Source organism: Aeromonas sp. 2HA2 (genome assembly GCF_029237345.1).
In the GTDB taxonomy this organism is placed as follows: domain Bacteria; phylum Pseudomonadota; class Gammaproteobacteria; order Enterobacterales; family Aeromonadaceae; genus Aeromonas; species Aeromonas salmonicida.
Genome location: NZ_JAACGB010000011.1, coordinates 113,911 through 165,062 on the forward strand (window position 1 = coordinate 113,911; position 51,152 = coordinate 165,062).

Sequence of the window (51,152 nt, forward strand, 5' to 3'; positions counted from 1 at the left end):
AGTTCGCTTTGTACCGACTTGGGGACGGTCGCCAGGGCGCCGACCTTGTTCTGCTCGGTCATGGCGTGTTTCAGTGCGTCCTTGGCCTGCACGGGTTCGGGGTGCCGGTAGCTGGTACAGCCTGCAGCCAGAACGGCTACGGAGATCAGGCAGAGATGATTTTTTTTCATGTAATGAGTGCACCCTGACTTGCAATTAAACTCGACAAACCTTGCCCCGCCCATCCCGGGCAGGGCCCGTTCAGATACGGACCTTGCTGGCAAACAGGGTCAGCGACTGACGCTTGCCCCCCTTCTCCAGCACAACGGCATCTGCACTGATGGCCACCAGTCGATATCCCTCGACCTGCTGGCCTACCCGGTAACTTTTTCCGTTGAGCACCGCCAGCGCCGGGCCGTTGCCCAGCACCACGCTCTGCAACTTGGGCAGACCGGCGCTCGGGCTCTCTACCGCCCCCGCCTGGCTGTTGATTCCCTCGAGCGGTTCGGTGGGATCCTGCAGCACCTCGGCCTTGGCCACTGAGCCCAGCAGGCAACACAATAGCGTCAGCCATCTAACCACGAATAAACTCCTTGCTGGTGCTCAGGGTGTAGATTTCCATCTCCACCACCGCCTTGGGGTGCGCTTCCACCCGATAGTCAAACTGCTTCCAGTAGAAGTGACGAGGCAGCGCCTCCAGCGCTTTCAGGTACTGATACACATCGAAATAACCGCCTTCCAGTTTGAGGCGAATACCGTGCTTGAACAGGTTGATGCCCTGATCCCCCGCCATCAGCGGCTCAGGGGCGAGGGAGGTCAGCGCCAGCATGTGCAGATTGGTGGAGCGTGACAGCAAGGCCTCCAGTACCTCCGGCATCTCGTGGGCCGGGATCAGATCCACCGTCTGGGCCTTGAGTTCGGCATCCAGCTTGCCAAGCTCACCCTCAACCCGCGCCAGCTGCTCCCGTACATTCTGATCGGGATCCCGCGCCAGACGTGCCTGCTTGCCCAGATTCTCGAGATCCATGATCTCCAGATCCCGCTGGGCCGAGGTCAAGGCCACACGCTCCTGCTCAAGGCGCAGGGTGGCATCATCCAGCCAGCCATAAATGCCACCGGCACAGACCAGCACCAGCCCGGTCAACAGTATCAATATCCGCTCGCGCTGGCTGAGGGCGGCAATCTTGTCTGCCCACGCCAGCCATTGTGCTTTCAGGCTCATCAGGGCTTCTCCCGCTCGATACCGCTGAGCTGGAAGGCCAGGCGGCCCTCCTTGTCACGGCTCAGGGTCAATTCACCAAACTGCTTGCCCGCCAGCGACGGTGTCTGCTTGAAACGGTTTACCCAGGCGGGCACATCCTGGCTGCGACCGGCGAAGCCGGAGATATTGATACGCCCCTCGGCGATCTCGATCCGCTGCAAGGAGAGCTGTTTGTCCCGAATGCGGGAGAGATCGGCCATCAGGCCGGCGTAGCCCTGGGATTTTTGCAACGCCAGGCTGCCCAGCTGACGCATCAGCCCCTGCTTGGCAGTCAACTCTTCCTGCTTGTTGGCCAGCTGCTGTTGCAACTGTGTGTTGGCCTGATGGCGAGTCAACGCGGCATCCAGCCGCTGGGCCTCCCCACGTTTGACCTCCAGCGCCGCGCGCACCTGTGCCAGTTCACGGCTGACCCCTTGCTGCTGCCAGCCGTAAAAAGCGGCCATGCAGAGCAACAGGATCACGCAGCCCCCCCACACCAGCGCCATCTGATTGAGGCTGGCCCACTGGCGTTTGGGGCGAAACTCTGCGCCATAGAGGTTTATCTGACGTTTCATCAGGCAGGCTCCCCGATGGCTGCGGCATAGGCCGACAGGTACTCAACACCGGCCAGCACAGCCTTGTTGGCCATGGCGGAGACGGCAAAACCAAAGGTCTGCTCCATGTGGCGCACCAAGGTGCCGATGAAGGAGGAGGCGATGGCGAGCTGCATCTGGCCAAGCTCCGGCAGCTTGAGCTGGCCGGCCAGATAATCGAGGGAGCGCTGGATCTCCAGCGCCAGCGAATCGAGCAGCATGCTGTCCGGCTCATGCTCGCCTGTGAGGGCGGTGAAACCGCGCAGCTGGCGGGAGAAACAGAGCCCGCCCTGATGGAATACCAGCAGTTGCAGATCCTGCCCCCTGGGTTGCCACAGCAACATGCGTACTGTGTTGTCGGCCTCATAAAGCGCCGTCATGGCCAGCTCGTCGCTGACGATGGCATCCAGACTCGCTATGCTGTTGACCGCATCCGCCAGTTGCTGCACCCGCGCCTTGGGCACGCAGATCACGTTGATCCGCGGCCTGCCAGCCGGCGGAGTGGGCAAGTCCACGTAATCCATGGCGAGCTGCAACACGGGCTCGTTGACATAATCCTTGATGGCCCAGGGCAGAGCGCCCGCCATTTCTGCCTCGGGCACGGCGGGCTTGTCGATCTGGACTTGCTGATAAAGAGTGGCGGCGAGTGCGACCCGCACTTTAGACTTGGCGAGGCCATGGCGGCTGAACAGCTCGCTCATGGCAAGCGGCCACTCTTGCGGGCCGTTGATGGCGCGGGTGGCGAAGACAGGGGGGTTGCCCAGCGAGGCCAGCATGATCCGGTCGCTGGCAAGCAGGAGCCCCACCTGACGGCTTGGGGTTGAACGTCTGAAAAGTTGTTTCATTGAAACCCGCACCTGGCTGCATAAAACGCATTAAACCTTAGCATAAACAGGGCATTAGCCTCCAGATAAATGACGGATTACTCATTGTTACCCAGTTCGACCCGCCCGCAGGCGTTTACCCTGCAACCAGCCCGGCTGCCCTCGCCACTGGAAGCCATCTCCCACCCTCTGCTGCGGCAATACGACGTCCAGCTCTGGTGCAAACGAGATGACCTGATCCACCCGACCATCTCGGGCAACAAGTGGCGCAAACTCAAGTACCAGCTGCAACATGCCCGGGAACAGGGCATGCAGCACCTGCTCTCGTTTGGCGGTGCCTATTCCAACCACATTCATGCGCTGGCGGCAGCTGGGAGTCAATCTGGCCTGAGAACTACCGGCATCATACGTGGTGAAGCAGAGGCCGTCAGCAACTCCACCCTGAGCGCAGCAAAAGGCTGGGGCATGGATCTCATTTTTGTCGACCGCCAGAGTTACCGGCGGCGTCAGAACCCCGACTGGCTGGCCCAGTTTGCGGCGGCCGATACCCTGATAGTGCCGGAAGGGGGTAGCAGCCCGCTCGCCATTCCCGGGGTGGCCGAGCTGGTCGACGAGGTGCCCTTCTCGCCGGATCTCTGGGTACTGCCCTGCGCCAGCGGCGGCACCCTGGCTGGCCTGATCGCCGGCAAACGGGATCGGGAGCAGATCCTCGCCATCGCGGTACTGAAAGGAGCAAACTTCATCGCCGACGAGGTACGCCGCCTCCATCCCGCCGCTGCCAGCACGCCCGGCTGGCAGATAGCGCTGGATCACCATGATGGTGGCTATGCCAAATTCAGCCCGGCCCTGTGGCAGTGGGTGCAGGATTTCAGCGCCGAGACAGGCCTGCCGCTGGAACCCATCTACAGCGGCAAGGCGATGTGGGGCCTGTTTCGCGAGCTGGCCGCCGGGCGCATCCCCCGTGGCAGCAAGATAGTCTTTATCCACACAGGTGGCATGCAGGGACTGGCGGGTTTGAAGGAGCAGGGCCGGATCTGAGGGCAGCCCTGCGGCCACACCATCAGGCGCCGGCCGGTTCCATCACCAGCCGCTCCGGCTCGGCGAACCAGGGGCCCTGACCGGCATGAACGCCGAGGTGGCGCAACATCTTCCACTCGTCGCCACTCTCCACCCCGACGGCAATCACCCGGGTACGGGTGTTGGCGCAGCCTCCCACCAGGCTGCGCACCGCCATCTGGTTGACCTGACGGGTGTGGATTTCCCGCACCAGACTGGGGTGAAGCTTGAGGAAGTTGATCTCGAACTCCTTGATGTATTGGGTACTCACCACATCCTGACCGGCGTGGTCGATGGCCAGCTGGCAGCCCAGCATGCGCAGCGCCCGCAGCGGCCGCTTGAGTGCCTCGTAGTGGCGAGTCACCTGGGCTTCGGACAATTGCAGAATCAGCCGCTCGTTGATGCTGCGCGGCAGCTGGAACAGGTCGAAGAAGAGCCAGCGCTGGAACTCCCGGTGCAGCAAACTCTGGGCACAGAGGGTCAGACTGATGGGGCAGCTCTGCTCTGAGCGCTGACGCAGCAGCCGCAGGGTCTGTTCCGCCACCAGCCGATCCAGTGGCAACAGCAGCCCCGCCTTTTCTGCCATGGGCATGAAGACGCCAGCCTGCAACGCCCGCCCCTGCTCGTCGTGAATGCGGATCAGCAAATCCTGCTGAAGCACCACCTGATCCCGCTCCTGCTGCACCGGTTGAACGTAAAAATCGATGCCATGCTCCTCGATGCGGCGGCCTATCAGGGTGCGCCAGCGTACCGTGCCCTTGCTGCTCTGCTCCTCATCCAGCTGCTTCTCGTAGAGGAACCAGCCGGTATGACCCTGCAGTCGCGCGCTCTTGAGCGCCAGTTCGGCCTCTTCCTGCACCTTGAGCAGGGAATCCTGCGCCTGATAGCAGACGGCGCCCAGGTAGACGGCGGTCTCGACGTTGACCGCCGCGGGCCAGTGCAGTCGCTGCAGGCTCTTGTGCAGCTGGCCCGCGCCATCCACCATCTCGCTCTCGGACATGTTGGGCAGCAGCACGGCAAACACCTGACCGGCATAGCGGGCCTGCAGGGCGCCGTTGTGCTTGCGCACGAAGGCAGCGATGGAGGCACTCGCCTCCATCAGCAGATCCTGGCTCTGGCGCCCGCTCAGCTCGGGATCCAGATCCTCCAGACCGGCGAGGTCGATCAGCAGCACGCCGCCGCTCATCACGCTCGCCTCCATGATGGCGCTCTCCAGCCGGTTGTCGAAGAACAGGCGGTTGCCTATGCCTGTCATCTTGTCGACGAAGGCATTGCTGCGGATGAAGTTGTCGAAGCGGCTGCGCTCCTTGCGGGCATCCGCCAGCTCGGCCAGCAGATGATCCAGGGCCTGACTGGCGGAGACGGGCCACTCCTCCGCCGGATCGTGGGCCAGCTTGGTGAGCTTGTTGTCGAGAATAAGCTGGGCCCTTTCGGCCAGCAGCTCGGCACCTCGCAGTTGCAGCCGCAGCCAGCGAATGGAGTACCAGAGCCCGAAGATGACGATGAAGATACCGAGGGAGATGCCGGACATGGCCTTCATGGAGTATTCGAACTCCTTGAACGGTCGCTCCAGCTTGAAGTCGGCTTGCATGCCTGCCTGATGAGAGATGGGCTGGCTGTAGTGGATCAACAGACTCTCGTCGGTCTGCTGTTGCACGTCGCGAAACCAGTAAATCCGCTGCTTGCCCTGACGGATCTCCAGCTCCACCACATGGGCCGAACGCAGCAGGGTCGGCAACCAGCGGGTGAGCTCCTGATGGTCATCGGCCACCTCCAGCTGCTTGTCGATCACCTCGACCAGAGAGTTGACCTTCTTTTGCTGCAGCTCCATCCCCAGCTCACGAAAGCTGAACACACCGCCGAGCAGCACCATGGCCATGGAGGCGATCACGCACAGGGTAATAAACGAGACAAGCTGAGTAGTCAGTTTCATATGCCTTCCGTATGCCCGACAACATCCATGTGGCTTCATCGTATCAGCCAACGCCGAAGCGCGCCTATGGACGAAGATCCCGCTTCTGGAATTAAGCGGGCGAGCATAACCAAATGGGCACAGGAACACCAAGCCTGACACAAAGCCATCCATGAAAATGGCTACCGGGGCAGAAAAATGGGAGTGGAGTGGCGGGATCAGGGATTTTCAGGCAGAAAAATGGTCCCACTAAGGGGACCGAAAGAAACACTCATATCAAAACTAACACTCTGTGCTACTGACAAAAAAACAGATACAGGAGTATTGAACACACGGTGAGTCAAACCGCTCGGCTACTCTAGCCATTTCAGATAAGCTGGACAATTGTCACTTATGACAGGTAAGCGATTGAATCTTCATCAGAGTAATTTATAAAAACCATATTTATCATTGAGTTATAATTTGTCATTGCCACGGCGCTCCCTGCGGATCAAATTGATACAGCTAATGCACCAGAACAACGCCTCCCATTTGCATCCCATCCGTGTATCAAACCCTTCCTCCTTGCGACAAATCCCGCCCTCAGGCTTATGCCGCCGCGGCCTTGACCGCCCACCGGGTCGATAAAGAAACCACAACTACCGAATAGGGAAGCCTGGCGCGACGGCAGCCCATACTGCCGATGACTAGCGCCGGTATTGCAGTATCTGGCCACGAAAAGGCTGGCTCAGATAGCTCACATCCAGTGGCTTGTGCTGATTGTGCTGATAGCCCAGGGTCACCATCCGCTTGCTGAAGCGGGCATGCAGGCCACGACCCGGGTCCACCAGGATCACCTCGCAATGGGGCTTGGCGTGTTGTTCGATAAAGGCGGCCAGGGTCTCGACCTGACCACGCTCATAGAGCAGATCGCTGCCGATGATGAGATCGAAGCGACCCAGCGCCGTGGTGGTATCTGCCCAACCAGTGCGAATAAAGGGGATGAGGCTGCCTTTGTTGAGCAGCACATTTTCCGCCAGAAAGGCGCCCGCCTCCGGGTGATAATCAGTGGCCGTGATGTCGGCCAGCCTGTGGTTGAGCACCAGACTCGCCAAGGCGATGCCGCAGCCCACCTCCAGGATCCGCAAGCCAACTATCTCGTACTCCACCATCAGATGGGCCAGCACATTGCCGGAATCCCAGACGATACCGAATAGCGGCCAGAAGGCTGAAGAGATGCCGAGCGCCTCTGCCTCCCCCTCGTCATCGGAGAATTGCTGGTTGTCGCGCAGGGTGCGCAGGTGGATGTCGAGTTCGCCAAACTCTATGGTGTGATAGCGCAGACGCACAACAGACATGGGAGTCCTTGGTCGGAATGCCGCCAGATCCACAAGAGCATGAATGCGATCGGCATAGCCCATGCTACGCAGCATACGGTCAGATTAGCTATCTATATCCCGACCATCGGCTGACCACGGGGTATCACTACTTGGTTTGTAACAAAATGATTTTTCCCGATCCGGGCAACAGCCTTTATCATTGTCTGGGTCGTCACCTCCCGTGACCTTGCATCATTGCCTCCATACCCCGTCGGCTCATGCCGCCCCGAGATGAGAACCATTGCCTATGAAGTCATTTATCCGGCAAGAGATTGCCCTGCCCGTTGGCCTGCTGACCCTGCTGTTCTTCAAGACTATAGGGAGCGAGCTGCTGACAGAGGCGACTCCGCTCGGGATTTATCTGCCTGTCTCGGCGGCGCTGCTTGCCATCGTCACATGGGCCATTTTCTCTGTGGTGCGCCACTCGGATGCCCTCGCCATCAAGCTGGGTGAACCCTTCGGTACCCTTATCCTGACGCTCTCCGTCATCTCGCTGGAAGTGGTGATGATCTCCTCCGTCATGCTCACAGGCGACCCCAATCCCGTGATGGCCCGCGATACCATGTTTGCAGTGGTGATGCTGGTCACCAATGGCCTGGTGGGCTTCACCCTGCTGTTTGGCGGCTGGCGCTACCACACCCAGAGCTTCAATCTGGATGGGGTCAAATCCTATCTGGTCGCCATCATACCGCTGGCCCTGCTCTGCCTGGTGCTGCCCAACTTCACCCGGGGCGGCACCATTGGCAGCATGTCGAGCCCCATGTCCTGGATGCTGATCATCATCTCCATCCTGCTCTACGGTATCTTCCTGCTGATCCAGACCCGCAGCCACAGCCACTTCTTCGTCGACAGCGACCACGAGGATTACGAGGAGCACCACGGCCCGCTGCGCAGCAACGTCTATCACACCATACTGCTGCTCGCCTATCTGATGGTGGTGATCCTGCTGGCCAAGACCCTGGCCGTGCCCATCAACTTCGGCGTGAAGATCATGGCGGCGCCTCCGGCGCTGGGTGGCTTTATCGTGGCCTGTATCGTACTGGCCCCCGAGGCAGTCGGTGCCATCAAGGCAGCCTTCAACAACCAGTTGCAACGGGCCATGAACCTCTATTTCGGCTCTGTGCTGGCCACCATAGCCCTGACAGTACCGGCCGTGCTGTTCATCGGCGCCATGCTGGGCCAGGAGGTGCGCCTCGGCCTCTCCGCCGCCGACATGGTGCTGCTCGTCACCACACTTATGGTATGCAAGGTCACCTTCAGCAGCGGCCGCACCAATGTGCTGCACGGCGCTACCCACCTGGTGCTGTTCGTGGTTTATCTGTTCCTGATATTTGAACACGAATAACCCGCGCCAGCCAACGCCAGCAACGAAAAGACCGCCCGATGGGCGGTCTTTTGCTATGAGCCGAATGGGGGCTTAGAGGCTGGGCAGCACACCGACCGGGATCAGGTCGTTGTAACTCGCCCTGGCCAGCAGCGCAGCAGCCGCCTCTATGTCTGGCGAGAAGTACCTGTCCTTGTCGTAGAAGCTCACCTCTGCCCGCAGCCGACCCTTGGCCTGCTCCAGCAGCGCTGTGGTGCGCAGCGGAGCACGGAAATCCAGCCCCTGGGCAGCTGCCAGCAGCTCGACGGCCAGTATGCCACGGGTGTTCTCCGCCATGTCCGCCAGTCGGCGAGCGGCAAAGGTGGCCATGGAGACGTGATCTTCCTGGTTGGCGGAGGTGGGCAGGCTGTCCACCGAGGCCGGGTGAGCCAGGCTCTTGTTCTCGGAGGCGAGCGCCGCCGAGGTGACCTGGGCGATCATGAAGCCCGAGTTGACGCCGCCGTTGTTGACCAGGAAGGCGGGCAGGCCCGACATGCGGGAATCGATCAGCAGAGCCATGCGGCGCTCTGACAACGACCCGATTTCGGCGATGGCCAGGGCCAGGTTGTCGGCGGCGAAGGCCACGGGTTCTGCATGGAAGTTGCCACCGGAGAGGATCTCCTCATCCTCGGCGAACACCAGCGGGTTGTCGGAGACAGCGTTGGCCTCGCATACCAGCACCTCGGCGGCGTGGCGGATCTGGGCCAGACAGGCCCCCATCACCTGGGGCTGGCAGCGCAATGAGTAAGGATCCTGCACCTTCTCGCAGTTGTGATGGGACATGCCGATCTCGCTGCCATCCACCAGCAGGTGACGATAGCAAGCCGCGGCATCGATCTGGCCACGCTGACCGCGCACCTCATGGATGCGGGCATCGAATGGACGACGACTGCCCAGCGCCGCCTCCACACTCATGGCGCCTATGGTGATGGCGCCGGCGAACAGATCTTCGGCGTGGAACAGGCCTTCCAGCGCAAACGCCGTGCTGGCCTGGGTACCGTTGAGCAGCGCCAGTCCCTCCTTCGGCGCCAATGAAATAGGCTCGAGACCCGCGATCTTCAGCGCCGTGGCGGCGTCCATCAGCTCGCCTTTGTGGCGGGCCTTGCCCTCCCCGATCAGCAGGCAGCTCATGTGGGCCAGCGGCGCCAGATCGCCGGAGGCGCCGACGGATCCCTTCTTCGGCACCACCGGATAGACTTCGGCGTTGATGAGGGTCATCAGCGCCTCAAGCACAGTCAAGCGGATGCCGGAGAAGCCCCGCGCCAGGGAGTTGACCTTGAGCACCATCATCAGCCGCACTGTGGCGTCATCCATGTAGGTACCGATGCCGGCGGCGTGGGAGAGCACTATGGAGCGCTGCAATTCGTCCAGCTGCTCCACCGGGATGCGGGTGTTGGCCAGCAAGCCAAAGCCGGTGTTGATGCCGTACACCACGCGATTCTGCTCGATCACCTTGGTGACCACGGCAGCGGAGGCGTGGATCCCCGGCAGCGCGGCCGGATCCAGACTGATATGAACCGGCTCGCGGCTGACGCGGCGCAGGGTATTGAGGCAGAGTTTGCCCGGTAACAGATTGAGTTCAAACATCTTATTTAACCCCTTTGCCCGTTGCGGTCAGCATCGGCAGATCCAGTTTCGCCTCATGGGCGCAGTTGATGGCAATCTCGTAGCCTGCGTCGGCGTGACGCATCACACCGGTGGCCGGGTCGTTGCGCAGCACGCGACCGACGCGTCTGGCGGCGTCATCGGAGCCGTCACAGACAATCACCACACCCGAGTGCTGGGAGAAGCCCATGCCCACGCCGCCACCATGGTGCAGCGACACCCAGGTCGCGCCACCGGCCGTGTTGAGCAGGGCGTTGAGCAGCGGCCAGTCGGAGACGGCATCGGAGCCATCCATCATGGATTCGGTCTCCCGGTTCGGGCTCGCCACCGAGCCGGAATCCAGGTGGTCGCGGCCAATCACGATCGGCGCCTTCAGCTCGCCATTTTTCACCATCTCGTTGAAAGCCAGACCGAGGCGTACCCGATCCTTGACCCCGACCCAGCAGATCCGTGCAGGCAGGCCCTGGAAGGCGATGCGCTCGCGGGCCATGTCGAGCCAGTTGTGCAGGTGGGGATCGTCCGGGATCAACTCTTTGACCTTCTGATCCGTCTTATAGATATCTTCCGGATCGCCGGACAGCGCCACCCAGCGGAAGGGACCAATCCCCTCGCAGAACAGCGGGCGAATGTAAGCAGGCACGAAGCCGGGGAAATCGAAGGCGTTTTTCACCCCTTCTTCCAGTGCCATCTGGCGGATGTTGTTGCCGTAGTCGAGGGTCGCCGCGCCACGGGATTGCAGGGTCAGCATGGCTTCCACCTGACGGGCCATGGAGTGACGAGCCGCCTGGTTCACTTCCTGGGGCGCAGATTTTTGCAGCTCGCGCCACTGGGCAACGCTCCAGCCCTGGGGCAGGTAGCCGTGGATGGGGTCGTGGGCCGAGGTCTGGTCGGTCACCACGTCCGGGGTGATACCGCGGGCCACCAGCTCGGCAAAAACATCGGCGGCGTTGCCGAGCAGGCCGATGGAAACGGCGGTGCCGCTCTGTTTGGCTTCCTCGACCATGGCCAGCGCCTCATCCAGGCTGTGGGCCTTCTTGTCGACGTAGCGGGTCTTGAGGCGAAAATCGATGCGGGTCTCGTCGCACTCGACAGCAATCATGGAGAAGCCGGCCATGGTGGCAGCCAGCGGCTGTGCGCCACCCATGCCACCCAGACCGCCGGTCAGGATCCAGCGCCCTTTGGGCTCGCCGTTGAAGTGCTGATTGGCCACCGCGAAAAAGGTTTCGTAGGTACCCTGCACGATTCCCTGAGTGCCTATGTAGATCCAGGATCCGGCCGTCATCTGGCCGTACATCATGAGACCTTTCTTATCCAGCTCGTTGAAGTGTTCCCAGTTGGCCCAGTGCGGCACCAGGTTGGAGTTGGCGATCAGCACCCGAGGCGCATCCTTGTGGGTCTGGAACACGCCGACCGGCTTGCCGGATTGCACCAGCAGGGTCTCGTCTTCCTCGAGCCGTGTCAGCACCTCGACAATCTTGTCGTAGCAGGCCCAGTTGCGGGCGGCGCGGCCGATACCGCCATAGACCACCAGGGATTGGGGATGCTCGGCCACTTCCGGATCCAGGTTGTTCATCAGCATCCGCAGCGGCGCCTCGGTGAGCCAGCTCTTGGCGGTCAGCGTGGTACCACGGGAGGCACGGATGACACGGCTCGGATCCTGACGGGGATCCAGGTGTTGCTCAGACATACACACTCCTTGTTTTATCAATGCAGCAGCATGGCGACCTGCCCTCGGCAGAGCGCTACTTGGTTAACTGATGGACCAGCCGGGCGGCCACGCGGGCGCTACGGTTATCCTGATCCAGGTTCGGGTTGTATTCGGCCAGGTCGGCGAGCCGCAGCTTGCCGCTGGCCCGGATATGGGCGATCAGGAGTTCGATGACGGCCAGCTCGACGCCGCGGGCGGCGGGGGCACTCACCCCCGGCATGACGGCGCCGGGCAAGACGTCGAGATCGATAGTCAGATAGAGGTGGTCACACTGGGCGATAAAGCTATCCAGCCCGCTTAGCAAGGCGGGCAGGCTACGCTCGCTCATGGCCTCATCTTTCACATACCAGACCCCCAAGGCGTCGGCCCTTGCAAAGAGCGCCTGCGTATTGGCGGTCTCGGCCACCCCGAGGCAGGCGTAAGTAAAGGGCGTCCCCTGGGCGGCGCACTGCTCGGCTATCTGGAAGAAGGGGGTGCCCGAGCTTGCCTGCTCCTGCTTCATGCGCAGGTCGAAGTGGGCATCGAAATTGATGATGCCGACCCGGCCCTGACCGGCCAGATGACGGTTGAGGCCGCTCCAGCTGCCGAACGCCACCTCGTGACCGCCTCCCAGCACCAGCGGGAAGTGTCCTTCATCCAGCAGGCTCGCCACCCGCTCGGCCAAGCGGGCATGAGCGGCATCGAGATCGCCGTCGTCACAGGTCAAATCCCCGCTGTCATAGACGGGACGGGTCAGATGCCAGGCACTGTTGGCCAGCAGCTTGCGGATCGCCAGCGGTGCGCCAGCGGCCCCCACACGCCCCTTGTTGCGGCGCACCCCCTCGTCGCAGGCAAAGCCCACCAGAGCGACGCCAGGTTCGGCAGTACCGCTCAGCGGCCAGGCCTGCACCTTGTCGTGCCAGCGCTGGGCGAGCTCACCATCTTCCGGATCCTGGCGCCCCTGCCAGACCAACATATGGGACAGGCTGAACTTATCCATGCAGCGTCTCCTCCCCGTTGACGACCCGGCTCACCAGCTGATCGACCCCGATGAGGTAGCTCAGCTCGGCCGGGTGCGCGCAGTTCCAGACCAGGAAGTCCGCCAGCATGCCCACTCTCAACTGCCCCAAACGCTCCTGCTCGCCAAGTGCGCGGGCGGCGTTGCGGGTCACCCCGACCATGGCCTCGACCGGGGTCAGACCGAACAGGGTACAAGCCATGTTCATGGCCATGCGCAGCGACACAATCGGGGCCGTGCCAGGGTTGATGTCGGAGGAAACGGCCATGGGCACATGGGCCTTGCGCAGGGCGGCGATGGGGGGCAGCTTGGTCTCTTTCAGGAAATAGAACGCGGTGGGTAGCAGGGTGGCGACCACGCCACGGTGGGCCAGTGCCTGGATCCCTGCCTGATCCAGATGCTCCAGATGATCCACCGAGAGGGCACCAAAGTTGGCGGCCAGCGCACTGCCTCCCAGGTTGGAGAGCTGCTCCATGTGGCCCTTCACCGGCAGACCGTATTGGTCCGCGGCCAGATAGACCTGCTCGGTCTGGGCCAGCGAGAAGCCGATGTGCTCGCAGAAGACATCCACCGCATCGGCCAGACCGGCCTCGGCAGCCGCCGGAATGATCTCCTGGCAGATGGTCTCGACCCAGGAGTCAGGATCGTCGCGATATTCGGGCGGCACCGCATGGGCCGCCAGCAGGGTGGTCTTGACCCGGATCGGCAGCGCCTCCCCCAGCCGGCGGGCAACCCGCAACATCTTGAGCTCATCCGCCAGCGTGAGGCCGTAGCCGGATTTGATCTCCACCGTGGTGACCCCTTCCCGGATCAGCGACTTGATCCGCAGCAGTGCCAACTCAAATAGCTGCTCCTCGCTGGCGGCACGGGTGGCCCGTACCGTGCTGAGAATGCCACCGCCCTTGCGGGCGATCTCGGCATAGGGCACCCCTTTCTGGCGCAGTTCAAACTCTTCGGCCCGGCTGCCGGCGAAGATGAGATGGGTGTGGCAATCGATGAGACCCGGGGTTGCCAGCTTGCCCTTCATGTCCTGCCAGTGGGCAGGATAAGGGCCCTTGAGATCCTGCATGGGCACCAGGGCGTGGATCCTGCCTTCATGAACGCCAAGGGCGTGGGGTTCCAGCAGACCGTAGTCAGCCAGATCGGGGCGCAGGGTGGCGGGTGTCACGTTGAGCCAGACCCGCTCGCAGTTCAACAGTTCCTTGTTCATACCGACCTCTAAATGTATATACATTATCTTATATCCGATCTCTGTCAGGAAAGAAAGGATCAAGTTCACATCTTGATAACAGCGCTTTCATTAGAGTTTAAGCACAAAAAAGCCCACCATGAGGTGGGCTCTGTTAAAACAACATGTATATACAATTAACTGAGACTGGTCTTGGAACTCAGCTTGTAGCGGGAACCCGGCGAGAGCAGACGGGCATAGGAGACCAGATACCCTTCCGACCAGGTACGGCGGTGCAGCAACAGGCAGGGGGTATCGACCCGCACCTGCAGCAGACCGGCTTCACCGGCACTCGGCAACACGGCCTCTACCACATGCTCCATCTCGGAGAGAGGACAGACGTCCATCAGGTAGCGATTCGGAGTCTGTTGAGTGAAATCCTGCTCGCCATAACCGGGCAGACGCTCGGCATCGACGAAGCGTTCCTCCAGTTGCAGCGGCTCCCCATCGGCCTGATGGACGATGAGGCTGTGGAAGATGGCAGCACCAACTCTCAGCCCGAGCTGGACCGCCACCTTCTCGTCGGCGGCCTGGCGTTGCAACCGGATCACCCGGGCGCTGTACTGGCTGCCCCGCTCGGCGATCTCGTCAGCTATGTTACGAATGGCCAGCAGGGGCGACTCGGTACGCCTGTCCGCCACGAAGCTGCCGGAACCGGCGGTGCGCACCAGCCAGCCCTCGGCCACCAATTCGCGCAGTGCCTTGTTGACCGTCATGCGGCTCACGGCAAACTGCTCGCACAGGGCGGCTTCGGTCGGGATCCTGTCTCCCGCCTGATAGTGGCGTTCACGGATCCCGTCCAGGATGTGCTGCTTGATCTGAAGATAGAGGGCTGGCGCCAACGGCAGGCTCCTCAGCGACGGCGGTGGGGCGGACGCATGTCCGGCCAGGCGCGGTAAACATCGGGGATCTGATCCGGCCCGCTGATGCAGAGATCCAGATCGTGCAGCAAACCGTCCTTGATGCCATAGATCCAGCCATGCACCGCCAGCTCCTGTCCCTTGCGCCAGGCATTCTGGATGATGGTGGTATGGCAGACGTTGGCTACCTGCTCGGCCACGTTCAGCTCGCACAGGTAATCGAAACGCTCGTGCTCATCTTCGATGGCATCCAGCTGTTCTCGATACTTGAAGTAGACATCCTTGATGTTGCGCAGCCAGTTGTCGATGAGCCCCAGCTCCTGGTTCTGCATCGCCGCCTTGACGCCACCGCAGCCATAGTGGCCGCAGATGATGATGTGCTTCACCTTGAGCACCTCAACCGCGTATTGCAGCACGGAGAGGCAGTTGAAATCGGTGTGCACCACCAGATTGGCGACATTGCGGTGGACGAACACATCCCCCGGCAGCAAGCCCATCAGCTGGTTGGCGGGAACCCGGCTGTCGGAGCAACCGATCCAGAGATATTCAGGGGCCTGCTGGGCGGAGAGGGTAGCGAAGAAATTCGGATCCTCGGCCTTGATCCGTTCCGCCCACTCGCGGTTGTTGGTAAACAGGTCGTTCAACAGTTTCACTATCTGCTCTCCCTACTGTGGCAGTGGCGGCAACATAACATAGACAAGGGTAACCAAGGCAAGGCCGACCAGATACTCGCGAAACAAAAACAGGGCCATCAGGCCCTGTTTTTGTGTGGGAGGCATCAGGCCTCCATGGCGTCTTTCAGCTTTTTGAGTGCGTTTTTCTCAAGCTGACGCACCCGCTCGGCGGAGACACCATAGGTGTCGGCCAGCTCCTGCAGCGTGGTCTTGCTGTCATCATCAAGCCAGCGGGCACGGATGATGTGCTGACTGCGCTCATCCAGAGTGGCAAGGGCCGAGCTCAGACGACGTGTCGCGTGATCATCCCAGTTGTCGTTCTCGATGGTGGCCGCCAGATCGGAGGATTTGTCTTCCAGATAATGGACAGGGGCAAAGCCACCTTCGTCTTCATCATCACCGACCAGATCGAACGCCTGATCGTAGTTGCTCATGCGCGCTTCCATCTCGGTCACGTCGGTCGGGGAGACCCCCAACTCGGCGGCGACGGCCTGCACTTCGTCATGGCTGAACCAGCCCAGACGCTTCTTGGATTTGCGCAGGTTGAAGAAGAGCTTGCGCTGGGCCTTGGTGGTGGCCACTTTTACCATGCGCCAGTTGCGCAGGACATACTCGTGGATCTCGGCCTTGATCCAGTGCACGGCGAAGGAGACCAGTCGCACTCCGACGGTCGGGTCAAAGCGCTTGACCGCCTTCATCAGGCCGATGTTGCCTTCCTGAACCAGGTCAGCCTGGGGCAGACCGTATCCGGCATAACTCTTGGCGACGTGAACGACAAAACGCAGGTGCGACATGACCAGCTGACGGGCAGCCTCGAGATCGCCACCCTGCTGCAAACGCTCAGCCAGCTCACGCTCTTCCTCTGCGGTCAGCACAGGAATCGAATTTACTGCCTGGATATAGCCTTCCAGACTACCTTGCGGAATCAGAGCCATAGTGCGTTGCAATGAAGTTCCCATTTTTTACCTCTTTCTTTTCAATCGAACCAGTCTAACACCCTGAGAGGGTCTGTCTACTGACCGGATATCATTCTGCGGCCCACATCAAACACTGTGCCCAGTTTGAACTCGGGCTATCTTAGGCCGGCAGGATGAATCATGAATGAACAGTCAAAAAAAGGGGGTCACAATCAAGGACCCCCGAAAAGTAGCATGCTAAGTCCATTGTTGCGGAGCTCGCAACCTTCACATGCTTGCCAAGTCAGACGAGCAAGGCAGAGGGGCCACACCCGTATAAGTTCTTCAGCACTTGTAGACTGCTTATAAATCAGAAGGTTCACCGGATCCAGATCAGATCCTGAAGATAGCTGTTAATCAGATTACTCCGAGAACAGTGGCCGAGCCAGAAACGGCCACTCTTTTACTTGATCCAGCTCTCAAAATCCAGCGCTTTGAAACGCTGACAAATTAATCAGGATGGTTCTATGTCACGAATGTGGCGATGTACCGAGAACCAGGAAGCGATCAGCCCCAGCAAGGCCCCCAGCAAGACCAGATTGATCCCGTCTATCGCCCCCATGCCCACCAGCCGGAAGTTGCTGTTGTAGAGACCGGCCAGCTCCTTCACCACACCTTCGCTCCAGATCACCATGACTTCGGTCAACCACCAGGCCAGCATGCCGCCGATGACCCCGAACCAGATGCCGGTATAAAGGAAGGGACGGTGGATGAAGGCGTCAGTCGCACCCACCAGCTTGAGCACTTCGATCTCGGAGCGCTGGTTGAGGATGTTCAGGCGCAAGGTATTGCCGACGATCAGCAGCACAGCCGAGAGCAACAGCACGGCTATGCCTGTGATGGTATGGCGCAGCAGGTTCATGATCCCCTGCAACCGGGTCAGCCACTGCAGATCCAGCTTGCCCTGCTCAACCCCGTCTTCATTGTTAAGCTTGCCGAGCAGCTCGGCGGCCCCTTCCGGATTCTGCCAGCGAGGATCCGGAATGACGCTCAGCACGGGCGGCAAGGGGTTGCTGTCCAGATAGTCGAGAGCATCGCCGAAGCCGGAGATCTCGCGAAACTCTTTCAGCGCCTCTTCCCGGCTCATGTAGGTGACGGATTCCACCTCGGGATAGAGCAGGATCCGCTGCTTCATGTCGAGAATGCTCTGCTCTGGCAGATCCTTGCGCAGATAAAGAGAAATCTGGGAGCTGGTCTGCCAGCTGCCTTCCACCACTTCGGCGTTTTTCAGCAAGACGTGGAAGCAGGAGGGCAGCGCCAGGCTGACGCCGAGCACCGCCAGGGTCATCAGGGAGGCGAGCGGATTGCGCCACAACTCTCCCAGGCTGGCAAACGCCTGACGGACGTGATCTACCCCATACATCATCAGACGGCGCAGCGGCGGTTGTTTATGACGAACGATAGCCATCAGAGCTCCTCCCCTGCCGAATACATACGCCCCGCCTTGAGGGTCAGGGTGCGATAGCGCATGCGGGCGATCAGTCCCAGATCGTGGGTGGCAATCAGCACGGAAACACCGAAGCGGTTGAACTCCTCGAACAGCCGCATGATGTCCATGGAGAGCTGGGGATCCAGGTTGCCGGTCGGCTCATCCGCCAGCAGCAACGGCGGCTTGTTGACGATGGCACGGGCGATGCCAACCCGCTGCTGCTCACCACCGGAGAGCATGCGCGGCTGGTAGCGCTCCTTGCCGAGCAAGCCCACCTTGTCCAGCGCCGCCGCAACCCGCTTGTTGATGTCTGCATGGCTGTAACCATCGATCACCAGCGGCAGGGCTACGTTGTCAAACACGGTTCTGTCCATCAGCAGCCGGTGATCCTGGAAGATCATGCCGATCTGGCGACGCACATAGGGGATATCCCCTCGCTTGATATGGCTGACATCGTCACCGTGAAAGAAGACACGGCCATCGGTCGGTCGCTCCATCACGCCAATAAGCTTCAAAAGGGTACTCTTGCCCGCCCCCGAGTGCCCGGTCAGGAAGGCCATCTCCCCCTTGTGCAGGTGAAAGCTGACCTTCTGCAACGCCTGATGGCCGCCGCTGTATACCTTGCTGACCTTATCAAAACGAATCATAACGGATCCCTGACATTGGCATGCCCCGACCTGAGCCGGGGCATGTGGCGCTTACTCCTCGCGACTGAAGAGTGCCTCGATAAAGTCGTTGGCGACGAAGGGCCGCAGATCGTCGATCCCCTCGCCCACCCCGATATAACGGATCGGGATCTGGAACTTGTCGGCCACCGCGAAGATGACGCCGCCCTTGGCGGTGCCATCGAGCTTGGTGAGGACGATACCGTCCAGACCCACGGCTTCGCTGAACAGCTTGGCCTGGCTCAGGGCGTTCTGACCGGTGCCTGCATCCAGCGTCAGCATGATCTCGTGAGGTGCTTCTTCATCAAGCTTCTTCATCACCCGCACCACTTTCTTGAGCTCTTCCATCAGATTGCTCTTGTTCTGCAGGCGACCGGCAGTATCGGCGATCAGCACGTCGGCACCGCGGGAACGGGCAGCCTCAATGGCGTCATAGATGACGGAGGCAGAATCGGCACCGGTATGCTGGGCGATCACGGGTATGTTGTTGCGCTGACCCCATACCTGCAGCTGCTCGACGGCAGCGGCACGGAAGGTATCGCCGGCGGCCAGCATGACGCTCTTGCCTTCGGCCTGGAACTGCTTGGCCAGCTTGCCGATGGTGGTGGTCTTGCCGACACCGTTCACCCCGACCATCAGGATCACATAGGGCTTCTTGCTGGTGTCGATCACCAGCGGCTGCTCGACCTGGGCCAGCATGGCGCCCATGTCCTGCTTGAGCAGGCCGTAGAGTGCCTCGGCATCCTTGAGTTGCTTGCGATCCGCATGCTGCACCAGGCCATCTATGATGCGACGGGTGGTATCGACCCCCAGATCGGCGGTCAGCAGCTGGGTTTCCAGCTCCTCAAACAGATCGTCATCGATCTTCTTGCCACTGAACAGACCGAAGAAACCGGAACCGATATTCTCTTTGGTACGCACCAGACTGCGCTTGAGACGGGCAAAGAAACCCTCCCGCTGCGGCTTGTCCTGAGTGTCATCATCCACCTTGGCAGCCAGCGGCAAGGCAGCCAGTGCGGCGGCTTCAGCCTCCATCTCGGCAACCAGGCGAAGATCTTCCGCTCTCTGGGCATCTTTGGCGATACGAGCCTCTTCGGCGGCCTGGGCTTCGGCGGCAATACGAGCCGCTTCTGCGGCCTGCGCTTCGGCAGCAACACGAGCAGCTTCTGCGGCCTGCGCTTCGGCAGCAACACGGGCCGCTTCTGCGGCCTGCGCTTCGGCGGCAACACGGGCCACTTCTGCAACCTGCGCTTCGGCGGCAATACGAGCCGCTTCAGCGACTTGCGCCTCGGCGGCAATACGAGCCGCTTCAGCGACTTGCGCTTCGGCAGCAACACGGGCGGCTTCTACAGCCTGCACTTCGGCGGCAACACGAGCGGCTTCTGCGGCTTGCGCTTCGGCAGCAACACGGGCGGCTTCTACAGCCTGCACTTCGGCGGCAACACGAGCGGCTTCTGCGGCTTGCGCTTCGGCAGCAACACGGGCGGCTTCTGCAGCCTGTGCCTCGGCGGCAACACGGGCGGTCTCGACAGCCTGTGCTTCAACGCGCGCTTGCTCGATCAGCAATTCGTTGACGATGACGGGTTCCAGTTCGGAGGCACACTCCTCCACGACCAGCGGAGCCACGTCCAGCTCAGTGGGAGGGCAATCGTCATCATGAAGTGGAGCGCCAGCATGCAGGGCATCATTTTGTGCACTGGCCGGCAATTCATGCACCACGACCGGCGTAGTATCAGAAACGGGAGCGGGGGAAGCAGTGACCTCAGGCTCAGCGGTAACAGGGGTGGCTTGGGGTGTCTGTGGTTGGACAGCCTCAGCCTCTTCTTTCTTGCGGCCGAAACCCAGCCAGGAAAACAAACCTTTTGCCATCTAAAAAATACTCACTTCGTTGGCTGACTGCTAAGATAGCCGTCCCTCGGCGGGTCGGCATAAAAATGAACCGCCTTATACTACCACTTTATTTTCTGACGACGAAACGCGATGCCCAGAGTGAAACCCAGCCGTAACATCCCGAACAAGAGCCCGGCCCCGCAGGGGAAATCGGGCTTTGTAAGAATCATCAGCGGCCAGTGGAAGGGCCGCAAATTGCCGGTCAAGGATGTAGAAGGGCTCAGACCCACCACGGATCGCGTCAAGGAGACCATCTTCAACTGGCTGGCTCCCCATGTGCGTGGCGTTCGCTGTCTCGATCTGTTTGCCGGCAGCGGCGGCCTGGGGCTGGAGGCGCTGTCGCGCTATGCCGAGCAGGTCACTCTGGTCGAGATGGACAAAGGTGCCGCCGACCAGATCAGAAAGAACCTGACCGCCCTTGGCAGCAGCAAGGGCCTGGTGATCCAGTCCGATGCCGTCAGTTGGCTGCAAGGCCCGGCCACCCCGTTCGACCTGGTGTTTCTGGATCCGCCGTTTCGGCGCGAGCTGCTGCCCCGGGTGTGCGATCTGCTGGAACAGCACGGCTGGCTGGCACCGGATGCTCTGATCTATCTGGAGCGGGAGAAAGAGATGGCCGACCTGACGTTGCCCGCCAGCTGGCAACTGCTCAAGGACAAGCAGGCCGGTCAAGTCTGCTATCAACTCTATCTGCGGGACACCAAGAATGACGCTGCGGTTTAAATTCCGTGTAGGAAGGGGAACAAGCGTTGGCCCCTCCCCGTCAATTTGGGCAACGACTCAAGGACAAGCAGGCCGGTCAGGTCTGCTATCAACTCTATCTACGGGAGGTGAGCAATGAAGCGGATGTTTAATCTGTTGGCGATGGGGCTGACCCTGTTCTTCTGGTTCGGCGTGCTGGTCAGTCTGGTGGCTCCGCTACCCGGCAAGCTGAATGATCTTTTGCCGATCTGCGGCCTGCTCATCGCCCTGGTCCACCTGGTGCAGGCCAGCATGGTCAAGTCTGCCTGCAAACCCTACTTCGTGGTCACCCGGCTCGAAGTCATACTGATACTGGTGTTCGGCGTCTTCGGCATGGCTGATATCCGCGCCCGACTCAAAACCATCATAGAAGCCAAACAGCACGGTACAGATATCAACAGCACCGACTGATGCCGGCACTGTCATGGTTCAGGAAGGAGTGCTGGTCACTCCTTCTCTTTTTTCCCCACACTGATACCCAGCTTGATCGACAACACGGCGAGCAGCAACAGCATCATGATGAGCGAGAAGAAATTGCTGCCAAGCTCGGGATACTGCACCTTGACCAGCGCCGCATGCCCGAACCCGCCGATGAAGAAGCAGAGCAGCATGCAAACCGGGGTATTGCCCTCCAGCGAGACATGGCGGTAGTGCTGATAGAGCTGATAAGCCGCCAGCACCAGGGCAATCATGGGAAAGAAGGAGAAGGGCACCGCAGGCTCGGTCAGGGCCGACAAGGAAGCATCGCCACAGATACCAACGAGCAGGGCCAGCAGCAGGGGTTTCTTCGGGATCAGATTCTGGTCATGCATGGAGCTGTCCATCCTGTTGACTTAAGAGAGAGGTTCGCGGCGCTTCTGATTCTGAACTTCGGCGCCCATGGCGATCATGCGTAGCTGGCGTATGGTGCGATCTGACAGGGCCCGACACTCCTCGCTGGTCATGTCGAGCGCATCGGCACCGGCGCTGAAGACGATGGTCACCATGGCCTCGGCCTGGATGTAGGCCTCCTCCCGCGGAGCCCCAGAGGTCGCTTCAAGGTAGTCGGTCAGCTCGGCGATGAAGTGCTGGATCTCCCGTGCCACCGCCTGACGAAATGCAGCCGAGGTACCGGAACGCTCGCGCAGCAGCAGCCGGAAGATATTCGGGTTGTTCTCGACAAATTCCATGAAAGTCTGCACCGAGGTGCTGATGACACTGCCACCACCCGCGATGCGCTGGCGAGCCTGACGCATCAACTGGCGCAGGGTCAGGCCCCCTTCATCCACCAGCGTAAGGCCCAGCTCCTCCATGTCGCGAAAATGGCGATAGAAGGAGGTCGGTGCTATGCCGGCCTCCCGCGCCACTTCCCGCAAACTGAGGTTGGAAAAACTGCGATTGGCGCACAGTTGGCTGAACGCCGCATCGATCAGAGTACGCCGGGTTTTTTCTTTTTGTTGCGCGCGAATACCCACGAAAACAGTCACCTTCAGGTTATCGAGGCCAAATGATAACCCGAAGGCCGAGCCAGGATCAGGTTTGTCTCCTACTTTTTTACCATTGACCCGAATTCTTGCTACATGGAGAATGGCGCACAGCTGTTCGCTGAAAGGAACCGAGTGAGATGGAACGCCCACCTATCATCATGACCAACACCCTGCTGTTTGCCCTCTCCGGGCTGACCGCACTGATCGCCGTGCCCTGGTACGGTATGACCCATGGCTATGACCTCTGGCAGTGGAGCTGCTTTCTGCTGCTGTTCTGTTACAGCGGCATCTCCATCACAGCCGGTTATCACCGCCTCTGGTCGCACAAGGCCTACAAGGCCCACCGGATCCTGCAGTGGATCTTCGCCATCGGCGGCGCCCTCGCCCTGCAGAACTCGGCACTGCACTGGTCTTCCGATCATCGCCGTCACCATCGCCATGTGGATGACAACCTGAAGGATCCCTACAGCGCGGGTCGCGGCTTCTGGTATTCCCACATTGGCTGGATGCTGCGCGAGTACCAACGCGAGATCTATAACGATTACAGCAACGTGCGGGATCTGCAGAACAACCCCATAGTTGCCTTCCAACACAAGCACTATCTGGCGCTGACCCTGGCCACCAATCTGGGCATTCCACTGCTGCTGGGGCTTGTCCACGGCGATCTGCTCGGCATGCTGCTGCTGGCAGGGGTGCTGCGCATGGTGATGACCCATCACACCACCTTCTTCATCAACTCCCTGGCCCACATCTGGGGCAGTCAGCCATTTACTGACCGCAACACGGCACGGGACAACGGCATCCTGGCCTTCTTCACCTTCGGCGAGGGTTATCACAACTTCCACCACCTGTTCGAGAACGACTACCGTAACGGCATCCGCTGGTGGCAGTTCGATCCCACCAAGTGGCTGATCCGCAGCGCCTCCTGGTGCGGGCTAGCCCGGGATCTGAGGTCCTGCCCGGAAGAGCGGATCGAACAGGCAAGACTTGAGATGCAACTCAAGCGCGCGCAGGCCAAATTGCGCAAACGCGAAGACAGGGAGCTGTGGCAGGCATTGTTGCAGGAGGAGTACGACAAACTGAGCCAGCAGTTGCAGCTCTACTATGCCAGCCGCAAATCCCTGCTGGAACAGCGCAAACGCAAGGCGCTGGCCCGCTACGACAAGCTGAAACTGCAACTTGAATATCGCAACCTGCACGACGGCTTCGTTGCCAGCAAGCGCAACTGGAGTCGGTTGCTGGCGGGCATCGCCTGAGTTACAGGCCCCGCCACAGCACACAGAGACCGCCAACCGGCGGTCTTTTTATGGGCACAAACTTGGGGTCTGGCCATAAAAAATGGGGTGACATTTCCATGTCACCCCCTCGCAAATAGCATGTTCCATATTGGAGTCCGGTCCTGCCGGGTTCTGCCCTGTTTCTTGAGTTTCCGCTACCCATCCGAATCAGGTGCCTGCTGGAGCGATCCAACTGGCGGTTCCCTTCACGACCTTTTTCCACACGATGGACGAGCCGCCGTGTTTGTCCTTGCGATTGAAATATTACGCACTTAAATAAAATAAAAAACCGTTTTATTCAGTCTGCCATGCAAGCGACAGTGCGCTACCAGGATTCCTACACAAGAACAATCTGATTAAAAACAATACGATAAAATAGAATATCGCCTTTGGATGGCAAACGTTATCCTCTAAGGCGCACAAGGCTTTACGAGATCTCGCACACGCTCACAACCAGCGCTGCAAGGGCAACCAGTCACTCATTTTCGCCAACAGCCGGCGCAGGGTTGAGTGAGGCGCAGCCACTGAATGAGCAGACAGCTGCTGCCAGTGCGTCAGCCACTGCTGCAGCTCGGCGCAGAGCGCTGGGCACTCGAGATGCAACATCAATTCGGTGTTGAGCATCAGGGATCGAGGATCCAGATTGAAGCTGCCAAGCAGCGCCTCCCCGTCCCCGATCAGGATCAACTTGGCATGCAGGCTGAGGGTATCCCCCTCCAGCTCGGACAGCGCTATCCCCTGCCGGATCATCCAGGGACGATGACGCCGGTAAGCACCATACACCAGGGGTACATCCGTACTGGCCAGGGAGTTGGTGAGGATCTCGATATTCACCCCAGCCTGGCGCTGCTGCCTGAGCCGACGGCGCAACCCTCGGGTCAGGATCAGGTAAGGACTCACCAACTTCAGGGAGCCCGCGTTGTCAGCCAGCTTGCGCCAGAGCAGGGGCGCCGTGGTCGGTCGCGACACCAGCCCCTTGCCGGGTCGGTCGAACCACACCTCGGCCCGCCCCTGATGCCAGGTCAGGGAGACGGGATCGGCTTCGAACAGACTGGCAGGCAGGTCGTAGACTGCGGCAACGTGCGGATCTGTCATTGTGAGCAGGAAGTCGTTCACCACTGTCACCTCGGCCCGCTGCAGGGGACGGCGCAACAGGCGGCGGATCGGGTGACTCCAGCGGCTGCGCCAGAATTGGTCGAAGCCCTGTTCTGCCTGCTGACAGACAGGGCCGCGGCAGGCGAGGTCCAGATCAACGAATCGGGGTGTACCGCCCAGCCCGAAGTAGCGGTCACCAATGTTGCGGCCACCGATCACTGCCTGGCTGCCATCCACCAGCAGCAACTTGTTGTGCATGCGGTGATTGATGCGGCGAAAGCTGAGCAGCCCCTCCAGCAGCAGGGTCAGCGGACGCCAGCCCCGCAACCAGAACGGATTGAACAGCCGTACTTCTATGCCGGGCTGACGCGCGACTATCTCCAGAAAACGGTTGTCACCGGCATAAAGGTCGTCAATGAGCAGCTGTACCCGCACCCCGCGCCGGGCTGCGTGCAGCAACTCGGACAGCAACAGCTTGCCGCTGCTGTCCTCTTCCCAGCTGTAGTACTGGGCCTGGATCCGGCTGCGGGCGTTACGGATCAGCTGGCAACGCACCTTGAGTGCCAGTTCGGGCTGGTCGATCAGTGCAAACTCACCCGGGATCATTGCGTCATCTGCTTGTCATGGAGGAATGGCATAACGCTGGCTACAGGCCTCGTTGGAATGTGGATAAAGGAATTTACCATGGAACTCAGTGATCGCCCTGCCATCAGCTATCGACCGCAAGCAAGCCAGCCGGATCCCTCCCCGACCGGTCAGCTGACACCCTGGTATCTGCAACACAGGGATCAGGGCTGGGAACCCTTTTCTTCTCCCGAGCAGCCCCACTGAAGATCCCCCTGACCGGTGGGGTGATCAGGGCTGGGCCGCCTCTATGGCGGCCGCCTTGCCCTCCAGTTGTGGCAGGCTGAAACGATAGGCCACATAGTACTTGTAGATGGTGCTGACGTAGTTGATGGGGCCCTGCCCCACCTCGTTGGCCACCAGCTGCTCCACGTTGCCAAACCAGACGTTGGGATCCAGCCCGGCGGCTTGCGCCTTGGCCCTGAGTGCCTGTACCCGGTTCGGTCCGGCATTATAGGCAGCCAGTGCAAACAGGTGGCGATTGAGCTGATCCAGCGCAGGATCGTTGAAATAGGTGTCCAGGATCAGCCGCAGATAGCGGCAAGCCGCCTCTACATTGCCCTCCAGACTGGCTAACCTGGCGCCACGTATGCCCACCTCGCTGCCGGTACTCGGCAACAGCTGCATGATCCCCACGGCCCCACGTACCGAGCGCGCGCCGGTATTGAGCCCAGACTCCTTGTAGGCCAGTGCCGCCAGCATCAGCCAGTCCAGTTGATACTTGTCGGCATACTGCTCAAGCACCTTGCGGATGGTCGAGAGCCGCCCCATGGGATCGGGTGCCAGAATATTGCTCATCTGGTCGCTGCGCACCAGCAGCTGGCGCAATGTCATGTCGTTGTAGAGGGAGTGCTTGCCCGTATCGACCAGGTAACCGTTGACCGCCTTGAGCAGCTCGGGGCTGTTTTTACGCAGGGCCCAGGCACTGCGGCCATTATCCCGCAGCGGGATCAGCTTGTGGGCCCTGAGGCCGCTGATCATCCCAAGCCAGATGCGCCCCTTGAAGCTGTCAGTCACTGTGAGGGGGATAATACCTGCCGCCACCATCTCCAGCAGATCCACATCCTGCAGGTATTCGGGGACCGTCTCGATATAGATGGGGGGAAGCCCCAGCTCTCGAAACAGCCAGTTGAGCTGGCGCAGACTCTCGTAATAACTGGAGCTGGCCCGCACCCAGACGCGCCGGCCGGAAAGCTGGGTGATACGGTTGAACGTCGGCAGAGCCTGCTGACTCACGATCCACTCTTCGATGGGGGTGATCACCGGATTGGAGAAGGCCACCTGCTCACGCCGGGTCGGGGTCACCGTCATGTTGGCCGCCACCAGATCGCCACGCCCCTCGGTGAGGTAGTCCAGCAGCTTGTCCTGGCGCACCGGTATGTAGATGATCTTGAGCTTGATCTGCTCCCTGGCGAGGTAGGTCTGGTTCAGCCAGCGCTCGAAACCCTGCAGCTGATTGACCAGAATGCCGTGCTGGGCGCCTTTATCGAGAAAAAAGAAACCCCGCTCATAGACCACCAGGGCCCTGAGTTCTTTCTTTTGCAGTATATGTTCGAGATCCCCGGGTTGGGGCAAGCGCTGTGGCTTGAGGTCCGCCGCCAGCAGAGGAAGACACCAGAGGGCCAGCAGGCCCCAGATCCATCGCTGCATCATGATGTAATCGCCTTCTGTGGACCAGGTAGCACCGGATTGTTGGTCAGCAGGATAAGTCGTTATAGAAGGTGGGATTTACGGCAGAGATCTCGCCGCGTCATCATGTGTACGCCTTCTGTTGGCCGACTCCCGCCGGGCAAACCGTCTGTGGGATAACTAACTATAGAACGCAGACCCACAGCAGAAGGGTCAACACGGCAGGCGAACCCGCCGTGTCATTACCGGGCTCAGATAGAGCGGGCGCGCAGCTCGAAAATCAGCTTTTCGGCGGTGCAGGTGAATTGCAACCGGGCCTTCAGGATCACGCCGCTGGCACCCTGGCTCAGCTCGCTGCTGATCATGGCTTCGGCAGTCACCTGCTTGGCCAGCGCTTCATAGGCCGCCAGCTTGGCGCGGGCATCAGCTTCTGTTGCAGCTTCGATCACCAGCTCCATCAGATCGTCACCTTCACCAATGATGGTGCCGATCTCGGCAAAACAGCCGCAGCTGTCGCATGTTTCGTTCAATTCAACTTTCTCGTCTACAGACATACTTCCACTCCTACTTATTTCGGATGATTGGCATCGTCACGCAAGGCGTTACGAAAATCCCTGATGGCGGTGCCCAGATCCTCACCGGCGCCGGCCAGGCGTTTGCTGCCAAACACCACGAGCACCACCACGAGCAGGATCAACAAATGCCAGATATGAATTCCACCGAGTCCCATCGGGATACTCCTGACTGATAGATACGCTTTGTTTGTATCAAAAGAAGGCGCAAGGATTGTTGGGCAAAATCAAGACAGGTGCAAGTTTGCAAATAAATCACCAAAAAAATACGGCGACCCAGGGTCGCCGTATGAATTGATGCTACTTGTCCCCTCAACCGCTACATCCTGTACCAGCCGCCATGAAGGCGAGAGACGAACCGAGCATAGGGTCGCCAAGATATGAAAACAAATGGTATAAATTCATCTAAGAATTGAAAGGGATTCATATCATGTTGTTGGAACAGCTGGGGCGTATCGACCTCAATCTATTGATTATCCTGCAAGTTTTACTGGAAGAGCGGAATGGTAGCCGGGCCGCCCGTCGCCTGCATCTGAGCCAGTCTGCCGTCAGCAAGGCCCTGGGGCGCCTGCGGGAAACCTTCGATGATCCCCTGTTCGTGCGCTCCGCCTACGGGCTGGAACCCACGGCCCGCGCTCTGGTGCTGCAACAGCAACTGCAACCCATACTGCTGTCCCTGGACAACCTGATCCAGCCGCCGGATTTCGATCCGGCCAGCACAGAGCGGGAGTTTGTGATCGCCAGCATGGACAGCGCCTTCACCCTGTTTGCCCCGCTCTATTTGAGCGAGCTGAAACGGCAGGCACCGGGAATACGGCTGCGCTACGAAGAGTGGACCGAGAACAGCCTGACCGAGATGAGCCAGGGCCAGGTGGATATTGCCTTCACGGTGCGGGAGAACTGCATCAGCTCGGATTTTCGGCTCGATACCCTGCCCAACGCCATTTGCCAACGGCTGCTCGCCATCGATGATCTCACCTGTCTGGTGCAGCACGATCACCCTGCCCTGCACGAACCCGAATGGAACCTCGCCCGCTACCTGGCCTATCCCCATGTGCAGACCTATTGCGAGGGACGGGATCGCTGGATGCTGGATCACAAGCTGGCGGGGATGGATCTCTACCGCCGGATAGAGGCAACCGTGCCCTCGTTCGAGGCCGCGCTGCGGATGGGCATGCACTCGGACATGATAGTGACCCTATCCAGACTCTATGCACGCCATGCCACCCAGGTCTATCCGCTGGTGCCGCTGCCGCTGCCCATTGCACTCGACAGCATCTCCCACCTGCTCATCTGGCATCAACGCCACGAAGAAGACCCGGGCCACCGCTGGCTGCGGGAAACACTGCTCGCCCTCATCATGAGCAAGCTGGAACCCTCGGCAACCGAGCCGTCCTGACTATCAGCGCCGAGCAAGAGAACGCCCGGCCTTCCTCATCATGAGTGAGCCGGATACCGCTGCCAACGACTGGCCTGATTATCTGTGTTGGCAAGGGGAGAGCCTGACCGTCAACCCTGACCCGTTACCGCCAGATAGTGGTGCACGCCGTCCAGCAGCATCTGCACCGCAATCATTACCAGCAGCATGCCCATCAGCCGCTCCACGGCTGTGAGTCCTCGCTCACCCAGCAGCTTGTTGAATACCTCGTAGAACATCAGGATTACTGCGCTGGCACCCCAGGCCATCAGCAGGGCCAGCGACCAATCCGTCATCCGGGTCGGCTCCTGGTTTGCCAGCAACAACAGGGAGGCAAGAATGGAAGGACCGGCAATCATGGGGATGGCCATGGGCACCAGGAAGGGTTCCTCGCCCGCCGCCAGCCCGGTCACCCCACCCTCGCTCGGGAAGATCATCTTGATGGCGATGAGAAACAAGATGATGCCCCCTGCGATACTCACCGCTTCCTGGCGCAAATTGAGGAAATTGAGGATCTGCTGACCGGCAAACAGGAAGGCCATCATGATGGCCAGCGAAAACAACAGCTCCCGCATCATCACCTTGCGCCGTCGCTTGGGATCGATATGACGCAGGATCGACAGGAAGACCGGCAGGTTACCCAGCGGATCCATGATCAGAAACAACATGACGGCAGCGGAGAAAGTGTCCATACGATTCCAGGGCAATGCCCGGGCCAAGCCTTCGGCAGAGAAAAACAGGAGGAAATACTAACAAAGGGACAGAGATTCGGCGAGCACCAAGGACGTGCCCGCCGTGAAGGTCAACCGTGGTTGCAGATCTTGTCGGCGTGGGTCTGGAAACCCTGCGCTGATTCGATGAACTTGCCGCGCTGTGCCAGGAAGGCGATCAGCGCCTCGGCATCCATCTCACTCGCGCTGCAGGTATGAAAACGGGCATCGGCACCGAAGTGCTCATCGATCGCCTGCTTGAGGTTGGCACGGGTAAATTGCCCCCCTTGTGCCAGCATCATCTCCATCACCTCGTGACCGTGTACCGATTGAGTCATAGCAAACCTCATTAATAAACATATTTAATGCCTATTAAATCCTGCGCCGAAGGGAGTGACCTTGATATAGGCCAATAAATTGCCGATTTCCCTCATAGCACGCTGGTCGTGAGTACCGCTTTGTCGATAATGTGGCAACCTGACAAGGGGATGGCTACACTAACGCCCCTTTTTGCCATCGCAGACAGAATATAAGGACATTGGCGTCATGCTGTTCCATGGATTGGCTTTCAAGCCCTGGCGGATCTGGACCCGCCGTCCCCTCTGGTTGAAGACCCTGATCGGCATGTTGACGGGGATCGGGCTGGGACTCGGCTTCAGTGAACAGGCGTTGCAGCTCAAGCCCCTTGGCGTCCTGTTCGTCAACACCATACAGATGCTGATGGTGCCGCTCATCTTCTGTTCTGTCATCGCCGGCCTCACCTCCCTGCTCAAGGGCAAGAGCCTGGATCGGATCGGCAGCAAGGCCATAGGCCTCTATCTCTTTTCCACCGCCATCGCCATCTGCATCGGTCTGATGATGGGCTGGCTGCTGGAACCCGGCATGGGCGCCAACATGGGGCCCTATGAGCGGGTCGGCATGGCGGAACAGCCAACCCTGGCCAGCGTGCTGAGCCATCTGGTACCACGCAACCCTGTGCAGGCCATGGTGGATGGCAAGATACTGCAGGTGATCGTTTTTGCGGTCGCACTCGCCCTCGCCCTCAACGCCACAGGCCGACGCGGTCGCCCCGCCATCCTCTTCTTTACCTCGCTGGCAGAGGGCATGTTCAAGCTGACCCAGATGGTCATGGCACTGGCGCCCTACGGTGTCTGCGCCCTGATGGCCTGGATGACGGGCAAATACGGGGTGAGTCTGCTATTGCCGCTGCTCAAGGTGATCGGCGCCGTCTATCTCGGCTGCCTGCTCCATGTGCTTGGCGTCTATAGCAGCCTGCTCATCCTGCTGGCGCGGCTCAATCCGCTGCACTACTTCAAGAGCATCGTCGATGCCCAGGCTGTGGCCTTCACCAGCAGCTCCAGCAGCAGCACACTGCCCATCAGTCTGGCCTGCGCCGAGAAGCGGCTCGGGGTCTCACCCGCCATCACCGCCAAGGTGCTGCCCATCGGCGCCACCATCAATATGGACGGCACCGCCCTCTACCAGGGAGTCACAGCCCTGTTCGTGGCCCAGGCATTTGGCGTGGATCTGCACATGGTGGATTACCTGACCATCATCAGCATCGCCACCCTGGCCAGTATCGGTACCGCAGGCACACCGGGCACAGGGCTCATGTTGCTGACCCTGACGCTCACTGCGGTAGGGTTGCCGCTGGAAGGGGTAGCCCTCATCGCCGGGATCGACAGAATCCTCGACATGGCGCGTACCACGGTCAACGTGTCCGGCGATATTCTGGTGTCAGTGCTGATTGCTCGCAGCGAGAAGGAACTGGATCTGGCGACCTATCACGACGCCAGCGCAGGAGATGATATCGACTTCACCCTGCGCTGAGGCAGGGTGAGGGATTAACTATCGTGGGGATCGTGATGACAGCGCCAGCAGACCTCAAAGTTGGCGCCGTTTTCCTCCCCGCACTGACCGCAGAGCCAGCCATTGCCCTGGCGCTGCTGATAACGTTCGATGACCCGTCCTGCCTTGCTGCGATCCTGCTCGCGCACCATCAGGGTCACCTGCAATAGATCCACCGGCAGCTCGCCCAGCGCCCCCGACAGGGCCTCGCCGTTGAGTCGCACCAGTACCCCTTCCACTTCCAGCGCCCCTTTCAGGGCATGGGCCTCCAGCGAATGGGAAGCCCGATAAAGATTGATCCATTGATCCATGCCTTCCCCCTGCAACCGCTTGTTGATGCCATATCTAGCTGTGATCTCTCTGTAGGTTGTTCACTCGGGGCATTCCCGGAAAACTGGAGGCGCCAACCAAACCAATCATCCGAGGTGCCCCAGTGAACAACCATAAAAATGCCCGATTAACCGTCTTTGGTCGACAGCTTCTTGTCCAACGTATCATTGAGCAGGGCCTGCGCGTTGAAGAGGCCGCTCACGCTGCCGGCGTCAGTACCCGCACCGCTTACAAGTGGCTCACTCGATATCGCCAGGAGGGGCCTGATGGCTTGTACAATCGCTCTTCTCAACCTGCATCCTGCCCTCATGCCATTGATGACCTGCGCCAACAGCGGATTATCGAACTGCGCAAACAGCGACAAACCTATCGGCACATCAGCCAATCTCTGGGCATAGGGCACAGTACTGTCGCCCGTATCCTGCAACGAAGGGGACTGAATCGACTGGCTAATCTGGAACCTGCCCCTCCAGTACAACGCTATGAACATGAGAAACCGGGTGACTTGCTGCATCTGGACATCAAAAAGTTGGGGCGCTTCCGTCGTCCCGGCCATCGGGTGACTGGTGACCGCCGCCAGGATTCCCGTGGCGCTGGATGGGAGTATGCGCATGTGGCGATTGATGACCATTCCCGTGTGGCCTTCAGCGCCCTGCTGCCTGATGAAACGGGACGCAGTGCCTGCCTGGCGCTGTTACAGGCACTTCGCTACTACGCCGGGCTCGGCATTCGCTTCCGTCGGCTACTCACTGACAATGGCGCCTGTTATCGGTCGAAACGCTTCCAGAAGCTGTGTCGTCGCTTGGGACTCAAGCACCTGCGCACCAAACCTTACACACCCCAAACCAATGGCAAAGCAGAGCGCTTCATTCAGACAGCGCTGCGTGAATGGGCGTATGCACGGAGCTATGACTCGTCAGCGCAACGGGCAGAACACCTGCAACCGTGGCTGCATGAGTACAACTGGCATCGTCCTCATGCAAGTCTGGGCTACCAGCCCCCCATCAGCCGTCTTCAATCTGTGAACAACCTGGTGGGTTTACACAGCTAGCTGGCACCATGCCCCTCTTCCATCCTCGGGATCGAACCTGGATCCCATGATCCACTCTTCCCCGTCCCCTGACCTGCCTGTCACAGCAAGTTGTCTATCCCGTAATCAGCCCCCTGCGCCACCATAAAATCGATAAAGGTCCGCAACTTGCGCGGCATCAGCCGCCGCTCCGGGAACAACAGATAAATCGGCACCTTGGGCTGCTGCCACTCGGGCAGCAGGGGCACCAGGGCGCCGCTGGCAAGCTCCTCATGGCAAAGCATGGCGGGCAGGGAGGCGAGCCCGAGCCCCGCCTTCGCTGCCTCTCTGGCACAGGTTATATTATTAACCCTAAAGCGGGAGGGAGGGTCAACCAGCACCTCTCTTCCATCCAGCTCGAAGCACCAGTGCGAAGCCAGAAACCCGCTGCTCACCGCCACCCTTTCATGGCGCACCAGATCCTCGGGATGAGTGATGGCCGGACTGCGGGCCAGATAATCCGGGCTGGCACACAGCAGTCGCTCAGTGCTCCACAGCCGCCGCGCCGCCAGGTTGGAATCACTCATGTCGCCGATGCGCACTATGGCGTCCAGCCCCTCATTGATGGGATCCACTATGCGATTGGTCAGCTCCAGCTCCACCTGCAGCCCCGGATAAACTTGCAGAAATTTGGCCACCAGCCGACCCACCACCAGCTGCCCCGTCTCGATGGGTACCGCCAGCTTGAGAATGCCGGTCACCTCCTGCTGGCTGGCGCTCACCATCAGCTCGGCCTGAGCCAGCTCATCCACTGCCTTGCTGCAGCGCAGATAGTATTGCTCACCGGCCTCGGTCAGGGTGAGCTGACGGGTTGAGCGGTAAAGCAGTCGTACGCCGAGGCGCTGCTCCAGCTCGGCGATGCGGCGACTCACGGTCGCCTTGGTCATGCCCAGATCCTGGGCTGCTCCAGTAAAGGAACCCTTGTCGACGATCCGCACCAGGATCAAGGCAGCGTTCAGATCCATTGTTGCACCAGTGAAACTGTATATCTCATTAATGGATACTAATCGAAACAGTTGGCCAGTGTTAGCCTGCGCTCCTTAAGTTCAGGAATCCCCAAAATGAGCCAACACAAGAAAATCCCCCTGCTGGCCGCCATGGTGCTGGCCCTGCTCGGCCTGCTGTTCGCCGGTTACTGGTATCTGCATGGCCGCTATTTCGAGAGTACCGACAACGCCTACCTGCAGAGCGAAGTGACCGGGATCGGATCCAAGCTGCCCGGCTACATCAGTGAGGTGCTGGTCACCGACAACCAGGCAGTGAAGGCCGGTCAGCTGATCGCCCGACTGGACGATCGGGAGTACAAGACCAGGGTGGCCGAGGCCGAGGCCGACCTGCACCTCAATCAGGCAACCGCCGAGAATCTGGCCGCGACCCGGACCCAGCAACTGAGCCTGATCCGTCAGGCCGAGGCCAAGGTCGCCTCCGCCAATGCCGAGCAGGTGCGCGCCAGACAACAGGTGCAAAGGGTCAGCCAGCTCAACCAGCGCCATTACAGCTCGCAAGACAGCCTGGATGAAGTGCGGGCCGGATTGCAGGTCAATCAGGCGCAGGAACAGGAAGCCAGGGCCGCCCTGCAAGCCGCCCGTGAACGTCTGTTGGTGCTGGATGCCGAGGCCAAGCAGAATCAGGCCAGGCTGGCATTGAGCGAGGCGCAGCTGGAACAGGCCAGACTGGAGCTGAGCTATACCGAGCTGCGGGCACCGGCTGACGGCATCATTGGCAAGCGCAGCCTGCGGGCAGGGCTCTACGTTCAGTCCGGCATGCAGGTCGCCAGTCTGGTGCCGCTGCAACAAGTGTGGGTCGAGGCCAATTTCAAGGAGACCCAGCTGCACCATATGCAACCGGGCCAGAAGGTCAAAGTGATCCTTGACGCCTATCCGGATCAACCGGTCGAGGGGATCATCGACAGCCTGGCCCCCGCCACCGGCGCCAGATTCGCCCTGTTGCCACCGGAGAATGCCACCGGCAACTTCACCAAGATAGTGCAGCGGGTACCGGTCAAGATCCGCATCCCCGAGCCGGGTGCCCTGGCAGGCAAGCTGCTGCCGGGCCTCTCCACCGAGGTGATAGTGGATACCCGTGCCCCTGCCGCCCTGGTGGCAGCCAACTGATGGAACCCATTCCACGTCGCAACTGGATCGCCGTCATGGGGGGCCTCATTGGCGCCTTCATGGCCATCCTCGACATCCAGATCACCAACGCCTCTCTGAAGGATATTCAGGGTGCCCTGTCGGCCACCCTGAGCGAGAGCTCCTGGATATCCACCTCCTATCTGGTGGCGGAGATGATCGCCATCCCCCTGAGCGGCTGGCTGAGTCGGGGTCTGAGCGTGCGTCGTTACCTGTTGTGGACCACGGGGGCCTTTATCGTCGCCTCCGTGCTCTGCTCGTTCAGCTGGAACCTCACCAGCATGATCGTCTTCCGGGCGCTGCAGGGTTTCACCGGCGGGGCGCTCATTCCCATGGCCTTCTCCCTCATCGTCAGCCTGCTGCCACTGCACAAGCGAGCGACCGGCATGGCACTGTTCGGCCTCTGTGCCACCTTCGCTCCCGCCATAGGCCCGACTTTGGGCGGCTGGCTGACGGAGCAGCTCTCCTGGCACTACATCTTCTACCTGAACGTGCCACCGGGACTGCTGGTGATGGCCATGCTGGCCCATGGGCTGGACAAGAAGCCGGTGGACTGGACCGTGATCAAGCAGGTGGATCTCATCGGCATCATCACAATGGCGATGGGACTGGGTCTGCTGGAAGTGGTGCTGGAAGAGGGCAACAGAGAGGACTGGTTTGGCTCGAGCTTCATAGTGCGGCTCACCGTCATCTCTGTGGTGGCCCTGGTGTTCTTCGTCATCAGCCAGCTGCTCAGACGCCATCCGCTGGTCAACCTGCGGCTGCTGCACAACCCGCGCTTCGCGCTGGCCTGCTTCGCCTATCTGGTGCTCGGCATGGCGCTGATGGGCTCCATCTATGTGCTGCCGCTCTACATGGCGCAGATCCACAACTACAACGCGCTGGAAATCGGTGAGGTGCTGATGTGGATGGGGCTGCCCCAACTGCTGGTGTTGCCGCTGGTGCCCAAGCTGACCCACAAGATAGACCCGCGCTATCTGGTGAGCTTCGGTTTTCTGGTATTTGCCATCAGCTGCTTCATGAACATGAACATGAGTGCCGACTACGCCGGTCCCCAGCTTATCCAGTCGCTGATAGTGCGGGCCCTGGGTCAACCCTTCATCATGGTGCCGCTCTCTCTGGTGGCGACAGCCAGCCTGAGTCACGACGAGATCCCCTCCTCCTCGACCCTGCTCAACGTGCTGCGCAACCTGGGGGGTGCCTTTGGCATCGCCATCATAGCGACCCTGATCGACAACGACACCCGCGTCCATGTCAGCCAGATCAGCAGCACGCTGGCCGCCAGCAGCATAGAGGGGCAAAGCTACCTGCTGCAGCTGGCCCGGAGCATGATGGCGCAGGGCTCGGGTCCCGAGCTGGCCCAACAGCAGGCCCAGGCCATGCTGTCGAACACCATCAGCCGCGAGGCTGCCATCATGGCTTACAACCAGGTGTTCTACGTGATGGGGATCTTCCTGCTCATCGCCAGCGCCCTGATGCTGCTGCTCAAGCAGCCAGCCCCCAGAGCGGCCGATGCCGAACCGCTCGAGGCATAGCCAAGGCGTAAAAACAGACACAAAGAATGGGCCAACAGGCCCATTTTTCTTGCCGGTGATCAGCTGCAAGTGACGAAAGAGACCCGCACCTCTTCACCCCGCCAGGGAGGCGGCGATCAGAAACTGGGCCGCGAAGTAGCTGCTCATGATCCAGGCCGTGGCATGAGGAAAGGGACGCCGGAATCTGTCCAGCGCCAGCATGCTGTCGGAAAAGAGGAACATCAGTGCCCCCACCAGGGCGGCGGCACTGCCCGCAGTCAAGGAGGCGTGCCAGGCACCGGCGGCCACCCAGGCCATGCCGATGATCACCAGCATGTAGCAGAAGACGGGGATCTTCATCTCCCCCAACCGGCCCCACAGCAGGCCGAATACCATTCCAGCCACCAGCAGCAGCAAGAGACCATCCACCAGGTTCAACACTAGGGGTCCCTGGGCAAAGCCGACTATGTAGCAGAGGTGTGCGACAAAAAACGCCGCCAGGCCCTGAATGAAGCGATCCCTTGGCAACATCAGCAGCACGTCCCCGGCCAGCGACAGGCAGAGCCCGAGCAGGATCCAAGCGTGTGAGCCGTCATGGTCATCGCTCTGATAGCCAAACGCCAGCGCTATGATGAACAACATGGTTAGCGGCTTGCTGATATAGAACTGACGGGAGTCTGAGCCGTAGGCCGCACGAATGTGCCACCAGCCCGATGCGATGATCAAGAAACTCAATAACATGCCCTGCTCCTCACGTGTTGCTCGCAGTCATACGGCAACATCTTCTGACTGGCAGCAGAGTAGCAAATTCCCTCGGCCAGTGGCAGGGGAGCTCAGCAAATGAGCAGTCTACGCCTAAAGTCTAATTGCCCGCCGGCCCTGGTCAGGGCATAAGGAAGGGTCTGGAGGATCACCATGGAAGACGAAATGAAAAACTATCTGCCCGCTATCGATATCATGATGTGCCATCTGGGGATCAGCTTCGAGCAGGCCTGCGAACAGCTTGGACTCAGTCCGCAAGAACAGCAGGCGCTGGATCAGTTGCAACAGCAGGCTCAGTCAAACTAGCCCGCCCTCACGATGTGCCGTCTGGGGCTAGCATGCGAGCTGCCGGGCCTCAGTCCACTGGCACAACAGACCCAGAGCCTGCTGCAGGAACAGGCTCCGCAAGAATAATCCCCGATTGGGAAAATAAAAACGGCGCCTTGATGGCGCCGTTTTTATTGGCATTTTTTATTGGCGAACCGCACGTCGCCGTTGCAGCCAGACGATCAGCCCGAACAGCAGGAAGCCCGGGAACCACATCAGCTCTTTACGCCAGCGCTCGGTAGGCGCCTTGACGGAGAGGATCTCCTGGTCAAACTCAAGCCCCATGGTGGCAGCCGGGCTACCAAAGGCCACGCTGTCGATCAGGGTCTTGCCATCCTGCTCATAGATCGTCAGACCCAGGTTCGCCAACCGCTCGTCGCCATTTGCACCATCCGGCACTGCGACCAGCAGGGTGGATTGACGGGGCTTGCCTACCATATCCTCACCCTTGAGCCGCAACCTTAATGTGCTCTGCGCTTCTACCTCCCCCATGGTCTGGGCAAGCTGTGCTGGCGGTGTACTGCGATAAGGATCGTGCACCATGTCCATCCAGAACCCCGGACGGAACAGGGTGAAAGCCACCAGCAGCAGCAAGATGCTCTCGTACCAGCGGTTCTTCACCAGGAACCAGCCCTGGGTCGCGGCGGCGAAGATCAGCATGGCAATGGTCGCCACCACGAAGATCAGCACGCCGTGGGCGAAGTCCACGTCGATCAGCAGCAGATCCGTGTTGAAGATGAACAGGAAGGGCAGTGCCGCGGTGCGCAGACTGTAGTAGAAAGCCGTGATACCGGTTTTGATGGGATCGCCCTTGGAAACGGCAGCCGCTGCAAACGAGGCCAGACCCACAGGTGGCGTCACGTCCGCCATGATGCCGAAGTAGAACACGAACAGATGCACGGCTATGAGCGGCACTATCAGGCCGTTCTGCTGGCCAAGCGTCACCACCACCGGCGCCAGCAAGCTGGATACCACTATGTAGTTGGCGGTGGTGGGCAACCCCATGCCGAGGATCAGGCTCAGCAGGGCGGTGAGCAGCAGCATCAGCAGCAGGTTGCCCATGGAGAGGAACTCCACCAGATCCGCCAGCACCAGGCCAACCCCGGTCTGGGAGACGGCACCGACTATGATCCCCGCCGTGGCGGTGGCAATGCCGATGCCGATCATGTTGCGGGCACCGGCGACCAGCCCTTCCCGCAGATCCACCATGCCATCGAGCAGCGAGCCGTAGTCATGCTTGCCATCGGTACGCAGCCAGTTGAGCAGCGGCCGCTGGGTCAGCAAAATGATGACCAGCATGACGGTGCCCCAAAAGGCCGACAAACCAGGCGAGAGGCGCTCCACCATCAGACACCACACCAGTACCACCACGGGCAGCAGGAAATGCAGACCGGAGAGCAGCACGGCGCGGGTGTTGGGCAACTTGATCAGCGGCTTGTCGGGATCCTCCGCTGCCAATGGTTCATTGCTGGCCGCTATCTTGAGCAGACCCACATAAGCGGCAGCCAGCAGCAATGAAATCCCTGGCAAGGCATAATCACCCAGCGCGGGCTTGAGCCAACCGAGGCCATAGTAGACTGCCAGCGACAGGCCACTGATGAGGGCCGCGCCGAAGGCAAAGCCGGTCAAACGACGCAGCCAGGGCTTGGGTTGATGGCCGCCGATAGGCTGCATATCGAGCTTGAGCGCTTCCAGATGCACTATGTAGAGCAGCGCTATATAGGAGATGGCGGCCGGCAGGAAGGCATGCTTGATGATATCCACATAAGGGATGCCCACGTACTCCACCATCAGGAAGGCCGCGGCCCCCATCACGGGGGGCATGATCTGGCCGTTGACCGAGGAAGCCACTTCCACCGCCCCCGCCTTCTCGGCACTGAAGCCCACCTTCTTCATCATGGGGATGGTGAAGGTGCCAGTGGTGACCACGTTGGCGATGGACGACCCCGAGATGAGGCCGGTCAGGCCGGAGGCTACGACGGCCGCCTTGGCCGGGCCGCCGCGCAGGTGACCAAGCAGGCTGAAAGCGAGCTGGATAAAGTAGTGACCGGCACCGGCCCGCTCCAGCAGGGCGCCGAACAGCACGAACAGGAACACGAAGCTGGTCGACACGCCGAGCGCTATGCCAAACACCCCTTCGGTGGTGATCCACTGGTGGTTGGCCAGGGCGGTGAAGCTCACGCCGCGGTGAGCCAGCAGACCCGGCATCCAGGGGCCAGCCAGGCTGTATACGAGGAACAGCAGGGCAATGACCGCCAGGGCTGGGCCCAGAGCACGCCGTGCCGCTTCCAGCAGCAAGGGGATGCCGATACAGGCCGTGATCAGATCAGAGGTGGTGAGGCTGCCCGGACGCAGGGCCAGCGCTTCATACATCACAAACAGGTAAGAGGCCGCACCGGCTGCAATCAGCCCCAGCGCCATGTCGCTGAGCGGGACTCTGTCCCGGGGAGAGCGTCGAAATGCCGGAAACACCAGATAGGCCAGCAACAGGGCAAAAGTGAGGTGAATAGCACGGGTTTCGGTGTCATTGAGTACGCCAAAACCCAGCATGAAGGGCAGTGGCGAGGCAATCCAGAGCTGGAACAGGGACCAGACCAGCGCCAGGGCGGTAATGAGCCAGCCCATGATGCCGAGCGGCAGACGAGCGCCCACATCTTGGGCGATCAGTTCCTCGGTAGAGAGTTGTGTATCTTGCATAGGGTTAACTTGTGCCAACGAGTACAACAAAAACGACACCCGCCGCCGCAAACAGCGCAGCCAACGGGTGTCGAGGGAGTGACAAAGGCCCTTGGGCCCTCAATCAGAGCCAGCCGCGCTCTTTGTAGTAGCGAGCAGCCCCTTCATGCAGCGGTGCAGAGAGCCCTACCTTGATCATGTCGGCCTCTTTCAGGTCGGCAAAGGCAGGGTGCAGGCGCTTGAAGCGATCCAGGTTGTCAAAGACAGACTTCACCAGCTGATAGACCACTTCCGGATCGGCCTTGGCGCTGGTGGAGAGCACAGCCTTGCCACCGATGGACGGGGTCGGCTGGTCGCTGCCCTTGTAGAGGCCACCCGGGATCTCGGCCTTGGTGTAGTAGCTCTTCTCTGCCAACAGCTTGTCGATGGCCTCGCCGGTCACCGGCACCAGCACGGCATCCGTGGTGGTGGAAGCTTCCTGGATGGCGCCGTTCGGGTGACCAACGAAGTAGCTCATGGCGTCGATGTTGTTGTCACCCAGTGCAGAAGCCTGCTCCGCCGGTTTCAGCTCGGAAACCAGCGCGAAGTCACCCTTCTTCCAGCCCTTGACCGCCATGATCTCTTCCATGGTGTCACGCTGACCCGAGCCCGGGTTGCCGATGTTGACGCGCTTGCCCTTCAGATCGTCAAAGCTGGCGATCTTGGCATCGCGACGAGCCAGAATGGTGAACACCTCGCTCTGCAGGGAGAAGACGGCACGGATATCATCCATGGCCCCTTCGGTCTGGAAAGGGGGCAGCCCTTTCATCGCCTTGAACTGGTGGTCAGACTGCATGATGCCGAAGTTGAATTCACCGCTGCGGATGCCGTTGACGTTGGCAACACCGCCACCACTGGCGGGCGCGTTGCACTTGATCTGATGATCGGCAGCGCCGCGATTGAGGAAACGACAGATAGACTGGCCTGCCACATAGTAGACGCCAGTCTGGCCGCCGGTGCCTATGGTCACGAAGCGCTCCTGCGCCTGTACCTGGCCGCCAAACGAAACACCGACCAGAGCCGCCGACAGGGCGCACGCCAAGGATAATCCTTTCATGTTTTCCATCCTTTTCATTGATTTATCTCATCCGATTCCCGGATGAATGTACGACAACACCCTGTTCTGCGCTGGGCTTGCCTAACTTGCCTCATGCAATAAAAGGGTTGGGCTGCGATGCCTTTCCCAAAAAATCACCCTCATCCTGCGGTGAGTCAACCGGCTTCGTGCCAGTTGAAGATAATTTGGCCCCTGAGGGGCCAAAGAAAAAGTTATAAGCACTCCGATTAAGCACATTAAGCCAACACAAATCAAACAAAATGGCAAAATCCCGGAATTAAATCTCGAAAACTATGACGCTGATCATTCATTTTCCTACCAAAGATTAATTCCATCTGCTACCTGATGGAAGCAATAAAAAGCGATGACGGATTCTTTTGTAACCCTTGCAGGGCAAGGGCCTGTGTCATCTTGTCTCAGCTGCCGGCTTGGGCCAGATCCAGAATAAACGCGAATTCCAGCGCTATGTCTTCGTACGCCTTGAAGCGACCGGATTTGCCACCGTGGCCAGCATCCATGTCGGTATTCAGCAACAACTTGTTATCATCCGTCTTCATCTCGCGCAGCTTGGCGACCCACTTGGCAGGCTCCCAATACTGTACCTGGGAGTCGTGCAGACCCGTGGTGACCAGCAGATTGGGATAGGCCTGTGCCTTGACCTGATCGTAAGGGCTATAAGCCTTCATGTAGTCGTAGTAACGCTTCTGGTTCGGGTTGCCCCACTCGTCGTACTCCCCCGTGGTGAGGGGGATCGACTCATCCAGCATGGTAGTGACCACATCCACGAACGGTACCTGGGCGACCACGCCGCGATAAAGCTGGGGAGCCTGGTTGATAACGGCCCCCATCAGCAGGCCACCGGCACTGCCGCCCATGGCATAGACCTGATCTTTGGCGCCATACCCTTGCGCAACCAGCCCATCGGTGACGTCGATGAAGTCGTTGAAGGTATTCTGTTTTTTCAGCAGCTTGCCATCTTCATACCAGTGGCGGCCCAGCTCCTCGCCACCCCGGATATGGGCGATGGCATAGACGAAGCCTCTGTCCAGCAGGCTCAGACGTGCGGTGCTGAAGTCGGGATCCATGCTGGCACCGTAAGAGCCGTAGCCGTACACCAGCAGCGGGTTGTGGCCGTTTTTCTTGAACTTGTCCTTGCGATAGACCAGTGACACCGGCACGGACATGCCGTCACGGGCCGTGATCCAGAGTCTCTCACTGGCATACAGTTGTGCTTTGAAGCCCGCCACCGGCTGCTGCTTGAGCAGGGTGCGCTTGCCGCTCGTCATATCCAGCTCATAGGTGGAGGAGGGCGTAGTCATGGAAGAGTAGCCATAGCGCAGGGCGCTGGTATCCGGCTCCGGGTTGTAGGCAAGCCAGGTGACATAGGCGGGATCGTCGAAGGCGATCTCCTTCTCCTCGCCGCTCTGCCAGTTGATCTGGCGCAGCCGGGTCAGGCCCTGGTTGCGCTCCTCAAGTACCAGCCACTCCTTGAACAGGGCATAGCTCTCCAGCAGTACGTCCGGATTGGGAGCTATCACAGATTTCCAGCGATCGACCGGGCTCTCTTTGGTCTCGTACAAGCCGAAGTTCTTGCCGTCCTTGTTGGAACGGACATAGAAGCGGCCGCGGTAGTGATCCAGGCTGTATTCGTGATCCACCTGACGGGGCAAGAACAGACGCGGCGCCTGGGTCGGCACGTTGGCGTCGATGAGACGCGCCTCGCCCGTTGTGGTGCTGGAAAGGGCGATGACGATGAAGTCTTCCGAGGTGGTGGCATAGAGGCTGACGTAGAAGGTGTCGTCTTTTTCCTCATACACCAGGGTGTCTTTCGCCGGATCCGAGCCAAGCTCGTGGCGATAGACCTGATAAGGGAGCAGTGTCTTGGGATGCTTGCGCACGTAGAACACCGTCTTGCTGTCGTTGGCCCATACCAGGTTGCCGGAGGTATTTTCCAACTTGTCGCTGGCCCACTGGCCACTCTCCAGATCGAGGAACTGGATCTGGTACTGACGACGAGAGAGGAAATCTTCCGCCACCGCCAGCCAGCGGTTGTTGCGGCTCACTTCCAGGGCGCCCAGAGCGTAGAACTCGTGCCCTTCGGCGCGCTGGTTGCTGTCGAGCATCACATCGGCGTGCTTCTCCCCGACCCGGGTGCGGGAGTAGATGCCGTACTCCTTGCCCGGCTCATAACGGGTCTGGTAACGGTAGCCATTCTTCACATAGGGCACCGACTCATCCTGCTGGGGAATGCGGGCCACCATCTCTTTGTAGAGTTGATCGCGCAGCGGCTGGGTGGGCTTGAGCATGGCATCGGTATAGGCGTTTTCAGCCTTGAGGTAGGCCAGCACCTCGGGATTCTGGCGCTCGTCATCCCGCAGCCAGTAGTAGTTGTCGACCCGGGCATCCCCGTGTTTTTTGATGGTATGAGGATGTTTGGCGGCCACGGGAGGCTGGATCAGGGGGTCACTTGTGGGCATGGCGGACTCATCATTGGCATATGAACAGGGGACCGCGGCCAGACAAGCCAGCAGCAGAAGCCCTCGGGAAAAGGTGAACATCTCGCATCCTTTGCGCTTTAAAAGGGTTGGCAAACCTGAGCCTTGGCTCCTTGGTGTGGCCAACAATCTGCCCCTTGTCGCCCCCAGTTGCAAGTTATCAGCGCAAAACCCGCCAGAACACGTAAAAGGGCCACTGTCTCGCGACAGTGGCCCTCAAACCTGACCATGAGCGACACGGATTCGCTCAGGTGTGCCTCACATGATGGAGTTATGTCTGCTCATGACCAGTTTGCGTCAGCCGGGATAGCTCGACCAGGTCTTGGTCGCGCCCTCATGACTGATGCTCAGCACCTGATAGGGCTGACCCGGTATATCCATGCCTGGCGCACTCTGGGGCATGCCCGGAATGGTCAGGCCGCGGATCGCCGGTTTTTCCTTGAGCAGCTTCTGCACGTCGGCAGCGGGTACATGTCCCTCCACCACATAGCCATTGACCACACCCGTGTGGCAGGACGCCAGCTGCGGAGTGATGCCGTACTGCTGCTTGATGGGTTCAAGCTGCTCGGTTTCGACGACCTTGACCTCAAAGCCGTTCTCTTCCATGTGCTTGATCCAGGTCTTGCAGCAGCCGCAATACTGGGACTTGTAGACAGTCATCCGCTCCGCAGCCAGGGCGGAGAAGCTGACACTGCCGGCCAGCAGGGCCAGTAACAGGGACTTGTACATGACTCACCTCGGATAAGAAGAAATACCCAAAAAAATGGGGAAACTCGACTCAACCGGGATGACGGGGAGGACGCTCCAGCCGCTCGGGCGGCGCATCCGGCGTATACAGGGAAGGGGACATAAACTCAGGCCTGTCAGGCTCCAGCACGGCCACCGTCAGGCTGTCGCTGGTGAGCACCGTCATGGCGAGCGCCGCTGTAAAGCTGCCACACGGCATGGCCTTCTCCAGGGTTCGCTCGCTCTGGCTGCAATGGGGGGTCAGTGTACAGAGATCGGTCGCCGCCCGGCTGCCAAACGACATCAGCACCATCAGCAGACTCCACAAGGGGAGCCAGCGGCGGGCGCGAGCGAGTTGGCGACGGGTCAGAACCATGACATGACTCATTAAGCAGAAGAGCCCTATGGTAACCTCTGGCCCAGGGGGAGGGTCAAGCCCTCCCCTCTATGGTTCGCGGGATGTAAGTAGTCTGGCGGGGCGCGATTCACCCACGGATCCCCGCGTCCGGCGTAACGGGACCTGATCCCGGAACTGGCGGGCCATGGCACTTCTTGATAACGTCACCGCTCAATGCATCTTCTTTTCGCCAGTACTGGTTTTTGCCAGTACCAGGCTCAGTCTTCAGGTTATGACCCCATGAAACGCATTCTAGTTATCTTTTCACACCCGGCCCTGCAGAGCTCAAGAGCCAACAAGCAGCTGTTGCAGGCTATCGAAGAGCTGGAGGGCGTCACAGTTCATGACCTCTATCAGCACTACCCGGACATGTTCATCAATGTAAAACAGGAACAGGCCCTGCTGTCGGAACACGATATCATCGTCTTTCAACACCCCTTCTACTGGTACTCCTGCCCCGCCATCATGAAGGAGTGGATGGACCTGGTGCTGGAATACGGCTATGCCTACGGTCCCGAGGCCCATGCCCTCAATGGCAAGCAGTGGCTGAGTGCCATCACCACGGGTGGCGCCCCAGAGTCCTATTGCAGCGCAGGCTACAACAGCCGCCCACTGCTCGACTTTTTGCTGCCGTTCCAGCAAACGGCACAACTGTGCGGCATGACCTGGCTGCCCCCGTTCGTGCTCCACTCCTTTCACAAGATCAAGGATCCGGAGGCATTGCGCCGCTGTGGCCAGGATTATCGCCAGCTGTTGTGTGCCCTGCGCGACGAGCAACTGACCCCCGACCAGCTCGCGGGGCAATCTTATCTGCGAGATCTGCTGGAGGTGCTCTCATGAAACACTGTCAGCTATTTGGCCGACCCCATGAGCCTGACCAGACGTTTAAACGGAGGGCGGGCTGATGGGTCACGGATTACTGTTTGATGCGCTTATCTACCTCTCGGCGGCGGTGATCGCCGTGCCGCTGGCCAAACGCTGGGGGCTGGGTTCTGTGCTTGGCTACCTGCTGGCGGGCATCATCATAGGTCCCTTTCTGCTGGGGCTGGTGGGGGAGCAGAAGGATGTGATGCACTTCGCCGAGTTCGGGGTAGTGCTGATGCTGTTTCTGGTCGGGCTGGAGCTGCGCCCTGCCCTCTTGTGGCAGCTGAAGGGGCCCATACTCGGCACTGGCGGCCTGCAGGTGCTGCTCACCACAGGTGCCCTGACTGGCGTGGCATATCTCATCGGACTGCCCTGGCAGCAGGGACTGGCCATCGGCCTCATCCTGGCGCTCTCCTCCACAGCCATAGTGTTGCAGAGCCTGCAGGAGCGCAAACTGATGCAGAGCGAAAGCGGTCGATCCGCCTTTGCGGTGCTGTTGTTTCAGGACATTGCCGTCATTCCCATACTGGCGATCCTGCCGCTGCTCGCCATAGCACCGGTGGCCAGCAATGGCAGTGCGGAGCTGGCTGGCTGGCAACACGGCCTGCTGGTGGTCGCGGCCATCTCCGGCATAGTGCTGGGCGGCCACTACCTGATGCGGCCGGTGTTTCGCGCCATCGCCCAGTCCCACATGCGGGAGATCTTCGTCGCCGCCGCCCTGCTGCTGGTGATCGCCATCGCTGTGCTGATGGAGTCTGTGGGGCTCTCCCCTGCCCTTGGCTCCTTCCTCGCCGGCGTGGTGCTGGCCGACAGCGAATATCGCCACGAACTGGAGGCGGACATAGAGCCGTTCAAGGGCTTGCTGCTCGGCCTCTTCTTCATGTCGGTGGGCGCCGGCATCAACTTCAGCCTGTTTGCCGAACACCCCTTTCTCATCCCGGCGCTGGTGATCGGCCTGATGGCATTGAAATGGCTGGTGCTGATGGCGCTCGGCTTTGTCATTCGTATCTCGCCCAATCAGCGCTGGACCTTCGGGCTGGCGCTGGCACAGGGTGGGGAGTTTGCCTTCGTGCTCTTCTCGTTTGCCTCCCAGAACAAGGTGCTGCCTGGCGACACCATCTCGCTGCTCACCCTGGTGGTGGCCCTCTCCATGGCGCTGACGCCGCTCTTGCTGATCCTCAACGATCGGGTGATCCAGCCCTGGTTCGATTACCGTACCCACAGCGATTCGCCGCAGCACGAGCAACCTGAATTGGTGGAGCACCCCGTCATCATCGCCGGCTTCGGCCGCTTCGGCCAGATAGTGGGGCGCCTGCTGCACGGCCACGGCATAGGCACAACCATACTGGAGCAGGACGCCAGTCAGATAGAGATGCTGCGCAGGTACGGCTATCAGGTGTTCTACGGCGACGCCAGCCGGCTCGATCTGCTGCATGCCGCCGGCGCCCACAAGGCAAAACTGCTGGTACTCTCCATCAATGACCCGGCCACCTCGCTTGAGGTGATTGAAATGGTGAAGAAACACTTCCCGCACCTTAAGATACTGGCGCGTGCCCAAGACAGACCCCATGCTCACGAGATCCTGCGCCACGGCGTGGACAGCGTGCATCGGGAAACCCTGGGTTCCGCTGTGGATCTGGGGGTGGAAGCGCTGACCCAGCTGGGATTTCGAGCCAACCAGGCCTGGCGGGCGGGACAGACCTTCAAACAACACGACAACTGGTTGCTGCGGGAGCAGGCCAATTACCTGGACGACGAACACACCTACATCAACAAGAGCCTGCAATACAGGGACATCCTTTCCGATCTGTTGCAAGACGATCAGGAAGGACAAGAGCGTATTCACGCTCACAACTGGAACAGCGGTCTGCCCGACAACGACAAGGAAGCAATATGATTGCCTATTACCCTCTGCTCAAACACCTGCACATGACCCTCGCCATCGTCAGCCTGCTGCTGTTTGTCTATCGCTGGATGCTCTCTCTCAATGCCAGCGCGCGTCTACAACAGCGCTGGCTGAAGATAGCGCCCCACGTCAACGACACCTTCTTGCTGCTGTTCGGGGTGCTGCTGGCTGTCACGTTGCAGATGAGCCCGAGCCAGCAACCCTGGCTGATGGCCAAGCTGATCGCCCTGGTGGTCTACATAGGGCTCGGTGTCATGGCGTTAAAACGGCCTGCTCGCAGCCAGAAGCTTATGGCGGGTGTCGCCGCGCTGGCGGTGTTTGGCTATATGGTGGGGGCCGCCATGACCATGTCGGCCTGGTCCTGGTTGGCCTGACAAGAATGTCCATCTGGTGGGGGGAAGCCATTCCCTCCACATCATCTTCTGCCCTTTAACGTGATTTCTATTTTTTTCTTCTCCCTAAAAACCGCAAGACAGCACTTTAATTTGCGATTTGTTCATCAATTAAAAGCCTCAATTGCAACCCGCCAAAACAGTAATCATATTTAATATCATGTAGTTAATGACGTTTGTATGAAAATGGCGACAGTTGTCGCAGCAAAACTTGCGACATAGACTGTCGCATGCCATGGCTAGGATACACTCAACGCTAAACCAGTGAAGGCATGCACCATGAGTAAGAAGCTGTTACGACAACTGACCTTGGCGCGTTGCATCCCGCACCGCCCTTACAAGCTGACCGCCAGCCAACTTCAGGTAAAACTGGAAGAGGAAGGTATCCATGTCAGTCTGCGTACCGTGCAACGGGACCTGGAAGAGATGTCCGGCATGGGGTTGTTCGACCTCACCTCGGATGAGCGCAGCAAACCCCACGGCTGGTGCTTTGAGCGCCATGGCCTCAACGACTTCGCCAATATCATGCCGCTGTCGCTGGCAGTGGCCCTGAAAACCTGGAGTGATCAGGCAAGCCAACTGCTACCGGCAAGTGTGCTGACCGAATTGAATCCGCTGATCGACAAGGCCAGCCAGGTGATCCGCGACAGCCAGAGCGAACTGGCCGAACGCTGGCTCGAGAGCGTGCATCAGTCACCGCGTCCGTTTGCCGGCAACCCGGAGATCCGTCGCAGCACCCTGATCCGCGATGCCCTCTGGCGTGGTCGCAAGTTCAGCGCCGAGATACAGCGCGTCATCAAGGAGCGTACTGTATGGCTCTGCTATGACCGCATCAATCCGCTCGGCATCCTGAATCAGGCCGATGGTCCGACCCTGCTCTGTACTTTGTCCGAGCTGGATCCCAAGGTATACGGCATCCCGTTCGATCACATCAAGGGCGTGGAACTGACCAACTTCAGCGCAACCCAGCCGAAGGATTTCAATATCCAGAAGCTGATCCGTGACCAGGGCTACCAGGACGTCAGCGGTCCAATCCGCTTTGTCGGTCGCATTGATGCAAACTGCCCGACACTGGTCGATGGCCAGATCCCGGGCCACAACCCACGCATGACTCGCTATGACAAGCGCAGTGTGGTGGTGGAGACCGAAGTCCAGGACACCCCTGAATTTCGCACCTGGCTCAATAACATGAGCGGCAACCTGGAAGTGCTGGCGCCAGAGTCACTGCGCAAGGCATACCCGACACCAGGCAGCCGGGTTAGCTAATCCCAAAAAGCCGAGCTCAGCCTCGGCTTTTTGTATTCTTTTCAAGCATATCTATTCAACTAATTTTGAACCCTTACCTGCTAAATTGAGTCGTTTTGTACCATCGTTTTCCCCCTGTTTTTGCGTGTGAGAGATCCGCCATAGTCGCTGTAAGAGGCCACTGTGTTGCACCGTACGCGAAGCTATCTTTGAATCCATGCGCTTTCCAATGAAACAAACTAACATATTGATTATTATCTATTTATCTTGTTAATGATTGGATTTAATCAAGCTGACTCATGCCGATAACCACCCAAGCTCCCTTGTTACTCTGTGCGCTTCCCTTAATATGGGTATCACAAGGACGAAGCTGGTTCGGCAGGATGCAGGAACAGCGCATAAACAGGGAATAATCCACAGGACGTGGTCAGGGATACCTCAGGATGAGGCAGGTAACCGGGAAGGTTATCAAACGGATTGAACAGGACACCACAGGATGTGGTTGCGGACACCTAGGGATGAGGCAGAGCAGTAGGGATTACCGCTCTTCAGGAAGAACGGACCTCGCCGGATGCGAGCAGGACAGCTTCAGGATGAAGCGAGATAGCCAGGATGGTTATCTGTCAGGACTGCGCAAGGAACACCACAGGATGTGGTAAGGGACACCTCCAGGATGGAGAGAGTGCCGCAATCAGGAACGATTGCCAGACCAGGATGGTCACAGGACACCTCAACGGATTGGGAAGGGGATATTCCGAAGGATCAGGATAAAGTCAGGGATCGCAGGGAGCATTGCAGTTCATGGACTGGACTAGATGACTTGAGGGGACGGCAACTGCCGTCCCCTTTTCTTTATGTGCACATTCTCAAGCCTCCTGTTGGCTCTTTCACGCAGACCAACGCCTCCGGCCCCTTACATCACACTTTGTATTTCCCCATTGCTTGAGCGCTTTTGAACCGAGCCACCACCTTGCATAACAGGGCAAGATATCCATCCAGCTGGTGATGCAATGGCAATCTGCTAAAGCTCAAAGCTAGCTACTCCGTGGCCAGGAACACAAAAGACCTTCCCAAGCAGGAAGGCCTTGTTGAATCGCCCCGGGTTTTCTAGACACTCTGTTGTTGAACATTGAACTGCTTTTCAAACTCTACCGGCGACAGCCCATCATTGGAACCATGGCGCCGGATTGGGTTGTAAAACATTTCGATATAATCAAATACGTCGCTGCGGGCTTCGTCTCTTGTCGAGTAAATCCTACGCTTTCTCCGCTCCCGTTTGAGTAACTGAAAGAAGCTCTCGGCGACAGCGTTGTCGTGGTAGTTGCCACGTCGGCTCATACTGCAATTCAGGTTGTGAGCCTTCAGAAAGTCCTGCCATTCCCCACCGGTAAACTGGCTGCCCTGATCCGAATGCACCAGTACCGCCTGCTTGGGCTTGCGCCGCCAGACGGCCATCAATAACGCATCAACCGCCAAGTCTGCCGTCATACGTGGCCTCATCGCCCAAC

Annotated in this window: 50 protein-coding genes and 1 pseudogene (1 of these 51 running past the window's edge); 17 read left to right on the forward strand and 34 right to left on the reverse strand. The window is 59.7% G+C overall.

All coding sequences use genetic code 11. The features are described from left to right. The 5 genes from mshL to GWQ29_RS15075 all read right to left on the reverse strand — a co-directional run. A protein-coding gene (gene mshL / locus GWQ29_RS15055) for a pilus (MSHA type) biogenesis protein MshL (protein ID WP_275919759.1) crosses the window boundary here: on the reverse strand, nt 1–170 show its beginning. It extends 1,510 nt beyond the left edge of the window; only the first 170 of its 1,680 coding nucleotides appear in the window; it begins with the start codon at nt 168–170; its stop codon lies beyond the left edge, outside the window. 70 nt (nt 171–240) lie between these two features. Next, nucleotides 241–561 carry an MSHA biogenesis protein MshK gene (locus GWQ29_RS15060; protein ID WP_265433522.1) on the reverse strand — a complete coding sequence of 107 codons (321 nt, stop codon included), beginning with the start codon at nt 559–561 and terminating at the stop codon, nt 241–243. After that, entirely contained in the window at nt 554–1,201 is a 648-nt protein-coding gene (locus GWQ29_RS15065) for an MSHA biogenesis protein MshJ (RefSeq protein ID WP_125597285.1), read from the reverse strand. Before GWQ29_RS15065 ends, GWQ29_RS15060 begins: the two co-directional genes overlap by 8 nt. After that, complete coding sequence (locus GWQ29_RS15070; RefSeq protein WP_021139571.1) at nt 1,201–1,794, reverse strand: PilN domain-containing protein; 594 nt, start codon at nt 1,792–1,794, stop codon at nt 1,201–1,203. Before GWQ29_RS15070 ends, GWQ29_RS15065 begins: the two co-directional genes overlap by 1 nt. Next, nucleotides 1,794–2,657, reverse strand: coding sequence for a hypothetical protein (locus GWQ29_RS15075; RefSeq protein ID WP_005316385.1), 864 nt, complete (start codon nt 2,655–2,657; stop codon nt 1,794–1,796). The genes GWQ29_RS15070 and GWQ29_RS15075 overlap by 1 nt, the downstream gene beginning before the upstream one ends. A gap of 69 nt (nt 2,658–2,726) precedes the next feature. On the opposite strand from GWQ29_RS15075, the gene GWQ29_RS15080 reads away from it, so the two are divergent. After that, nucleotides 2,727–3,674, forward strand: coding sequence for a pyridoxal-phosphate dependent enzyme (locus GWQ29_RS15080; protein ID WP_275919760.1), 948 nt, complete (start codon nt 2,727–2,729; stop codon nt 3,672–3,674). Nucleotides 3,675–3,696: 22 nt separating this feature from the next. Here the strand turns inward: GWQ29_RS15080 and GWQ29_RS15085 are convergent, their stop codons facing one another. Both GWQ29_RS15085 and GWQ29_RS15090 read right to left on the reverse strand, forming a co-directional pair. After that, nucleotides 3,697–5,625 carry an EAL domain-containing protein gene (locus GWQ29_RS15085; protein WP_265462747.1) on the reverse strand — a complete coding sequence of 643 codons (1,929 nt, stop codon included), beginning with the start codon at nt 5,623–5,625 and terminating at the stop codon, nt 3,697–3,699. Between the two features lie 665 nt (nt 5,626–6,290). Then, nucleotides 6,291–6,941, reverse strand: a complete 651-nt coding sequence (locus GWQ29_RS15090; protein WP_265420764.1) for a histidine kinase — start codon at nt 6,939–6,941, stop codon at nt 6,291–6,293. Between the two features lie 268 nt (nt 6,942–7,209). Here GWQ29_RS15090 and GWQ29_RS15095 point away from each other — a divergent pair, with 268 nt between their 5' ends. Then, on the forward strand, nt 7,210–8,307 hold the full coding sequence (locus tag GWQ29_RS15095) for a calcium:proton antiporter (protein WP_275919761.1): 1,098 nt from the start codon (nt 7,210–7,212) through the stop codon (nt 8,305–8,307). Between the two features lie 72 nt (nt 8,308–8,379). Here GWQ29_RS15095 and hutH read toward each other — a convergent pair whose 3' ends face one another. The 10 genes from hutH to ftsY all read right to left on the reverse strand — a co-directional run bounded on the left by hutH (nt 8,380) and on the right by ftsY (nt 20,316). After that, nucleotides 8,380–9,912 carry a histidine ammonia-lyase gene (gene hutH / locus GWQ29_RS15100; RefSeq protein ID WP_275919762.1) on the reverse strand — a complete coding sequence of 511 codons (1,533 nt, stop codon included), beginning with the start codon at nt 9,910–9,912 and terminating at the stop codon, nt 8,380–8,382. Nucleotide 9,913: 1 nt separating this feature from the next. Beyond that, nucleotides 9,914–11,617: a urocanate hydratase gene (hutU, locus tag GWQ29_RS15105; RefSeq protein ID WP_265448354.1), complete on the reverse strand. Its 1,704-nt coding sequence runs from the start codon at nt 11,615–11,617 to the stop codon at nt 9,914–9,916. A gap of 55 nt (nt 11,618–11,672) precedes the next feature. Continuing rightward, nucleotides 11,673–12,617 (reverse strand): formimidoylglutamase, encoded by a 945-nt coding sequence (hutG, locus tag GWQ29_RS15110; protein WP_275919763.1) that lies wholly within the window; start codon nt 12,615–12,617, stop codon nt 11,673–11,675. Next, nucleotides 12,610–13,845, reverse strand: a complete 1,236-nt coding sequence (gene hutI / locus GWQ29_RS15115) for an imidazolonepropionase (RefSeq protein ID WP_265420768.1) — start codon at nt 13,843–13,845, stop codon at nt 12,610–12,612. The genes hutG and hutI overlap by 8 nt, the downstream gene beginning before the upstream one ends. A gap of 155 nt (nt 13,846–14,000) precedes the next feature. Beyond that, nucleotides 14,001–14,705 carry a histidine utilization repressor gene (hutC, locus tag GWQ29_RS15120; protein ID WP_058394753.1) on the reverse strand — a complete coding sequence of 235 codons (705 nt, stop codon included), beginning with the start codon at nt 14,703–14,705 and terminating at the stop codon, nt 14,001–14,003. A gap of 11 nt (nt 14,706–14,716) precedes the next feature. Further along, nucleotides 14,717–15,376: a carbonate dehydratase gene (gene can, locus GWQ29_RS15125; protein WP_042868573.1), complete on the reverse strand. Its 660-nt coding sequence runs from the start codon at nt 15,374–15,376 to the stop codon at nt 14,717–14,719. Between the two features lie 125 nt (nt 15,377–15,501). Next, nucleotides 15,502–16,356 (reverse strand): RNA polymerase sigma factor RpoH, encoded by an 855-nt coding sequence (gene rpoH / locus GWQ29_RS15130; protein WP_011899178.1) that lies wholly within the window; start codon nt 16,354–16,356, stop codon nt 15,502–15,504. Between the two features lie 451 nt (nt 16,357–16,807). Further along, nucleotides 16,808–17,761: a permease-like cell division protein FtsX gene (gene ftsX / locus GWQ29_RS15135; protein ID WP_005316425.1), complete on the reverse strand. Its 954-nt coding sequence runs from the start codon at nt 17,759–17,761 to the stop codon at nt 16,808–16,810. Next, the gene (gene ftsE, locus GWQ29_RS15140; protein ID WP_005316428.1) at nt 17,761–18,429 is read right to left on the reverse strand and encodes a cell division ATP-binding protein FtsE; all 669 of its coding nucleotides are present in this window, start codon (nt 18,427–18,429) and stop codon (nt 17,761–17,763) included. Before ftsE ends, ftsX begins: the two co-directional genes overlap by 1 nt. Before the next feature lie 51 nt (nt 18,430–18,480). Beyond that, nucleotides 18,481–20,316: a signal recognition particle-docking protein FtsY gene (ftsY, locus tag GWQ29_RS15145; protein ID WP_275919764.1), complete on the reverse strand. Its 1,836-nt coding sequence runs from the start codon at nt 20,314–20,316 to the stop codon at nt 18,481–18,483. 111 nt (nt 20,317–20,427) lie between these two features. Here ftsY and rsmD point away from each other — a divergent pair, with 111 nt between their 5' ends. The 3 genes and pseudogenes from rsmD to GWQ29_RS15155 all read left to right on the forward strand — a co-directional run bounded on the left by rsmD (nt 20,428) and on the right by GWQ29_RS15155 (nt 21,486). Next, nucleotides 20,428–21,057, forward strand: coding sequence for a 16S rRNA (guanine(966)-N(2))-methyltransferase RsmD (gene rsmD, locus GWQ29_RS15150; protein WP_275919765.1), 630 nt, complete (start codon nt 20,428–20,430; stop codon nt 21,055–21,057). Nucleotides 21,058–21,068: 11 nt separating this feature from the next. Then, nucleotides 21,069–21,188 (forward strand): annotated as a pseudogene (locus tag GWQ29_RS21255) (16S rRNA (guanine(966)-N(2))-methyltransferase RsmD); the annotation flags it as partial. Further along, entirely contained in the window at nt 21,172–21,486 is a 315-nt protein-coding gene (locus GWQ29_RS15155) for a DUF1145 domain-containing protein (RefSeq protein ID WP_275919766.1), read from the forward strand. The pseudogene GWQ29_RS21255 and the gene GWQ29_RS15155, both read left to right, overlap by 17 nt. 35 nt (nt 21,487–21,521) lie before the next feature. Here GWQ29_RS15155 and GWQ29_RS15160 read toward each other — a convergent pair whose 3' ends face one another. After that, nucleotides 21,522–21,887, reverse strand: a complete 366-nt coding sequence (locus GWQ29_RS15160; RefSeq protein ID WP_111589339.1) for a YijD family membrane protein — start codon at nt 21,885–21,887, stop codon at nt 21,522–21,524. 21 nt (nt 21,888–21,908) lie between these two features. Then, nucleotides 21,909–22,529 (reverse strand): HTH-type transcriptional repressor FabR, encoded by a 621-nt coding sequence (gene fabR, locus GWQ29_RS15165; RefSeq protein WP_005316443.1) that lies wholly within the window; start codon nt 22,527–22,529, stop codon nt 21,909–21,911. Nucleotides 22,530–22,678: 149 nt separating this feature from the next. On the opposite strand from fabR, the gene GWQ29_RS15170 reads away from it, so the two are divergent. Further along, entirely contained in the window at nt 22,679–23,797 is a 1,119-nt protein-coding gene (locus GWQ29_RS15170) for a fatty acid desaturase (RefSeq protein WP_021140173.1), read from the forward strand. 468 nt (nt 23,798–24,265) lie between these two features. On the opposite strand, the gene GWQ29_RS15175 is transcribed toward GWQ29_RS15170, so the two are convergent. Continuing rightward, nucleotides 24,266–25,519 (reverse strand): phospholipase D family protein, encoded by a 1,254-nt coding sequence (locus tag GWQ29_RS15175; RefSeq protein WP_059168904.1) that lies wholly within the window; start codon nt 25,517–25,519, stop codon nt 24,266–24,268. A gap of 78 nt (nt 25,520–25,597) precedes the next feature. On the opposite strand from GWQ29_RS15175, the gene GWQ29_RS15180 reads away from it, so the two are divergent. After that, entirely contained in the window at nt 25,598–25,744 is a 147-nt protein-coding gene (locus GWQ29_RS15180; RefSeq protein WP_005316451.1) for a hypothetical protein, read from the forward strand. 24 nt (nt 25,745–25,768) lie between these two features. Here the strand turns inward: GWQ29_RS15180 and GWQ29_RS15185 are convergent, their stop codons facing one another. The 3 genes from GWQ29_RS15185 to tatA all read right to left on the reverse strand — a co-directional run bounded on the left by GWQ29_RS15185 (nt 25,769) and on the right by tatA (nt 27,896). Then, a complete protein-coding gene (locus GWQ29_RS15185; protein WP_275919767.1) occupies nt 25,769–27,190 on the reverse strand; it encodes a lytic transglycosylase F in 1,422 nt (473 codons plus the stop codon). A gap of 227 nt (nt 27,191–27,417) precedes the next feature. Continuing rightward, complete coding sequence (locus GWQ29_RS15190; protein ID WP_005316458.1) at nt 27,418–27,720, reverse strand: YfcZ/YiiS family protein; 303 nt, start codon at nt 27,718–27,720, stop codon at nt 27,418–27,420. A gap of 14 nt (nt 27,721–27,734) precedes the next feature. Next, nucleotides 27,735–27,896: a twin-arginine translocase TatA/TatE family subunit gene (gene tatA / locus GWQ29_RS15195; RefSeq protein WP_111589336.1), complete on the reverse strand. Its 162-nt coding sequence runs from the start codon at nt 27,894–27,896 to the stop codon at nt 27,735–27,737. Between the two features lie 272 nt (nt 27,897–28,168). Between tatA and GWQ29_RS15200 the strand changes: the two genes are divergently transcribed. After that, a complete protein-coding gene (locus GWQ29_RS15200) occupies nt 28,169–29,137 on the forward strand; it encodes a LysR substrate-binding domain-containing protein (RefSeq protein ID WP_275919768.1) in 969 nt (322 codons plus the stop codon). Nucleotides 29,138–29,247: 110 nt separating this feature from the next. On the opposite strand, the gene GWQ29_RS15205 is transcribed toward GWQ29_RS15200, so the two are convergent. Together GWQ29_RS15205 and GWQ29_RS15210 are read right to left on the reverse strand one after the other, a co-directional pair. Continuing rightward, nucleotides 29,248–29,847, reverse strand: coding sequence for a YhgN family NAAT transporter (locus GWQ29_RS15205; RefSeq protein ID WP_005316467.1), 600 nt, complete (start codon nt 29,845–29,847; stop codon nt 29,248–29,250). Between the two features lie 110 nt (nt 29,848–29,957). Beyond that, a complete protein-coding gene (locus GWQ29_RS15210) occupies nt 29,958–30,203 on the reverse strand; it encodes a YecH family metal-binding protein (RefSeq protein WP_275919769.1) in 246 nt (81 codons plus the stop codon). Between the two features lie 208 nt (nt 30,204–30,411). On the opposite strand from GWQ29_RS15210, the gene GWQ29_RS15215 reads away from it, so the two are divergent. After that, the gene (locus GWQ29_RS15215) at nt 30,412–31,695 is read left to right on the forward strand and encodes a dicarboxylate/amino acid:cation symporter (RefSeq protein ID WP_017412345.1); all 1,284 of its coding nucleotides are present in this window, start codon (nt 30,412–30,414) and stop codon (nt 31,693–31,695) included. A 14-nt stretch (nt 31,696–31,709) separates the two neighbouring features. Here GWQ29_RS15215 and GWQ29_RS15220 read toward each other — a convergent pair whose 3' ends face one another. Then, a complete protein-coding gene (locus GWQ29_RS15220; RefSeq protein WP_042467471.1) occupies nt 31,710–32,024 on the reverse strand; it encodes a DUF2007 domain-containing protein in 315 nt (104 codons plus the stop codon). A gap of 122 nt (nt 32,025–32,146) precedes the next feature. On the opposite strand from GWQ29_RS15220, the gene GWQ29_RS15225 reads away from it, so the two are divergent. Beyond that, nucleotides 32,147–33,094 (forward strand): IS481 family transposase, encoded by a 948-nt coding sequence (locus tag GWQ29_RS15225; protein WP_275919770.1) that lies wholly within the window; start codon nt 32,147–32,149, stop codon nt 33,092–33,094. A gap of 80 nt (nt 33,095–33,174) precedes the next feature. Here GWQ29_RS15225 and GWQ29_RS15230 read toward each other — a convergent pair whose 3' ends face one another. Beyond that, nucleotides 33,175–34,077, reverse strand: coding sequence for a LysR family transcriptional regulator (locus GWQ29_RS15230; protein ID WP_275919771.1), 903 nt, complete (start codon nt 34,075–34,077; stop codon nt 33,175–33,177). Between the two features lie 96 nt (nt 34,078–34,173). On the opposite strand from GWQ29_RS15230, the gene GWQ29_RS15235 reads away from it, so the two are divergent. Both GWQ29_RS15235 and GWQ29_RS15240 read left to right on the forward strand, forming a co-directional pair. Continuing rightward, on the forward strand, nt 34,174–35,226 hold the full coding sequence (locus tag GWQ29_RS15235) for an HlyD family secretion protein (protein ID WP_275919772.1): 1,053 nt from the start codon (nt 34,174–34,176) through the stop codon (nt 35,224–35,226). Continuing rightward, on the forward strand, nt 35,226–36,779 hold the full coding sequence (locus GWQ29_RS15240; RefSeq protein WP_021140163.1) for a DHA2 family efflux MFS transporter permease subunit: 1,554 nt from the start codon (nt 35,226–35,228) through the stop codon (nt 36,777–36,779). Before GWQ29_RS15235 ends, GWQ29_RS15240 begins: the two co-directional genes overlap by 1 nt. 93 nt (nt 36,780–36,872) lie before the next feature. Here the strand turns inward: GWQ29_RS15240 and GWQ29_RS15245 are convergent, their stop codons facing one another. Continuing rightward, on the reverse strand, nt 36,873–37,499 hold the full coding sequence (locus GWQ29_RS15245) for a lysoplasmalogenase (RefSeq protein WP_005316484.1): 627 nt from the start codon (nt 37,497–37,499) through the stop codon (nt 36,873–36,875). Nucleotides 37,500–37,673: 174 nt separating this feature from the next. Here GWQ29_RS15245 and GWQ29_RS15250 point away from each other — a divergent pair, with 174 nt between their 5' ends. Further along, a complete protein-coding gene (locus tag GWQ29_RS15250; protein WP_005316486.1) occupies nt 37,674–37,826 on the forward strand; it encodes a hypothetical protein in 153 nt (50 codons plus the stop codon). Between the two features lie 165 nt (nt 37,827–37,991). On the opposite strand, the gene GWQ29_RS15255 is transcribed toward GWQ29_RS15250, so the two are convergent. From GWQ29_RS15255 to GWQ29_RS15275, 5 genes are all read right to left on the reverse strand, one after another. After that, on the reverse strand, nt 37,992–40,544 hold the full coding sequence (locus GWQ29_RS15255) for a TRAP transporter permease (protein ID WP_275919773.1): 2,553 nt from the start codon (nt 40,542–40,544) through the stop codon (nt 37,992–37,994). Nucleotides 40,545–40,647: 103 nt separating this feature from the next. Beyond that, nucleotides 40,648–41,619, reverse strand: a complete 972-nt coding sequence (locus tag GWQ29_RS15260) for a TAXI family TRAP transporter solute-binding subunit (protein WP_159165166.1) — start codon at nt 41,617–41,619, stop codon at nt 40,648–40,650. Nucleotides 41,620–42,035: 416 nt separating this feature from the next. Next, nucleotides 42,036–44,177, reverse strand: coding sequence for a S9 family peptidase (locus tag GWQ29_RS15265; RefSeq protein ID WP_275919774.1), 2,142 nt, complete (start codon nt 44,175–44,177; stop codon nt 42,036–42,038). A gap of 234 nt (nt 44,178–44,411) precedes the next feature. Beyond that, a complete protein-coding gene (locus GWQ29_RS15270; protein WP_021140157.1) occupies nt 44,412–44,843 on the reverse strand; it encodes a DUF411 domain-containing protein in 432 nt (143 codons plus the stop codon). Nucleotides 44,844–44,892: 49 nt separating this feature from the next. Beyond that, nucleotides 44,893–45,216, reverse strand: a complete 324-nt coding sequence (locus tag GWQ29_RS15275) for a hypothetical protein (RefSeq protein WP_275919775.1) — start codon at nt 45,214–45,216, stop codon at nt 44,893–44,895. A gap of 261 nt (nt 45,217–45,477) precedes the next feature. On the opposite strand from GWQ29_RS15275, the gene GWQ29_RS15280 reads away from it, so the two are divergent. From GWQ29_RS15280 to GWQ29_RS15295, 4 genes are all read left to right on the forward strand, one after another. Next, nucleotides 45,478–46,077, forward strand: a complete 600-nt coding sequence (locus tag GWQ29_RS15280) for an NAD(P)H-dependent oxidoreductase (protein ID WP_096117690.1) — start codon at nt 45,478–45,480, stop codon at nt 46,075–46,077. Between the two features lie 64 nt (nt 46,078–46,141). Then, entirely contained in the window at nt 46,142–47,998 is a 1,857-nt protein-coding gene (gene kefC / locus GWQ29_RS15285; protein ID WP_021140154.1) for a glutathione-regulated potassium-efflux system protein KefC, read from the forward strand. Next, nucleotides 47,995–48,381, forward strand: a complete 387-nt coding sequence (locus GWQ29_RS15290; RefSeq protein ID WP_275919776.1) for a SirB2 family protein — start codon at nt 47,995–47,997, stop codon at nt 48,379–48,381. Before kefC ends, GWQ29_RS15290 begins: the two co-directional genes overlap by 4 nt. Before the next feature lie 297 nt (nt 48,382–48,678). After that, nucleotides 48,679–49,665 carry a WYL domain-containing protein gene (locus GWQ29_RS15295; RefSeq protein ID WP_005316508.1) on the forward strand — a complete coding sequence of 329 codons (987 nt, stop codon included), beginning with the start codon at nt 48,679–48,681 and terminating at the stop codon, nt 49,663–49,665. 1,086 nt (nt 49,666–50,751) lie between these two features. Here the strand turns inward: GWQ29_RS15295 and GWQ29_RS15300 are convergent. Continuing rightward, on the reverse strand, nt 50,752–51,152 hold a 401-nt coding region (locus GWQ29_RS15300), incomplete at its 5' end, for an IS3 family transposase (RefSeq protein WP_275919777.1).

Bases quoted from the DNA above. Each gene is read 5' to 3' on its own strand.
- GWQ29_RS15065 (WP_125597285.1), bottom strand. From the start codon at position 1,201: ATGAGCCTGAAAGCACAATGGCTGGCGTGGGCAGACAAGATTGCCGCC.
- GWQ29_RS15070 (WP_021139571.1), bottom strand. From the start codon at position 1,794: ATGAAACGTCAGATAAACCTCTATGGCGCAGAGTTTCGCCCCAAACGC.
- GWQ29_RS15075 (WP_005316385.1), bottom strand. From the start codon at position 2,657: ATGAAACAACTTTTCAGACGTTCAACCCCAAGCCGTCAGGTGGGGCTC.
- GWQ29_RS15080 (WP_275919760.1), top strand. From the start codon at position 2,727: ATGACGGATTACTCATTGTTACCCAGTTCGACCCGCCCGCAGGCGTTT.
- GWQ29_RS15085 (WP_265462747.1), bottom strand. From the start codon at position 5,625: ATGAAACTGACTACTCAGCTTGTCTCGTTTATTACCCTGTGCGTGATC.
- GWQ29_RS15090 (WP_265420764.1), bottom strand. From the start codon at position 6,941: ATGTCTGTTGTGCGTCTGCGCTATCACACCATAGAGTTTGGCGAACTC.
- GWQ29_RS15095 (WP_275919761.1), top strand. From the start codon at position 7,210: ATGAAGTCATTTATCCGGCAAGAGATTGCCCTGCCCGTTGGCCTGCTG.
- hutH (WP_275919762.1), bottom strand. From the start codon at position 9,912: ATGTTTGAACTCAATCTGTTACCGGGCAAACTCTGCCTCAATACCCTG.
- hutU (WP_265448354.1), bottom strand. From the start codon at position 11,617: ATGTCTGAGCAACACCTGGATCCCCGTCAGGATCCGAGCCGTGTCATC.
- hutG (WP_275919763.1), bottom strand. From the start codon at position 12,617: ATGGATAAGTTCAGCCTGTCCCATATGTTGGTCTGGCAGGGGCGCCAG.
- hutI (WP_265420768.1), bottom strand. From the start codon at position 13,845: ATGAACAAGGAACTGTTGAACTGCGAGCGGGTCTGGCTCAACGTGACA.
- rpoH (WP_011899178.1), bottom strand. From the start codon at position 16,356: ATGGGAACTTCATTGCAACGCACTATGGCTCTGATTCCGCAAGGTAGT.
- ftsX (WP_005316425.1), bottom strand. From the start codon at position 17,761: ATGGCTATCGTTCGTCATAAACAACCGCCGCTGCGCCGTCTGATGATG.
- ftsE (WP_005316428.1), bottom strand. From the start codon at position 18,429: ATGATTCGTTTTGATAAGGTCAGCAAGGTATACAGCGGCGGCCATCAG.
- ftsY (WP_275919764.1), bottom strand. From the start codon at position 20,316: ATGGCAAAAGGTTTGTTTTCCTGGCTGGGTTTCGGCCGCAAGAAAGAA.
- rsmD (WP_275919765.1), top strand. From the start codon at position 20,428: ATGCCCAGAGTGAAACCCAGCCGTAACATCCCGAACAAGAGCCCGGCC.
- GWQ29_RS15155 (WP_275919766.1), top strand. From the start codon at position 21,172: ATGAAGCGGATGTTTAATCTGTTGGCGATGGGGCTGACCCTGTTCTTC.
- GWQ29_RS15160 (WP_111589339.1), bottom strand. From the start codon at position 21,887: ATGCATGACCAGAATCTGATCCCGAAGAAACCCCTGCTGCTGGCCCTG.
- GWQ29_RS15170 (WP_021140173.1), top strand. From the start codon at position 22,679: ATGGAACGCCCACCTATCATCATGACCAACACCCTGCTGTTTGCCCTC.
- GWQ29_RS15175 (WP_059168904.1), bottom strand. From the start codon at position 25,519: ATGATCCCGGGTGAGTTTGCACTGATCGACCAGCCCGAACTGGCACTC.
- GWQ29_RS15180 (WP_005316451.1), top strand. From the start codon at position 25,598: ATGGAACTCAGTGATCGCCCTGCCATCAGCTATCGACCGCAAGCAAGC.
- GWQ29_RS15185 (WP_275919767.1), bottom strand. From the start codon at position 27,190: ATGATGCAGCGATGGATCTGGGGCCTGCTGGCCCTCTGGTGTCTTCCT.
- GWQ29_RS15190 (WP_005316458.1), bottom strand. From the start codon at position 27,720: ATGTCTGTAGACGAGAAAGTTGAATTGAACGAAACATGCGACAGCTGC.
- tatA (WP_111589336.1), bottom strand. From the start codon at position 27,896: ATGGGACTCGGTGGAATTCATATCTGGCATTTGTTGATCCTGCTCGTG.
- GWQ29_RS15200 (WP_275919768.1), top strand. From the start codon at position 28,169: ATGTTGTTGGAACAGCTGGGGCGTATCGACCTCAATCTATTGATTATC.
- GWQ29_RS15205 (WP_005316467.1), bottom strand. From the start codon at position 29,847: ATGGACACTTTCTCCGCTGCCGTCATGTTGTTTCTGATCATGGATCCG.
- GWQ29_RS15210 (WP_275919769.1), bottom strand. From the start codon at position 30,203: ATGACTCAATCGGTACACGGTCACGAGGTGATGGAGATGATGCTGGCA.
- GWQ29_RS15215 (WP_017412345.1), top strand. From the start codon at position 30,412: ATGCTGTTCCATGGATTGGCTTTCAAGCCCTGGCGGATCTGGACCCGC.
- GWQ29_RS15220 (WP_042467471.1), bottom strand. From the start codon at position 32,024: ATGGATCAATGGATCAATCTTTATCGGGCTTCCCATTCGCTGGAGGCC.
- GWQ29_RS15230 (WP_275919771.1), bottom strand. From the start codon at position 34,077: ATGGATCTGAACGCTGCCTTGATCCTGGTGCGGATCGTCGACAAGGGT.
- GWQ29_RS15235 (WP_275919772.1), top strand. From the start codon at position 34,174: ATGAGCCAACACAAGAAAATCCCCCTGCTGGCCGCCATGGTGCTGGCC.
- GWQ29_RS15240 (WP_021140163.1), top strand. From the start codon at position 35,226: ATGGAACCCATTCCACGTCGCAACTGGATCGCCGTCATGGGGGGCCTC.
- GWQ29_RS15245 (WP_005316484.1), bottom strand. From the start codon at position 37,499: ATGTTATTGAGTTTCTTGATCATCGCATCGGGCTGGTGGCACATTCGT.
- GWQ29_RS15250 (WP_005316486.1), top strand. From the start codon at position 37,674: ATGGAAGACGAAATGAAAAACTATCTGCCCGCTATCGATATCATGATG.
- GWQ29_RS15255 (WP_275919773.1), bottom strand. From the start codon at position 40,544: ATGCAAGATACACAACTCTCTACCGAGGAACTGATCGCCCAAGATGTG.
- GWQ29_RS15260 (WP_159165166.1), bottom strand. From the start codon at position 41,619: ATGAAAGGATTATCCTTGGCGTGCGCCCTGTCGGCGGCTCTGGTCGGT.
- GWQ29_RS15265 (WP_275919774.1), bottom strand. From the start codon at position 44,177: ATGTTCACCTTTTCCCGAGGGCTTCTGCTGCTGGCTTGTCTGGCCGCG.
- GWQ29_RS15270 (WP_021140157.1), bottom strand. From the start codon at position 44,843: ATGTACAAGTCCCTGTTACTGGCCCTGCTGGCCGGCAGTGTCAGCTTC.
- GWQ29_RS15275 (WP_275919775.1), bottom strand. From the start codon at position 45,216: ATGGTTCTGACCCGTCGCCAACTCGCTCGCGCCCGCCGCTGGCTCCCC.
- GWQ29_RS15280 (WP_096117690.1), top strand. From the start codon at position 45,478: ATGAAACGCATTCTAGTTATCTTTTCACACCCGGCCCTGCAGAGCTCA.
- kefC (WP_021140154.1), top strand. From the start codon at position 46,142: ATGGGTCACGGATTACTGTTTGATGCGCTTATCTACCTCTCGGCGGCG.
- GWQ29_RS15290 (WP_275919776.1), top strand. From the start codon at position 47,995: ATGATTGCCTATTACCCTCTGCTCAAACACCTGCACATGACCCTCGCC.
- GWQ29_RS15295 (WP_005316508.1), top strand. From the start codon at position 48,679: ATGAGTAAGAAGCTGTTACGACAACTGACCTTGGCGCGTTGCATCCCG.